Annotated in this window: 54 protein-coding genes (1 of these 54 running past the window's edge); 16 read left to right on the top strand and 38 right to left on the bottom strand. The window is 71.8% G+C overall.

Annotated features, from left to right (window positions below; all coding sequences use genetic code 11):
- Positions 1–194: 194 nt before the first annotated feature.
- Positions 195–2,978 carry an AAA family ATPase gene (locus tag AB0K14_RS37850; protein ID WP_360460360.1) on the bottom strand — a complete coding sequence of 928 codons (2,784 nt, stop codon included), beginning with the start codon at positions 2,976–2,978 and terminating at the stop codon, positions 195–197.
- A gap of 115 nt (positions 2,979–3,093) precedes the next feature.
- Between AB0K14_RS37850 and AB0K14_RS37855 the strand changes: the two genes are divergently transcribed.
- On the top strand, positions 3,094–4,287 hold the full coding sequence (locus AB0K14_RS37855; RefSeq protein WP_360460362.1) for a serine hydrolase domain-containing protein: 1,194 nt from the start codon (positions 3,094–3,096) through the stop codon (positions 4,285–4,287).
- Positions 4,288–4,304: 17 nt separating this feature from the next.
- Here the strand turns inward: AB0K14_RS37855 and AB0K14_RS37860 are convergent, their stop codons facing one another.
- Positions 4,305–4,937 carry a TetR/AcrR family transcriptional regulator gene (locus tag AB0K14_RS37860; protein ID WP_360460364.1) on the bottom strand — a complete coding sequence of 211 codons (633 nt, stop codon included), beginning with the start codon at positions 4,935–4,937 and terminating at the stop codon, positions 4,305–4,307.
- A 204-nt stretch (positions 4,938–5,141) separates the two neighbouring features.
- Here AB0K14_RS37860 and AB0K14_RS37865 point away from each other — a divergent pair, with 204 nt between their 5' ends.
- Entirely contained in the window at positions 5,142–6,125 is a 984-nt protein-coding gene (locus AB0K14_RS37865; RefSeq protein WP_360460366.1) for a PHP domain-containing protein, read from the top strand.
- A 39-nt stretch (positions 6,126–6,164) separates the two neighbouring features.
- On the opposite strand, the gene AB0K14_RS37870 is transcribed toward AB0K14_RS37865, so the two are convergent.
- Positions 6,165–7,169 (bottom strand): radical SAM protein, encoded by a 1,005-nt coding sequence (locus AB0K14_RS37870; protein WP_360460368.1) that lies wholly within the window; start codon positions 7,167–7,169, stop codon positions 6,165–6,167.
- A gap of 175 nt (positions 7,170–7,344) precedes the next feature.
- Here AB0K14_RS37870 and AB0K14_RS37875 point away from each other — a divergent pair, with 175 nt between their 5' ends.
- Together AB0K14_RS37875 and AB0K14_RS37880 are read left to right on the top strand one after the other, a co-directional pair.
- Entirely contained in the window at positions 7,345–7,968 is a 624-nt protein-coding gene (locus AB0K14_RS37875; protein ID WP_360460370.1) for a response regulator transcription factor, read from the top strand.
- 194 nt (positions 7,969–8,162) lie between these two features.
- Positions 8,163–8,834, top strand: a complete 672-nt coding sequence (locus tag AB0K14_RS37880) for an NPCBM/NEW2 domain-containing protein (RefSeq protein ID WP_360460372.1) — start codon at positions 8,163–8,165, stop codon at positions 8,832–8,834.
- 43 nt (positions 8,835–8,877) lie between these two features.
- Here AB0K14_RS37880 and AB0K14_RS37885 read toward each other — a convergent pair whose 3' ends face one another.
- The 7 genes from AB0K14_RS37885 to AB0K14_RS37915 all read right to left on the bottom strand — a co-directional run bounded on the left by AB0K14_RS37885 (position 8,878) and on the right by AB0K14_RS37915 (position 18,853).
- Positions 8,878–11,946: a P-loop NTPase fold protein gene (locus AB0K14_RS37885; protein WP_360460374.1), complete on the bottom strand. Its 3,069-nt coding sequence runs from the start codon at positions 11,944–11,946 to the stop codon at positions 8,878–8,880.
- Between the two features lie 169 nt (positions 11,947–12,115).
- Positions 12,116–13,408 (bottom strand): ABC transporter substrate-binding protein, encoded by a 1,293-nt coding sequence (locus AB0K14_RS37890; RefSeq protein ID WP_360460376.1) that lies wholly within the window; start codon positions 13,406–13,408, stop codon positions 12,116–12,118.
- A 13-nt stretch (positions 13,409–13,421) separates the two neighbouring features.
- Entirely contained in the window at positions 13,422–14,522 is a 1,101-nt protein-coding gene (locus AB0K14_RS37895) for a branched-chain amino acid ABC transporter permease (protein WP_360460378.1), read from the bottom strand.
- Positions 14,519–15,406: a branched-chain amino acid ABC transporter permease gene (locus AB0K14_RS37900; protein WP_360460380.1), complete on the bottom strand. Its 888-nt coding sequence runs from the start codon at positions 15,404–15,406 to the stop codon at positions 14,519–14,521. The genes AB0K14_RS37895 and AB0K14_RS37900 overlap by 4 nt, the downstream gene beginning before the upstream one ends.
- Entirely contained in the window at positions 15,403–17,256 is a 1,854-nt protein-coding gene (locus AB0K14_RS37905) for an AMP-binding protein (protein WP_360460382.1), read from the bottom strand. The genes AB0K14_RS37900 and AB0K14_RS37905 overlap by 4 nt, the downstream gene beginning before the upstream one ends.
- A complete protein-coding gene (locus tag AB0K14_RS37910; RefSeq protein WP_360460384.1) occupies positions 17,253–18,071 on the bottom strand; it encodes an ABC transporter ATP-binding protein in 819 nt (272 codons plus the stop codon). The genes AB0K14_RS37905 and AB0K14_RS37910 overlap by 4 nt, the downstream gene beginning before the upstream one ends.
- The gene (locus AB0K14_RS37915) at positions 18,068–18,853 is read right to left on the bottom strand and encodes an ABC transporter ATP-binding protein (RefSeq protein WP_360460386.1); all 786 of its coding nucleotides are present in this window, start codon (positions 18,851–18,853) and stop codon (positions 18,068–18,070) included. The genes AB0K14_RS37910 and AB0K14_RS37915 overlap by 4 nt, the downstream gene beginning before the upstream one ends.
- A gap of 211 nt (positions 18,854–19,064) precedes the next feature.
- On the opposite strand from AB0K14_RS37915, the gene AB0K14_RS37920 reads away from it, so the two are divergent.
- From AB0K14_RS37920 to AB0K14_RS37935, 4 genes are all read left to right on the top strand, one after another.
- Positions 19,065–19,427: an ATP-binding protein gene (locus AB0K14_RS37920; protein WP_360460387.1), complete on the top strand. Its 363-nt coding sequence runs from the start codon at positions 19,065–19,067 to the stop codon at positions 19,425–19,427.
- Between the two features lie 51 nt (positions 19,428–19,478).
- Positions 19,479–20,225: a SigB/SigF/SigG family RNA polymerase sigma factor gene (locus AB0K14_RS37925; RefSeq protein ID WP_360460389.1), complete on the top strand. Its 747-nt coding sequence runs from the start codon at positions 19,479–19,481 to the stop codon at positions 20,223–20,225.
- Positions 20,226–20,312: 87 nt separating this feature from the next.
- Positions 20,313–20,681: a hypothetical protein gene (locus tag AB0K14_RS37930; RefSeq protein WP_360460391.1), complete on the top strand. Its 369-nt coding sequence runs from the start codon at positions 20,313–20,315 to the stop codon at positions 20,679–20,681.
- A 151-nt stretch (positions 20,682–20,832) separates the two neighbouring features.
- On the top strand, positions 20,833–21,756 hold the full coding sequence (locus tag AB0K14_RS37935; RefSeq protein ID WP_360460393.1) for a hypothetical protein: 924 nt from the start codon (positions 20,833–20,835) through the stop codon (positions 21,754–21,756).
- 371 nt (positions 21,757–22,127) lie between these two features.
- Here AB0K14_RS37935 and AB0K14_RS37940 read toward each other — a convergent pair whose 3' ends face one another.
- Positions 22,128–23,090, bottom strand: a complete 963-nt coding sequence (locus AB0K14_RS37940) for a DNA topoisomerase IB (RefSeq protein WP_360460395.1) — start codon at positions 23,088–23,090, stop codon at positions 22,128–22,130.
- Between the two features lie 110 nt (positions 23,091–23,200).
- On the opposite strand from AB0K14_RS37940, the gene AB0K14_RS37945 reads away from it, so the two are divergent.
- Both AB0K14_RS37945 and AB0K14_RS37950 read left to right on the top strand, forming a co-directional pair.
- The gene (locus AB0K14_RS37945; protein ID WP_360460397.1) at positions 23,201–24,289 is read left to right on the top strand and encodes a glutamate--cysteine ligase; all 1,089 of its coding nucleotides are present in this window, start codon (positions 23,201–23,203) and stop codon (positions 24,287–24,289) included.
- Positions 24,290–24,347: 58 nt separating this feature from the next.
- Positions 24,348–24,707 carry an STAS domain-containing protein gene (locus AB0K14_RS37950; protein ID WP_360460399.1) on the top strand — a complete coding sequence of 120 codons (360 nt, stop codon included), beginning with the start codon at positions 24,348–24,350 and terminating at the stop codon, positions 24,705–24,707.
- Positions 24,708–24,732: 25 nt separating this feature from the next.
- Here AB0K14_RS37950 and AB0K14_RS37955 read toward each other — a convergent pair whose 3' ends face one another.
- The 3 genes from AB0K14_RS37955 to AB0K14_RS37965 all read right to left on the bottom strand — a co-directional run bounded on the left by AB0K14_RS37955 (position 24,733) and on the right by AB0K14_RS37965 (position 28,386).
- The gene (locus AB0K14_RS37955) at positions 24,733–25,083 is read right to left on the bottom strand and encodes a hypothetical protein (protein WP_360460401.1); all 351 of its coding nucleotides are present in this window, start codon (positions 25,081–25,083) and stop codon (positions 24,733–24,735) included.
- A gap of 74 nt (positions 25,084–25,157) precedes the next feature.
- Entirely contained in the window at positions 25,158–25,586 is a 429-nt protein-coding gene (locus AB0K14_RS37960) for a nucleoside deaminase (RefSeq protein ID WP_360460466.1), read from the bottom strand.
- 184 nt (positions 25,587–25,770) lie between these two features.
- Positions 25,771–28,386: a CHAT domain-containing protein gene (locus AB0K14_RS37965; protein ID WP_360460402.1), complete on the bottom strand. Its 2,616-nt coding sequence runs from the start codon at positions 28,384–28,386 to the stop codon at positions 25,771–25,773.
- 76 nt (positions 28,387–28,462) lie between these two features.
- Between AB0K14_RS37965 and AB0K14_RS37970 the strand changes: the two genes are divergently transcribed.
- From AB0K14_RS37970 to AB0K14_RS37985, 4 genes are all read left to right on the top strand, one after another.
- The gene (locus AB0K14_RS37970; protein WP_360460404.1) at positions 28,463–29,665 is read left to right on the top strand and encodes a S8 family serine peptidase; all 1,203 of its coding nucleotides are present in this window, start codon (positions 28,463–28,465) and stop codon (positions 29,663–29,665) included.
- 280 nt (positions 29,666–29,945) lie between these two features.
- Positions 29,946–30,578, top strand: coding sequence for a sigma-70 family RNA polymerase sigma factor (locus AB0K14_RS37975; protein WP_360460406.1), 633 nt, complete (start codon positions 29,946–29,948; stop codon positions 30,576–30,578).
- A gap of 1 nt (position 30,579) precedes the next feature.
- Positions 30,580–31,008 (top strand): hypothetical protein, encoded by a 429-nt coding sequence (locus AB0K14_RS37980; protein WP_364340268.1) that lies wholly within the window; start codon positions 30,580–30,582, stop codon positions 31,006–31,008.
- A gap of 84 nt (positions 31,009–31,092) precedes the next feature.
- Positions 31,093–32,655, top strand: coding sequence for a diguanylate cyclase (locus AB0K14_RS37985; protein WP_360460410.1), 1,563 nt, complete (start codon positions 31,093–31,095; stop codon positions 32,653–32,655).
- Here AB0K14_RS37985 and AB0K14_RS37990 read toward each other — a convergent pair.
- From AB0K14_RS37990 to AB0K14_RS38010, 5 genes are all read right to left on the bottom strand, one after another.
- Positions 32,609–33,361 (bottom strand): class I SAM-dependent methyltransferase, encoded by a 753-nt coding sequence (locus AB0K14_RS37990; protein ID WP_360460412.1) that lies wholly within the window; start codon positions 33,359–33,361, stop codon positions 32,609–32,611. The two genes, AB0K14_RS37985 and AB0K14_RS37990, sit on opposite strands and share 47 nt — an antisense overlap.
- A 175-nt stretch (positions 33,362–33,536) precedes the next feature.
- Positions 33,537–34,133, bottom strand: a complete 597-nt coding sequence (locus AB0K14_RS37995) for an ATP/GTP-binding protein (protein ID WP_360460414.1) — start codon at positions 34,131–34,133, stop codon at positions 33,537–33,539.
- 47 nt (positions 34,134–34,180) lie between these two features.
- Positions 34,181–34,603, bottom strand: coding sequence for a roadblock/LC7 domain-containing protein (locus AB0K14_RS38000; protein WP_360460416.1), 423 nt, complete (start codon positions 34,601–34,603; stop codon positions 34,181–34,183).
- A complete protein-coding gene (locus tag AB0K14_RS38005; RefSeq protein ID WP_360460417.1) occupies positions 34,600–37,698 on the bottom strand; it encodes a nitrate- and nitrite sensing domain-containing protein in 3,099 nt (1,032 codons plus the stop codon). The genes AB0K14_RS38000 and AB0K14_RS38005 overlap by 4 nt, the downstream gene beginning before the upstream one ends.
- Before the next feature lie 360 nt (positions 37,699–38,058).
- Positions 38,059–39,036 carry an ABC transporter substrate-binding protein gene (locus tag AB0K14_RS38010; RefSeq protein ID WP_360460419.1) on the bottom strand — a complete coding sequence of 326 codons (978 nt, stop codon included), beginning with the start codon at positions 39,034–39,036 and terminating at the stop codon, positions 38,059–38,061.
- A 279-nt stretch (positions 39,037–39,315) separates the two neighbouring features.
- Here AB0K14_RS38010 and AB0K14_RS38015 point away from each other — a divergent pair, with 279 nt between their 5' ends.
- A complete protein-coding gene (locus tag AB0K14_RS38015; protein ID WP_360460421.1) occupies positions 39,316–40,473 on the top strand; it encodes a 4-hydroxybenzoate 3-monooxygenase in 1,158 nt (385 codons plus the stop codon).
- A gap of 545 nt (positions 40,474–41,018) precedes the next feature.
- On the opposite strand, the gene AB0K14_RS38020 is transcribed toward AB0K14_RS38015, so the two are convergent.
- The 14 genes from AB0K14_RS38020 to ald all read right to left on the bottom strand — a co-directional run bounded on the left by AB0K14_RS38020 (position 41,019) and on the right by ald (position 51,841).
- The gene (locus AB0K14_RS38020; protein ID WP_360460423.1) at positions 41,019–41,900 is read right to left on the bottom strand and encodes an ABC transporter ATP-binding protein; all 882 of its coding nucleotides are present in this window, start codon (positions 41,898–41,900) and stop codon (positions 41,019–41,021) included.
- Entirely contained in the window at positions 41,897–42,700 is an 804-nt protein-coding gene (locus tag AB0K14_RS38025; RefSeq protein ID WP_360460425.1) for an ABC transporter permease, read from the bottom strand. Before AB0K14_RS38025 ends, AB0K14_RS38020 begins: the two co-directional genes overlap by 4 nt.
- On the bottom strand, positions 42,697–43,464 hold the full coding sequence (locus AB0K14_RS38030) for an ABC transporter permease (RefSeq protein ID WP_360460427.1): 768 nt from the start codon (positions 43,462–43,464) through the stop codon (positions 42,697–42,699). Before AB0K14_RS38030 ends, AB0K14_RS38025 begins: the two co-directional genes overlap by 4 nt.
- A gap of 160 nt (positions 43,465–43,624) precedes the next feature.
- Positions 43,625–43,858 (bottom strand): hypothetical protein, encoded by a 234-nt coding sequence (locus AB0K14_RS38035; protein ID WP_360460429.1) that lies wholly within the window; start codon positions 43,856–43,858, stop codon positions 43,625–43,627.
- 309 nt (positions 43,859–44,167) lie between these two features.
- A complete protein-coding gene (locus tag AB0K14_RS38040; RefSeq protein WP_360460431.1) occupies positions 44,168–44,491 on the bottom strand; it encodes a hypothetical protein in 324 nt (107 codons plus the stop codon).
- 2 nt (positions 44,492–44,493) lie between these two features.
- Positions 44,494–44,853, bottom strand: a complete 360-nt coding sequence (locus AB0K14_RS38045; RefSeq protein ID WP_360460433.1) for a hypothetical protein — start codon at positions 44,851–44,853, stop codon at positions 44,494–44,496.
- A 282-nt stretch (positions 44,854–45,135) separates the two neighbouring features.
- The gene (locus tag AB0K14_RS38050; protein WP_360460435.1) at positions 45,136–45,897 is read right to left on the bottom strand and encodes a pseudouridine synthase; all 762 of its coding nucleotides are present in this window, start codon (positions 45,895–45,897) and stop codon (positions 45,136–45,138) included.
- The gene (gene scpB / locus AB0K14_RS38055; protein ID WP_360460437.1) at positions 45,890–46,816 is read right to left on the bottom strand and encodes an SMC-Scp complex subunit ScpB; all 927 of its coding nucleotides are present in this window, start codon (positions 46,814–46,816) and stop codon (positions 45,890–45,892) included. Before scpB ends, AB0K14_RS38050 begins: the two co-directional genes overlap by 8 nt.
- Positions 46,813–47,646, bottom strand: coding sequence for a segregation/condensation protein A (locus tag AB0K14_RS38060; RefSeq protein WP_360460468.1), 834 nt, complete (start codon positions 47,644–47,646; stop codon positions 46,813–46,815). The genes scpB and AB0K14_RS38060 overlap by 4 nt, the downstream gene beginning before the upstream one ends.
- 65 nt (positions 47,647–47,711) lie before the next feature.
- The gene (locus AB0K14_RS38065; RefSeq protein WP_360460439.1) at positions 47,712–48,038 is read right to left on the bottom strand and encodes a hypothetical protein; all 327 of its coding nucleotides are present in this window, start codon (positions 48,036–48,038) and stop codon (positions 47,712–47,714) included.
- Positions 48,035–48,859: a ParA family protein gene (locus AB0K14_RS38070; RefSeq protein WP_360460470.1), complete on the bottom strand. Its 825-nt coding sequence runs from the start codon at positions 48,857–48,859 to the stop codon at positions 48,035–48,037. The genes AB0K14_RS38065 and AB0K14_RS38070 overlap by 4 nt, the downstream gene beginning before the upstream one ends.
- 253 nt (positions 48,860–49,112) lie before the next feature.
- The gene (locus AB0K14_RS38075) at positions 49,113–49,490 is read right to left on the bottom strand and encodes a metalloregulator ArsR/SmtB family transcription factor (RefSeq protein WP_360460441.1); all 378 of its coding nucleotides are present in this window, start codon (positions 49,488–49,490) and stop codon (positions 49,113–49,115) included.
- 84 nt (positions 49,491–49,574) lie between these two features.
- A complete protein-coding gene (xerD, locus tag AB0K14_RS38080; RefSeq protein ID WP_360460443.1) occupies positions 49,575–50,456 on the bottom strand; it encodes a site-specific tyrosine recombinase XerD in 882 nt (293 codons plus the stop codon).
- Positions 50,457–50,731: 275 nt separating this feature from the next.
- Positions 50,732–51,841, bottom strand: coding sequence for an alanine dehydrogenase (gene ald / locus AB0K14_RS38085; protein ID WP_360460445.1), 1,110 nt, complete (start codon positions 51,839–51,841; stop codon positions 50,732–50,734).
- 67 nt (positions 51,842–51,908) lie between these two features.
- Here ald and AB0K14_RS38090 point away from each other — a divergent pair, with 67 nt between their 5' ends.
- On the top strand, positions 51,909–52,511 hold the full coding sequence (locus tag AB0K14_RS38090) for a DUF1707 domain-containing protein (RefSeq protein WP_360460446.1): 603 nt from the start codon (positions 51,909–51,911) through the stop codon (positions 52,509–52,511).
- Here the strand turns inward: AB0K14_RS38090 and AB0K14_RS38095 are convergent.
- The 5 genes from AB0K14_RS38095 to steA form a co-directional block, all read right to left on the bottom strand.
- Positions 52,500–52,871 (bottom strand): DUF2752 domain-containing protein, encoded by a 372-nt coding sequence (locus tag AB0K14_RS38095; RefSeq protein WP_360460448.1) that lies wholly within the window; start codon positions 52,869–52,871, stop codon positions 52,500–52,502. The genes AB0K14_RS38090 and AB0K14_RS38095 overlap by 12 nt on opposite strands.
- Before the next feature lie 184 nt (positions 52,872–53,055).
- Positions 53,056–53,634, bottom strand: a complete 579-nt coding sequence (locus tag AB0K14_RS38100) for an NUDIX hydrolase (protein ID WP_360460450.1) — start codon at positions 53,632–53,634, stop codon at positions 53,056–53,058.
- A 38-nt stretch (positions 53,635–53,672) separates the two neighbouring features.
- The gene (locus AB0K14_RS38105) at positions 53,673–55,364 is read right to left on the bottom strand and encodes a CTP synthase (protein WP_360460452.1); all 1,692 of its coding nucleotides are present in this window, start codon (positions 55,362–55,364) and stop codon (positions 53,673–53,675) included.
- 276 nt (positions 55,365–55,640) lie between these two features.
- Positions 55,641–56,579: a copper transporter gene (locus AB0K14_RS38110; RefSeq protein WP_360460454.1), complete on the bottom strand. Its 939-nt coding sequence runs from the start codon at positions 56,577–56,579 to the stop codon at positions 55,641–55,643.
- Positions 56,576–57,671, bottom strand: the 3' portion of a protein-coding gene (steA, locus tag AB0K14_RS38115; RefSeq protein WP_360460456.1) for a putative cytokinetic ring protein SteA. It continues 89 nt past the right edge of the window; the window shows 1,096 of its 1,185 coding nt (coding positions 90–1,185); its start codon lies beyond the right edge, outside the window; its stop codon occupies positions 56,576–56,578. Before steA ends, AB0K14_RS38110 begins: the two co-directional genes overlap by 4 nt.

A 57,671-nucleotide genomic window follows, 5' to 3' on the forward strand; every position in this document is an offset into this window, starting at 1 on the left:
GGCGGGACGCTTTTCCCCGCCGTGCCTGCCCGGCTTTGGCCTGCCTGGGGTGCCCGTAAGGGCCCCATGTCAAATCGAGCCGGACCCAACCACCCCACCCCACCACCCAACACCGAGTTAGTACGGAGACCACGACAACTAAGCGCGCCCCCTGCTCCCCGCCCCTCCCCCTCGCCCTCCCCCCGCACCTCCCCCTAGCCCCGCCCGTCCAACACCCTCGCCAACTCCAACCTCGACGACACCCCCAACTTGACGTACACCCGCGACAGGTACACCTCGATCGTGCGCGGGCTGTAGTGCAACGCCGCCGCGATGTCCCGATTGCGCATACCCTGCTGCACCAATCGGGCGACGTTCTCCTCCGCCGCCGTCAACACCCCGGGCGCCTTCGCCCGAGCCCGCGGCACCTTCGCCCCCAACTCCCGCAACCGACCACCAGCCTGCCGCCGCAACCCGTGCGCCCCCAGCCGCTGGAACACCGCGTACGCGTCGAGCAACTCGGGCACCGCCGCGCTCTCCACCACCCCCAACGCCAGCTGCGACCGCGCCTTCTCGAACACCAACCCACCGGCCTCCGCCTCGGCCACCGCCTCGCGCAGCACCCCGGCGTCCTGCTCGGCCATCCCGATCACCCGCCGCACGGTCACCCGCGTCCACGGCGCCACCCGATCGGCCGACACGACCCGCAGCCGCTTCACCGTCTGCCGGGCCTCCTCCACCCGACCGTGGGCCAGGTCCAACTCGACCAGGCGACCCAGCAGCACGCAGCTGTACGCCGTCATCCCGTCGTCGTCCACGGCCTCGACCAACGTGGTCCGGGCGCCCTCCACGTCACCGCGCGCCGCCAGGTAGCCGGCCATCGCCAGCGCGTGCAGGCGGGCCATGTTCGGGCTGGTCGGCGGGTCGAGCGCGGCCAGCCGGGCGGCCACGTCCAGCTCGCCCCGCCACGTGCGCACCTCCAGCTCGATCGCGCGCAGGCCGTGCAACATCATCAGCTCCTGCCGCGACTCCAGCTCGGCGGCGGCGCGGCCGACCCGCTCCAGGCACGCGTCCCACTCACCGCCGAACCAGTCCAGCGCCGCCCGCGCCACCTCCAGCTCGCCGCGGAAGGCGTGCCCACCCGCCCGTTCCCGCAGCTCTTCCGCCCGACGCAGCCGCCACGACGCGTCGTGCACCAGACCGGCCAACGCCCCGGTGGACGCGCCGACGGCCAGCGCCTGCAGCTCCAGCGCGGGCTGACCGTCCGCCGAGGCCAGGGACCGGTTGGCGTACTCGACCGTCTTGTCGTGCCGGAACAGCATCGACGTGATCACCGCCAGCCGGTCGAACACCACGACACCCTCCGCCGCGGACGTGAACGGCATGGCCTCGATGCGGTCCGCGGCCTCCAACGCCTCCGCGTGCCGTCCGGTGAACACCAACAACAGCGCGCGCTGCGCGTGCAACGCGGCCGGTGCATCGCCCGCCCGCACCTCCGCGTCGGCCAGCCGCAACGCCTCGACCAACCGCCCGACCAGGAACAAGCTGCTCAACACCACCACCGCGCACCTCGACCGCTCCGCCCCGGGCGGCAGGGCTTCCAGCGCGGCCAGGCCGGGCGCGATGGCGGCGGCCGGCCGGGACGCGTGCGCCAGCGCCCGGCACTGCGAAGCGAGCAGCCCGGCCCGTTCGGGCGCGGTCACCGGCAGCAGCTCCAACGCCCGCGCGCACAACGCCGCCGCCGTCTCCGGCGCGGTGGTGCGGTTCGCGTCGGCGGCCTGCGCCATCACCCGGACCGCGCGCAGGTCGCCGGGCGGCGCGGACTCCGCCAGGTGCCAGGCCAGCTCCATCTCGTCCACGGCCAACCCGCGCGCCCGGTCGTCCAGCAGCCGGGCGCTGATGAGGCTGTGCAGGTGCCGGCGTTGCGCCGGTCCGATCTCCTGGTACAGCGCCTCACCGACCAGGGCGTGCGAGAACCGGTAGCCCCGGTCCTCGTCCCGCACCACGATGTGCGCGCGCAGGAGACCGTCGAACGCGTCCACCACCACGTCCTCGGGCAGTGACGCCACCCTGGCCAGCAGCCCGATCTGGTCCAGCCGAACCCGCCGGAAGATCGACACCGCGCGGGCCACCGCCCGGGTGTCCCGGTCCAGCGGCGCGACCCGCCGCAGCACCGCCTCCCGCCTGGTCAGCCTGATCGCGGACGGCGACACGGTCAGCCTGGCCCGGTCGCCGTCGACCGCGACCAGGTCCAGCTCGCGCAGCGACCGGGCGATCTCCACCGCGAAGAACGGGTTGCCGTCCGCCCGCTGGTGCACCTCGTGCGCCAGGCCGTCGTCCACCGGCGTGCCCAGCACGGTCTCCACGATCCGCGCCACGTCGCCGCCGCTCAACGGGGCCAGGCGCACCCGCACCACCTCGGCGTGCCGTTCGAGCCGGTCCAGCAGTTCCTCGACGCCGGGGTTGCGGTGGTGCTCGCGCACAGCCGTGATCAGCACCAGCGGCGCGGCGGTGACCCGGCGCAGCACCACGGCCAGCATGGCCAGCGAATCGTCGTCCACCTGGTCGAGGTCGTCCAGCACGAGCGCGGCGGGCCTATCGGCGCTGAGGCCGGTGAGCGCGCGGGCAACGAGCTCACAGGACCGACCGAACCAGGTCGCGTCCGGTTCCGCGGTGAGGTCGAGCGCGTCCAACGCGGCCCGCACCGCCCCCGACCCGAACCCCGCCCCCGACAACGACCCAGACCCCGACCCCGGCAACGAACGCAACGCCGTCGCCACCGCCGCGTACGGGATGCGCCTGCTCACGTCGTCCGACTCGGCCGCGGCCACCGCGCAACCCCGGTCCCGCAGCCGCCGACCCACCTCCGCCAGCAGGCTGCTCTTGCCGATACCCGGCTCGCCCGACACCACGACGGCCACCAACCCGGCCGCGGGCACGCGCTCGACCACGTCGAACACGGCCGCCAGCTCGATTTCCCGGCCGAAGAAAGGCGACAAGGGCGACCTCCCCTCGTTGGGCACACCACCCTACCGACTGAGGAATCCCTACTCACGTGGCGTGGCTCACGGTGGTGGCATGGCGGTGCACACCACTGCCGCACCTGGAGGGCCGATGACGGTCGAGGGCACCTGCGCCGACGAGTTCGCCGAGGTTCGCGCCGAGTTCGAACGCAACTTCGCCGAGCGCGGCGAGCTCGGCGGTGGCGTGCACGTGACGGTGGACGGCGAGACCGTCGTCGACCTGTGGGGCGGTGACGCCGGCGGGCGGCCGTGGACGGAGGACACGATCACGCACGTCTGGTCGTGCACCAAGGGCGCGACCGCGTTGTGCGCGCACGTCCTGGCGTCACGCGGTGAGCTGGACCTGGACACGCCGGTGGTCCGGTACTGGCCGGAGTTCGGGGCCAACGGCAAGGCCGACACGCTGGTGCGGCACCTGCTGGCGCACCAGGCCGGGTTGAGCGCGGTGCGGGAGCCGGTGCCCCCGGGCGGCATGTTCGACTGGGAGCTGATGACCGGCCTGCTGGCGCGGCAGGAGCCGTTCTGGGCGCCCGGCACGCGGCACGGCTACCACGCGTTGACGTTCGGGCACCTGATCGGCGAGGTGGTCCGGCGGGTGGCCGGGATGCCGTTGGCGGACTTCTTCGAGAAGGAGGTGTCCGGTCCGCTGGGCCTGGACTTCTGGTTGACGTTGCCGGAGGACCTGGAGCCGCTGGTGGCGCCGACCGTCCCGGCGGACCGCGGCGAGGCGGTGCCCGCCGTGTACGTGGCGGCGATGACGCGGCCCGAGTCGATGCAGGCGCTGCTGGTGGCCAACAGCGGCGGGTACGTCGCCGCGTCGAACAGCCGTGAGGCGCACGCGGCGCAGTACGGGGCGGTCGGCGGGATGAGCAACGCGCGCGGCCTGGCGCAGATGTACCGGCCGCTGGCGCTGGGCGGCGAGTACAACGGGGTGCGGCTGGTGGACGAGACCCAGGTCCCGGTCATGTCCGGGGTGGTGTCGGCCGGGTTCGACGAGATGCTCCTCGGGCCGACCCGGTTCTCGCTGGGGTTCCTCAAGGCGGTGGGCAACCACCACCTGCCCGCCGTCGAGCGCGGCGTGCTGATGTCGGAGGACGCGTTCGGGCACTCCGGGATGGGCGGCTCACTGGGGTTCGCCGACCCCGCCGCCCGGATGTCGTTCGGCTACGCGATGAACCGCATGGGCCCGGGCGTGGGCGTCAACGCGCGCGGCCAGTCCCTTGTGGACGCCGTGTACCGCGCCCTCGGCCACCGCCAAGCTCCAGGCGGGATCTGGTTCCGCTGAACTCCCCCGCCCCCGCGTCAGGCCGAAATCCCGTAGACCGAACGCAGCCAGACGCAGGTCAGGGTGTCGACCAGCTCCCGGTCCCTTGCCGTCGACCGGCGGGACCGGGAGCGGGCGAGGAAGGCCTGTTCGTTCATCGCCACCAGGACCGCGGCCAACGACTTGGCGTCCGGTCCCGGCGGTGCGACGCCCGCGTCCCGCTCGATGTCGATCTGCGAGGCGGTCGCGTCGATGAACCGGTGCGCGACACCGGTCCAGAACTCGCGCATCAGCGGGTCGGTGTCGCGGGCCCGGACGGCGGCGCGCAGCACCGGGCCGTGCTTGCGCCACAGGGCGAGGCTCGCGCCCAACGCGCGCCGGATCGAGTCCTCGGGCGGCTCGCTGCCGCGCCGCAGCCAGGACGACGCCGACTCGTAGAGCGCGTCGAGGATGCCACCGGACAGCGCGTGCAGCACCGCTTCCCGCGACGCGAAGTGGAAGTAGAAGGTCGACCGCGAGATGCCCGCGCCCGACGCGAGCTCGTCGACCGCGATGTCATCCAGGGCGCGCGTCTGCAACAGCCGCTCGGCGGTGTCCAGTATCGCCTGGGACGTCAGGTCGCCCTTGCTGGGCCTGCGCCGCGACCCGACCGTGCCGGCACGTGGGGACATGGCGCACATCCTCGGTTCAGCGCACCGGCAGCCGCAAGGTTTCCGCACGCACCGCCACCAAGTCGCAAGCTCCGCAGTGGACCGCACGGGGTCGCGATGCCCGACCTGGTGCCCGACCGGTGCACGACCCGATCTCCCGGTTGGCGCACGACCCGATCTCCCGGTTGGCGCGCGTCACCGCGCCGGGCGGGGTAGACAGGAGGCGTGGATCCCCTCTGGGCATTGCGACAGGTGGCGTTCCAGCTGGAGCGCGCCGGTGAACCCACCTACCGGGTCCGGGCGTTCCGCAAGGCCGCCGAGGTGGTGGCGGCGTTGCCGGACGGCGAGGTGGAGCGGCGGGTCGCGGCGGGCACGTTGACCGACCTGCCCGGCATCGGCAAGGCCACCGCCGGCGTGATCACCGACGCCGTGGCGGGGCGCGAGCCGACCTACCTGAGCCGGTTCCGCGAGCCGGTGGTGGGCGGGCAGGCGCTGCGGGCGTTGCTGAAGGGGGATTGCCACACCCACTCCGACTGGTCCGACGGCGGCAGCCCGATCCGCGAGATGGCGGAGGCGGCGCGCGACCTCGGGCACTCGTGGATGGTGCTGACCGACCACTCGCCCCGGCTCACGGTGGCCAACGGGCTGTCCGCCGACCGGCTGCTCAGGCAGCTGGACGTGGTGGCGGAGCTGAACACCGAGCTGGCGCCGTTCCTGATCCTGACCGGCATCGAGGTGGACATCCTGGACGACGGTTCGCTCGACCAGCGGCCCGAGCTGCTGGAGCGGCTGGACGTGGTGGTCGCCAGCGTGCACTCGAAGCTGCGGATGCCCGCGCCGGAGATGACCCGGCGCATGGTCGCCGCCGTGTCCAACCCGCACGTCGACGTGCTCGGCCACTGCACGGGACGGTTGGTGGTCGGCAAGGGCAGGCCGGAGTCGACGTTCGACGCGGAGGCGGTGTTCTCGGCGTGCGTCGAGCACGGCACGGCGGTGGAGGTCAACTCGCGGCCGGAGCGCCGCGACCCACCGGGGCGGCTGCTGCGGCTGGCGGTGGAGCTGGGGTGCTCGTTCTCGATCGACAGCGACGCCCACGCGCCGGGGCAGCTGGACTGGCTGTCGTTCGGGTGCGAGCGGGCCGAGGAGTGCGGCGTCACCCCCGACCGGGTGATCAACACCCTGGACGCCGCAGAACTCCTGACCCGCTGACACCACCCCACCGAACCCCTCGCCCACCACCCGCGACCGTCAGCGGCCGGCCGTGGCGGGCCGGTGCGTCCTCGACGCCCGGACCAGGTGCCCGTACCACGGGACCAGCGGCCCGGTGCGGCCGTCGACCAGCCGCTGCCACGTGGACCGGCACAGCGCGAGGAACGGTGCGGCGTCCCAGTACCGCGCCAGTTCCGCCAACGGCCGGTTCTGCACGTTGCCCAGGCCGTAGCGGCGGTCGAACCCGTACGACACCGGGACCGCCGCGCCGTTCGCCTCGATCACCAACGGGGTCAGCCACCGGCCGAGCGGCTGCTCCTCGTCCACCGGCACGGCCATGAACGCCTCCGGTTTGCGCGCCAGCATCGTCCGCGGCACGGCGTCGAGCTGCACGGCGAGACCGTGCTCCTCGGAGATGCGGCCGAGCTCCACCGCCGCGTAGGCCAGCTCGACCGCGTCCGGCCGCTCGCCGGCCATCAACCGGTTCGCCGCGCCTTCGGGTTCGAGCGGGTGGACCTGGAGCAGCAGGGCCCCGGATTGCGCCGCCGCCAAGGCGATTTCACCCAGTTGGGTGGCATTCCCCTGGGTCAACGTGGTGATCACCCCGACCGGGATGCCCACCTCGGTGAGCCTGCGGATACCGGCCAGGGCCTTCTCGAAGCACCCTTCCTGGTCCCGGATCCGGTCGTGCGTGGCGCGGTCGCCGTCCAGCGACACCGCCACCAGGTCGACCAGCCCCCGCACCAGGCCGATCCGGCGCTGGGTCAGCGCCACCCCGTTGGTCGTCACGGTGGTCCGCATGCCCGCCGCACGGGCGGCACGCAGGAGCGCGGGCAGTTCCGGGTAGAGGAACGGCTCGCCGCCGGAGACGTTCAGCACGTCGTAGCCGAGCCCGGCCGCGTCACCCACCACGGTCGACAGCACGGAGACGGGGATCGACTCGGCGACGTCCGGTCCCGAACTGGAGTAGCAGTGCAGGCAGCGCAGGTTGCACAGCCTCGTCGGGTGGACTTGCAGGACCGCCCGCCCACTCGTCTGCCCCATTCCACCCTCCCGTGATGCTCGCTATCCGTATGGAGCACGCAGGGCCCGCCGTGATACGTCGATCCGTCACCACTCTTCGGATCCATTCCCTCCAACGTGGGAACCTCGCCGCTCGCTGAAACGGCATGTGACGGCTTGACGACTCTCCATACAGGCGGCGAGGCGGGAGCACGAGATGAACGCACACCAGATCGCGGTCGTCCTGCACGCGACGGACCCCATCACCAGGGCCGGTGTCACCGCGGCGCTGCGGTCGCGGCCGGAGATCCGGTTGGTCGCGCCGGACGAGCCGGCGCCCGTGGCACTGGTGGTGCTGGACCGGCTCGACGGTGGGGCGCGTCAGCTCCTGCGCAGGCTCCAGGTGCCGGGCGGCGCGGGCATCGTGCTGGTCGCGGGCGACATCGCCGACCCGGAGCTGCTCAACGTGGTCAGCAACGGCGTGTCCGCGGTGATCCGCCGGTGCGACGCGACGCCCGACACGCTGGTGCGCTTGGTGAAGGCCACCGCAGCGGGCCAGGGCGCGTTGCCGGCGGACCTGCTCGGCAGGCTGCTGGACCGGGTGTCGCGGTTGCAGCGCAACGTGCTCAACCCCAACGGCTGGACCTTGGCGGGCATGTCCGACCGGGAGACCGAGGTGCTGCGGCTGATCGCGGACGGCTTCGAGACCCGCGAGATCGCCGAGAAGCTGTGCTACTCGCAGCGCACGGTCAAGTCGATCCTGCACGACGTCACCAACCGGTTCCAGCTGCGCAACCGGGCGCACGCGGTGGCGTTCGCGCTGCGCGAGGGCCTGATCTGACCCGTCGCGGCTCGCCCGGACCGCACACTTCCCCATTCACCGCCGCAATTGTGCGGATAACGCGTGGAACTACTCGGATTAGCGCTTTTCCGCCTGCACCCCACCGGCCGGTGCTAACGTGCTGCGCCAGTCGAGGCATTACCCGGCATTTGCCCGAGTTCGGCTCACGTCTTGGACCTGAAGGGGTCGGCGACATGGATGACCAGGACTTGACCACCCCACGGGCGCGGCGCGGCACCCGGTCGGTGGTGTGGTTGTCGGCCGCGGGCGTGGCCGTGCTGGCGTTGGGCATCATCATCGGCGGCGCGCTCGACGCCGACCCGGCCACTCCGGCCGACGCGCGTTCGGCCACGTTGCCGCAGGTGGAGACCACCGCAGCCACGACAACCGCGACGGCGGAGAGCGTCGCCGCGGCGAGACCGGGCACCACCTGGCTCTCCGACCTGCCGCCGGTCGACAGCAGTTCGATCGACGACATGTACGTGGAGAGCCCGTGGACCGCCGCCGCCGCGAAAGTGCGGGAAGTGACGTACACCAAATCCATTTCGGCCACCGGCGCGTGGTGCGCGTCGGCCCGGCTCACATTCGCGGTGGACGCAAAATTCGACCGCTTCACCGCCCAGGTCGCGATCGCGGACGATTCATTGGAGACGAAAGAACTCGACTTCTACGTCCTGGTGGACGACCAACGCGTGGTCGAGGTCGCGGCGGGCACCACGCCCCAGCCGGTCGACGTCCCCCTCACCGGCGCACGCCTGCTGACCATCGGCGTCGAACCGCCGGCGGCCGACCTCAGCGGCTGCCCGGGACCGGAACGCGTGGGCGTCTGGGCGGACCCGGCCCTGACCCCCGCACCACCTCGGTGAACGTGCCCCCCGCGACCCCGACCACCACCTCGGGCCGGCGGTCCTAGGTCAACCTGGCGGCCAGGTCGGCCACCCGCTCCCCGTCGTAGCGCAGCAGGAGGTCGCGGACACCGGCCGCGCAGTCGCGGTGCTCGGCGCCGTGCAGGTCGAGGCCGCGCAGCGCCCGCAGCCACCGCCAGTCGTCGTCGGCCGCCTCGGCGAGGAGCTGGAGCCCGTGGCGGCCGGCCGTGCGGCGGCCCAGCGCCCGTTGGGAGGCGGGCCACCGGGCGGTGATCTCGGCCAGGACGACCAGGTGCCGGGCCTGCTCCACGAGCCCCTGCCGGTCGCCGAGCCGGATGAGCACCCTGATGTAGTACTGCCAGATCGTGAGCATCCGCTTGGCCTCGCGCACGGACAGCGCCGGCTGCTCGCGCAGGCGTTCGGCCATCCGCTCCAGCACTCCTGCGTCGTGCTCGATGTTCCCCACCTCGGCGTTGACCTCGGGAGCGGCCATCGGCACGATCGCGGGCCGCGGCTCCTCCGCCCGCGCCGAAGGCTCCGGCTCCGAGGTCGTCGCCCCGGCCCCGGCTTCCGGCCGAACCGGCTCGGGCTTCCCCGGGTCGGGCTTCCCCGGGTCGGGCTGCCCAGGGCCGGCCTGCCCCGGCTCGGGCCGGACAGGGTCGGGCCGCACCACCTCGCCGAGCAGGCCGACGAGCAGGTCGGGCACGCTGTCGGGCGTGACCGGCGGGATGGTCACCGGCAGTTGGATCAGCTTGCGCAGGAAGCTCCAGCCGGCGCTCGGGTCGTCGCCGTGCAGCGCCGACTTCCGCAGCGTCGAGTAGACCTCGTCCAGGTGCGCCGCCACCGCCGTGGTGTCCAGGCACAGCACGAACCTGGTCACCGGGAAGGTGCGGGTGACGAACAGGTTGACCGCTTCGAACACCTCGGCCGTCGCGCCGGGCGTGCACCGGTCGAGGTCGTCCACGAACACCACCATGTGGTGCCCGCTGGTCTCCACGTCCTCCAGCACCGCGAACACGTCGTGCTGGGCCAGGTAGAGGTAGCCGGAGCGGGCGTTGTGGTACGGGTCGCGCAACGCCTCGTCGGACGTCCCGCTGGGCACCGGGCCGACGAACAGGTCGGCCGGCAGGAAGTCGGCCGCGGGCCGGGTGAGGTACCGCCAGGCCGAGTGCCCGACCGCCGCGAGGGTCACCACCACGGCGATGATCACCGCGATGTTGGAGCCCGCGATGTCCACCCAGGCCAACCGGTAGGTGTCGGTGGACCGGGCCAGCTGCGCCACGATCGGGACCGCGAGGGCGAACACCGCCACCGCCAGCAACGGCGACAGGACGCCCTTGCGCAACGCGCGGCGCACCCGCATCCGGTCGACGCGATCGAGGTTGCGCTGGAACCAGTACCGCTCGGTGACCGGTTCCCCACGCGGCAGCAGGACCTTCCCGACCGCGTCGAGGATGGTCTTGGTGAGCCCCGCCCACACCTGTTCGCTCGTCTGGTGCGCCCACGGTTCGAAGTGCACCGCGATCAACGGCGGCTCGGCGGCCGACTCGGCCCGCACCACGTTCGTCGGTTCCCACAGCGCGCCACGCCGACCGCTCAACGCGCGATCCGCCTCACGCGCCCGCAACCGCCGCACCGGTTCGGCGGGACGCACCGCGCGCGGCGCCTTGTCCAACTCCTGCCCGACCAGGTCCACCAGGGACGTCTTGCCGATGCCCCACGGCCCGTCCAGCGCGATCACCGTCGGCCCGGACCGGTCGTGGTCGCCGTCGGACGCCGTGGGCGCGATCAGGTCGGCCAACGCGCCGATCATCGCCTCCCGCCGCAGCAGGTCCGCAACCGGCGGCCGGTCACCGTACCCGCGGGTCCGCACCCGCCAGTCCTTCACCGGCTCGTGCCCGGTCGGGGCCTCACGCTGCCGGAGGTCGGGATCGAGGGTGACGACATTGCCCATGCGCTTGAGCACGGCGGCCACAGGGTGCCCTTCGGCGACCAAGCTGGCCCAGGTCGAGGAGTCGACGGTGACAACGACCAGGATTTCCGTTGACACGGTGACGCGCTGCAAGTCGACCAACGTCTCGACGAACACCGTCCCGCCACCGGCGTCCCGCAGGAAGCGCCCGAGGTCGTCGAGCCACACCACCGTGCGCGCCGGCAACGACCCGCCCGGCGGGTCCCGCAGCTCGGACAGGGACTCGGGCCGCCACAACCGCCAGTCCGGCAGCCGGCTGCGGGCGGCTTGCCAGACAGCCCGAGTCTTCCCGGCACTGCTCTCGCCCACGATCACCGCGGCGCCCGGCTGCCCGAAGAGGTCGCGCAGTCGCTGGTCGACCTCGCGAGGAACGTACGGGGGCAGCTCGGAATCCTCGTGCCCGCGGTGCACGCCGAGTTCGAAGGGGTCCGACTCGTCCAAGCGCCGGAACACCCCGGCGGACGTCGCTCCCGGTTCGCCGGCAGCGACGTTGCGCACGACCGGGCGCATACCGCCGTCGTCCGGCACGTACAGGCTCGGCGGCGGTACCGGGCGGTTGGCCAGCTTCGCGCGGATCGCGAGGTGGATCGTCCCGACGTCGAGCAGGCCACCCGCGCCGACGACACCCCGGCGCAGCACCTCAAGCAGGGCGTCGGTGAAAGCCGTCTGGGGCGAGCCGTCGGTGAACGTCGCCAGCCGGCGGTCGTGACCGGTCGCGCCCAGGACCGCGATGCCGCCGAGGGTCGAGAGCCGACTCGCGCTCGCCGCGTAGGAGCAGTCGAGGATGACGATGTCGTCCGCGGAGCCCACCGGTAACCCGATCGAGTCAAAGCGCAGGGCCGAGGAACGCAGGTCGTCCGGGTCGGTGCCCCTCACCCCGAGGTAGAGCACACCCTGGTCGTCCCGGTGACCGTGACCGGCGAAGTAGACCAGCAGTCGGCCCGCGCGACCCACGGCGCGCGCGGCCGACCTGATCGCCCCGACGACCTCCTCGACGGTGTCGGGGTCCTCCAGCACCGTGCAGTTCTGCGCGGGGAGTCCCCACAGCCGCTCGTCGCGCAGCAGCGCGGCCAGGTCCCGCGCGCCCGCCGCCACCTTGGGCAGCCCTCGCTGGACCCGGTAGTGAGCAGCGATCAGCACTGCCCGGGATGCGAAGGGATCCGGTAACCCTGCGGCGGTCGGCGTGGACATGGGGGCATCGAACACCATCCTCGCCGCCGCCACCTTCTGAACAGCTCACGGCGGTCGGCCCGACGGTGGAGCACCGCCGGGCCGACCGCGCGACCCAATGCACGACCTACTGCGCGACCTACTGGTAGCAGGGCTTCTCGAACTTGAAGTCCTTCGCCGTCGGTCCGGTGAAGAAGTCCTCCACCAGGCCGACACCGGTCGCCGCCTGCTCGTCCGGCTTGTAGATCAACGTCTGCCGGAACGCCGAGTCGTTCGAGTTGCCGGCGAAGTTGCCCGCACCCTCCGGCAGCATCCCCTCGTAGTCGACCGACTTCAGCTGCCGCACGGCCGCCAGCACACCGGCCCGGGTCAGGTCCTTGTTCTCGGCCGCCTTGGCCAGCGCCGCCTTCAACGGGTACGACCACACCCACCCGGCCGTGTAACCGTCGTTCGGGGTCACGCTCGGCAACGCCTCACGCAGCGCCTTGTGCCCGGGCGAGTCCGTCGCCCACGACTTCCACGGCGCGGACTGCAGGTACAGCGCCTTGATGGCGGGCGCCGCCGGGCTCTGCATCAGACCCTGGTTCCACGTCGGCGACGTGCCGATGAACTTGCCCTTGAACCCGCGCGCCGCGGTCTGGCCGATGATCACCGCCGCGTCGGTCGGCCCGGTGGTCAGCACGACCACGTCCGGCTTGTTCGCCAGCACCGCGTCGATCGCGCCACCCTGGTTGTCCTGACCCGTCTGGGTGACCGCGTTGGTGAACGTCACACCGCGCTTCTCCGCCGCGATCTTCGCGCCCGCCGCCGCGTCGTCGCCGTAGTCACCCGGCAGGTGCACGGCCATCACGCTCTTCGCGCCCAGCTCGTCCACCGCGTAGTCCACCGAGTTCATCGACTCGACGCAGTAGTTCGCGCCGGACTCCAGCACGACCTCCTCCACGCCCCACAGCGACGTCCACGACGCGGGCACGCTCACCATCTGCGTGCTCTCCAGGTCCGGCAGGATCGCCGCCGTCGTCGGCGAGCCCAACGTCTGGGCCAGGGCCAGCACCTTGCCCTTGATCTCCTGGTACACCTGGTTGTGGATCTGCGGGTTGTACTTGTTGTCCTTGACGTACGTGGTGACGTCCACGTCGTAGCCGCCGACGCCGCCCTGGTCGTTGACGCGCTTCCAGAACGCCTTCTGCGACTCCGTGATCGGCACCGCGAGCGTCTTGAACGGCCCTTCGGTCAGGTCCGAGATCGACCCGAGGTAGATGCAGCCCCGGTCACTGTGGCCGGTGTCCGGGCACGGCTCGCTGGTCACACCGAAATCGACCTTGATACCGCCCTTGCCCTCCTGCGGGGCCGCGCCGTCGCCACCGCGACAGGCGACGGTTGCCAGCGCCACCACGGAGAGCACCGCGAGCACCGCTCTGTGACTTGCCATCCCATCCACCCTTTCAGTACGAGAAAGGCCAGGTGCGCCAGTAGTTGCGGACGCGCACCCAGATACCGAACAGGCCACGTGGCTCGACGATGAGGAACACCACGATCAGCAGTCCGTAGAGGACCGCCTCGACCTGGAACACCGTGACCGCACCGGTCGCGTCTGCGCTGATGAACGGCAGCACCGTCGGGAGTTCCCGGGTGATGCGCGGCAGCAGCGTGATGAACAGCGCGCCCATGATCGCGCCGGAGATGGTGCCCGCGCCGCCGATGAGCACCATGGCGATGTACTGCACCGACAGCAGCAGGCCGAACGAGCCGGGGTCGAAGAACCCGTTGACCACGAACAACAACGAGCCCGCCACACCGGCGTAGAACGACGACACGGCGAACGCCAGCGCCTTGTACCGGGTCAGGTCGACGCCGATCACCGCCGCCGCCAGGTCCCGGTCCCGCACCGCGGCGAACGCACGCCCGATCCGCGACCGCACCAGGTTGCGCGCCAGCACCGCGAAGATCACCAGCAGCACGAACATCAGCAGGTACAGCTGCTGCGGCCCGCTGAAGAACTCCGACGGGCGGTCCAGCCGAACGCCGAACAGCTCGGGCACGGCCGCCGGCCGACCCACACCGGGGCCGCCGGTCAACGACGTCCACTCGCGGAACACGTGCTCGCCGAGGAACACCAGCCCCAACGTCACGATCGCCAGGTACAACCCGCGCAAGCGGGCCGCGATCGGCGCCACGATCAACCCCGCGAGCCCCGCCACCAGCCCGGACGCCAGCAGCCACACCGGCAGCGACGTGACGCCGAACCCGAGCACCCGCCCGTCCGGGTCCCCGGACAGCGCCGCGCCGGTGTACGCGCCGATGGCCAGGAAGAACGCGTGGCCCAACGACACCTGACCCGCGTACCCGGTCACGATGTTCAACCCGATCGCGCCGATCGCCGCGACGAACCCCGTGGCCAGCAACATGAGCAGGTCGTCGGTGATGGCGAACGGCACCAGCAGCGCCACCACTACCAACGCCCCGGTCCACGTCCGCTTGGGGCGCGTGTTGAGGAACGCCATGTCCTGCGCATAGGAGGTGTAGAGATCCGGACGACCCTTCACAAGCGCTCAACCTCCTTGCTGCCGAACAGCCCGTAGGGCCGCACGAGCAGCACCAGCAGCATCAGCACGTACGGCGCGACCAGCGCGAAGTTCGGTCCGAGCCACGGCGCGACGTCACCCTGGTAGGTGCCGACCAGCGACTCCACGACCCCGACCGCGAGCCCGCCCACGACCGCGCCGCCCAGCGAGTCCAGGCCGCCGAGGATGATCGCCGGCAACGCCTTCAGCGCGATCACCCACAGCTGCTGGTCCACGCCGGCGCCGGTGGCCACGAACACCCCGGCCAGCGCGGCCAGCCCGCCGGCGATCGCCCACGACAGCGCGAACACCGAGCCGACCGAGATGCCCTGCGCCAGCGCGACCTCCTGGTCGTAGGCGACCGCACGCATGGCCAGCCCGACCCGGGAGAACCGGAAGAACGCGAACAGCACCGCGACCACGGCCACCGTCGTCCCGAACATCACCAGGTACCGCTGCTGCACCTCGACGCCGAGCAGCGTCACCGTGGACAACCCCCACGGGTCGCCGACCTGGCGCACGTCCAGCCCGATGAACGCGTTGGTCACCACGCGCACCACCACGTCCACGCCGATGGTGATGATCGCGACCACGAACACCGGCTTGCCGATCATCGGCCGCAGCACGGTCCGCTCCACGCCCAGCGCCAGCACCGCGATCAGCACCGCCGCGATCGGCACGGCCGCGAAGAACCCGACCTCCGCCGCCAGGTAGCTCACCAGCACCGCGCCCGCCAGCATGAACGCCGGCTGGGCGAAGCTGATCACCCTGGTCGACTTGTAGATGATGACGAAGCCCAGCGCCAGCAGCGCGTAGATCGACCCGGAGCCCAGACCCCGGATCAGCGATTGCAGGAACTCGGTCATCCGCGCCCCCCGAGGTACATGTCCTCCACGAGCTCGCCGAACACCTTGGCCAGCGCCGACCGCTTCACCTTCTGCGTCGCGGTCAGCTCGCCGTCCTCGTGGTCGAGCTCCTTGGGCAGCATGCGGAACTTCTTGACCTGCTCCACGGTGGCGAACCGCTCGTTGACCTTCGTCACGATGCCCTGCACCAACTCGCGCACCTCGTCCTTCTCCGCGAGGTCGCGGTAGGTGGTGTAGGTGATCCGGCGTTGCCTGGCCCAGTGGCCGACGGTGTCCTGCTCGATGCCGATCAACGCCACCAGGTACGGGCGCTGGTCGCCGAGCACGATCGCTTCCTTGATGTACGGCGAGGTCTTCAGCGCGTTCTCGACCTCCGACGGCGCCACGTTCTTGCCGCCCGCGGTGATGATGATGTCCTTCATCCGGTCGGTGATGCGCACGTGCGTGCCGTCGACCCACTCGCCCACGTCACCGGTGCGCAACCAGCCGTCCGGGGTCATCGCCCGCCGGGTGGCGTCCTCGTCGCGCCAGTAGCCCGCGAACACGCCCGCGTGCCTGGTCTGGATCTCGCCGTCCTCGGCGATCCGCAGCTCCACGCCGGGGTGCGGCTCGCCGACCGTGCCGACCTTCACCCGGCCGGGGCGGTTGCCGGTGGCGACGGCGCTGTTCTCGGTCATCCCGTACACCTCGTGCATCGGCACGCCGATGCCCATGAAGAACCGCAGCACCTGCGGTGAGATGGGCGCGGCGCCGGACGACGCGTACCGGACGTGCCTCATGCCGATCCGGGCCTTCAACGCGCGGAAGCAGAACAGCCAGCCCACGCCGTACTTGAGCCGGGTGCCGAACGTGTGCCTGCCGCCGTTGCGCACCAGCTGCTCGCCGAGCCCGTCGGCCACGCGCAGCCAGAACCGGGTGGTCGCCCGCTTGAGCCAGGTGGCGCTGGACGCGCTGATCGTGATGGCCGCCAACACCTTCTCCCAGATGCGGGGCACGCCGAACAGGATCGTCGGCTGCACCTCGCGCAGGTTCGCCTGCACGGTCTCGATGGACTCGGCGAAGTGCACCTGCACCCCGGCCGACGCGCTGAACCAGGTGGTGAAGATGCGTTCGGCGACGTGGCACAGCGGCAGGTAGGACAGCGTGATGTCCTTGGGCGACGGGGGCGGGTCGGTGAACCCGCCGCCCTCGACCAGGGAGTCGATGGCGAACTCGACGTTGGCCACGGTGAGCATCGCGCCCTTGGGCGGTCCGGTGGTGCCCGAGGTGTAGATCAACGTCATCACGTCGTCCGGCTCGGCCTCGCGCATCCGCCGGGCGACCGCGTCCGGGTGGCTCGCCCGGTGCTCCGCGCCCAGGGCCAGGAAGTCGTCCCAGGACAGCAGCTTCGGGTTGTCGTAGCGGTGCCGGATGCCGCGCGGCTCCAGGTAGACGATGCGCTCCAGCTCGGGCAGGGCGTCCAGCACCGCCAGCGCCTTGTCGACCTGCTCCTGGTCCTCGGCGATGAGCACCCGCGCACCGGAGTGCGACAGCAGGTAGGCGACCTCACTGGCCGGGTTGGTCGGGTACAGGCCGACGGTGGTCGCGCGCACGGCCACCGCGCCGATGTCGGCGTAGAGCCACTCACGGCGGTTCTCCGAGTGGATGGCGACGCGGTCGCCGGGGTCGACGCCGAGCGCCAGCAGGGCGTGCCCGACCAGCTCGGCCTGCGCCCAGTACCGCGCCCAGGTCACCTCCCGCCAGATGCCGAAGTCCTTGGCCCGCAGCGCGACCGCGTCCGGGGTCTCGACGGCCCGGTCGCGGACGCGGGTGACGACGGTGGTGAGCTCCGCGGCGGTCGCCGTGGTCATGCCACACCTCCCACGCTCTGGTGGTCCTCGCCCAGGTAGGCGCGCACGACGTCCGGGTCCTGCTGCACCTCGGCGGGCGAGCCGGTGCGGATCGGCTTGCCGAAGTCCAGCACCATCACCCGGTCCGCGAGGTCCATCACCAGGCCCATGTCGTGCTCGACCATGACCATCGCGATGCCCAGCTCGTCGCGGACGTCGAGCACGAACCGCGCCATGTCCTCGGTCTCCTCGACGTTCATGCCCGCGACGGGCTCGTCCAGCAGCAGCACCTTCGGCTCCATCGCCAACGCCCGGCCCAGTTCCACGCGCTTCTGCACGCCGTACGGCAGCAGGCCCACCGGCAGGCGGCGCCACTGCTCCAGTTCGAGGAAGTCGACGACCTCCTCGACGGCCTCCCGGTTGGCCAGCTCCTCGCGCCGGGCCCGGCCGACCCACGCGAACGCGGACAACGCCCCGTACCGCATGTGGTTGTGCCGGCCCAGCATCAGGTTCTCCACCACGGTGAGGTGGGCGAACAGCTCGATGTTCTGGAACGTCCGGGCGATGCCCATGGCGGCGATCTTGTGCGGGCGCTTGCCCAGCACCTCCTCGCCGCGGAACCGCACCGAGCCCGTCTGCGGCCGGTACACGCCCGACAGCACGTTGAAGATCGAGGTCTTGCCCGCGCCGTTGGGGCCGATGATGGCGAACAGCTCGCCCGCGGCCACGTGGAACGACACGCCGTCCACCGCGGTGACGCCGTCGAACGACAGCGTCACGTCGCGCACTTCCAGCACGTTGCCCGTCACTTCGGGCGCCTCGTCGGGGGAGCTCACGACAACCACCGCTTCCGCCGCTTGTAGTGCTTCACGTCGCGGAACGACTGCGCGGTGGCCTCACCGCGCAGCCCCAGGTAGAACTCGCGCACGTCCTCGTCGGCCAGCAGCGCGGCGGCCGGCTTGTCCATCACGACCTTGCCGGTCTCCAGCACGTAGCCGTGGTCGGCGATGGACAGCGCCATGGTCGCGTTCTGCTCGACCAGCAGCACGGTCGTGCCCGCCTTGTTGATCTTCACGATGAGGTCGCGCATCTGCTGCACCATGAGCGGCGCCAGGCCCAGGCTCGGCTCGTCCAGCAGCAGGTAGCGCGGCTCGGACATCAGCGCCCGGCCGATGGACAGCATCTGCTGCTCGCCGCCCGACAGGTAGCCGGCGCTCTGCCGCCGCCGTTCGCGCAGCCTGGGGAACAACTCGTACATCCGTTCCAGGTTTTGCTTGATGCCGCGCGGCCTGCTGTGCCCGCCGATGCGCAGGTTCTCCTCGACCGACAGCTCGGCCAGGATGCGCCTGCCCTCCAGCGCCTGCTTCACGCCGAGCGTCGCGATGCGCGTCGGCGAGGAGCGGTGGATCGGTTCGCCGTCCAGGGTGATCCGGCCGCGGGTGATCTTGCCGTCGTGCACGTCGAGCAGGCCGGAAAGCGCTCGCAGCAGCGTCGTCTTGCCCGCTCCGTTCGCGCCGAGCAGGGCGACGATCCGCCCCTCCGGAACCCTCAGGCTCACGCCGCGCAACACCAACATCACGTCGTCGTAGACGACCTCAAGGTTGTTCGCCTCAAGCACCAGGCGCCTCCGGGGATGTCGGGGAGGCGATCAGTATGACTCCGATCACAGGGTTACCTACCACCGTTCGCAAACCGTGATGAACCAGCCCACGGCATGTTCGGCTTTCACGATTCTGTTGCTCAGTCCTGTGTGGACTGGTGTAGCGGGCGGGGTGCGCGGGTATGCCCCCGGCGACTACGACGAGGGTGTGAAGGAGCGGTCGCCGCACATGGATGGCTCGGAGGTGGAGCTCAGGGTGGCGGCGAGGCCGGCCCACCTCTCGACGGTTCGCGCGGTGGCGGGGGCCATCGCCCGGTCCACGCCGGAACTGGCCATCGACCTGGTCATCGCGGTGGACGAGGCGTGCAGCGCGTTGATCGCCCGGACCCTCAACCCCTCGGCCGTCATGCTGTGCCGGTTCGCCCGGGAAGGTGATTCCGTGCGCTTCCGGGCGGAGGTCCGGTCATCGGCCGTCACCGTCCCCGATCATGACTCGTTGTACTGGCGGGTTGTCAGCTCCGTGACCGACGCGGTGGCCACCTGGGTTGACGGGGAGGGCCGGTTGCAGGTCGAGCTGAGGTGTCGCGCATGAGGCTTCGGGCATGAGGTGGCGGGCGGAGGTGTCGGACATGGGGTGTCGGACATGAGCGCCGTGGACTACCAGCCGCTGTTCCACGCGCTGGCTGAGGCCGAACGGGACGGCGAGCACTACCAGCGGCTGCGGGACCGGCTGGTCACCGAGCACCTGCCGATGGCCAGGCACATCGCCGACCGGTTCGCCGAGCGCGGCGAGTCCGTCGAAGACCTGCGCCAGGTGGCGGCGGTCGGGTTGATCAACGCCGTCGACCGGTTCGACGTGTCGCGCGGGATCGACTTCCTGGCGTTCGCCGTGCCCACGATCACCGGTGAGGTGCGGCGCTACCTGCGCGACCAGGGGTGGGCCGTGCGCGTGCCGCGGCGGTTGAAGGAGCTGTGCGTCGCCATCGACACCGCGCGGGTCGAGCTGTCGAGGCACACCGGGCGCACGCCGACGCCCAGCGAGGTGGCCCGGCACCTAGGCATCGGGGTGGACGAGGTCTACGAGGGGCTGCACGCGACCTCCGCGTACCACCTGCTGTCGTTGGACGAGCAGTCGATCAGCGAGGAGTTGAACCACGCCGACCGCCTGATCAGCGACGATCCGGCGCTGGAGGTGGTCGAGCTGCAACACGCGTTGGACCCGATGCTCCGCGGGCTACCCAAGAGGGAGAGGCGGATCGTCGTGCTGCGGTTCTTCCGGGGCATGACGCAGAGCCAGATCGCGGACTCGGTCGGCGTGTCGCAGATGCACGTCTCGCGGCTTTTGAGCCGATCGCTGGCCCGGTTGCGATCGCTGCTCGATGATGAGTAGCGCTCGGGCTCGACGGGTGCGCTCGGGCTCGACGGGTGCGCTCGGTGATTGCGGGTCGACCGGCGGGGTGACAGAGGGGTGGTCGCAGTGGTGACAAGCCTGGCGGGGCTCGCGTGGCCGCAGCGGACAGCCCTGATCCTGGGCGGGCTGCTGCTGGTGTGGGGCGTGGCCGACTTCCTGCGCGGCGAACCGCCGTTGGCGGTGCTGCACCTGGTGACCGGTGTGGCGATCGGGGCGGCGGCGCTGCGGACCCGGGTGGCCCGGATCGTCGGCACGTTGATGGGTGTGCTGTTCCTGGTCGTGTTCGCGTTCGGCCTGGGCGAGCCGGGCGGGGCGATGGACGCCGGGGTCGTGGGGAACGCGGTGCACCTGCTGATCGGCTTCGCGTCCGTGGCCCTCGCCGAGAGCTGCGCGTGGTGCGAACAACGAGCCCGCCGCACCGCCCGCTCGAACTGACCCCGCCCGCCACACTTTCGGGGGTAAGACCCTATTCCCATTCCACCGGATCCGATTGACGTTGCACGGACCGCGACGGCGGCGGCGAAGGCGGTTGCACCACCCCCCTTTCGGGTACCACCCCTACGACCCGAATGGGGAGGACCGATCGATGCACACGGCGAGCTTGGCGAATCTGGCCGATGTCGAAGGACCGTTCATCTCCGTGTTCCTCGACGTCGGCGATCACGTGGACCTGCGGTGGCGGGCGATGCGCGACCAACTCCAGGCCATGGCCGCCGACCCGTACCTCGTGGCATTGGCGCACAACGCGATCACGTCCGGGGTGACACCCCGCGGCCTGGCCGGCCGCGGTCTGGTCGTGGGCGGCGGGCGGGTGCTGGTGGACCAGTACGTCCCCGTCCCACCGTCCGGCTACACCGCCCGCTTCGGGCCGCTGCCCTACATCCTGCCGCTGGTCGACCTGTCGGAACCCCTCCTGCCGCACGTGGTCGTGCAGGTCGGTGAGCACGGCGCGGACCTGCGCGGCGTCGACCCGACGGGGCGGCCGGTGGCCGTGGCGTCGGTGGGCGCCCGGCGGCCGGGACGGCGCCTGGACCCGGCCGAGCTGGCCGACGTCGCCCAGGAGGCCACCGCGCTGGTGGACCGGCTCGGCGCGCCGCTGCTGGTGCTGGCCGGACCGGTGGCGGGGCGCCGATCACTGCGCGTCGCGCTGCCGACCCGGTACCACCACCTGGTGGTCGAGGTGGAGGGATCACCCGACCGGGCGGTGCTGCACCTGGCCGGACGAGCGAACCAGGATGCCCGGCGGGCGGTGGTCGAGCGGTTCCGGGACGAGTCCACGCGGCTGACCGGACGGGCGGTGCACGGACTGGAGGCGGTCGGGCAGGCGTTGGCCGACGGCCGGGTCGACACCCTGTTGCTCACCGACACGCTGGTCGGTTCACGGGAGTTCGACGGCGGCCGGGCCGACGAGGTGCTGCCGTTGCGCGCGGTCGAGTGCGGGGCCGAGATCGCGCTCGTCGGCGGGGCGGTTCGGCTGCACGAGGACGTCGGCGCACTGCTCCACGCGTGATCCGGGTGCGCGTGCTCCAGTCGGCGAGACCGGGGCGCACGTGCTCCGGGTCGGCGGGACCCGGGTGATCCAGGGCGGCGTGCTCCGGGTCGGCCGGGTTCGGCGGATTGTCGGGTGAGGCGGTTTCCGCGTGATCCGGCGATCCAGGTAGTAGCGGCCGTGACCCGGCGATCCAGGTGTAAGCGGCGGAGCGGGTGGCGGCGGGGTGTTGGGGTGGTTGTGGCGGGGTGTGAGGCTGGTGGTTGTCGGGGGCTCCTCTTCGTTTTAACCGAGGATCGGGAACAGTGTTTCCGTACATTTTCGGTCGATGATCACTCGATTGTGTGACCTCACGACCCGCCGGGTTGGGGAAATGCGGAAATGATAAAAATTCACTTCCGCAGCATCCGCAGCACGGCGCGCTCCACTGTCTCACGATCGGCCGACTTCGGCTTGATCACCGTCCCTCGATTGAACAGCTCGACCACCCGCGGGTCGACGTAGGACTTCCGGGCCACCGCCGGCGTGTTGCCCAGGTGCTCGGAGACCTCCCGCATCACCGCCGCCTCCACCCGCTTGCGCCCCCGCTGCGACTCCGGCCGCCCCTCCCGCGCGAACGCCGCCGCCGCCAGTACCGTCGCGTGCCACGTCCGCAGGTCCTTCACCGAGAACTCCGACCCCACCAGCTCCTTGAACCGCTCGTTCACGTCATCCGACCCGACCACGCACCCCCGCGCGTCGACCAGCAGCCGCTCGTCGCCGGCCCGCCCCCGCAGCAACCCCCGGACCGCCCGCGCCAGCGACTCGTCCCGCACCGCGGTGACGAACTCGATCCCGCCCTTGGCCGGGTAGCGGAAATCCACAGTGGACCGGCGCACGGTCACGTGCGAGCACAGCAGCGTGGCCACGCCGTGCGTGCCGTTGTCCGCCGCGTACGTCTCACCCCCGACCCGGAACACGCCCCGCTCCAGCACCGACAACGCCACCGCGAGCACCCGCTCCCGCGACCGCCCCCGCCCATCCAGCTCGCGCGCCACCTCGGCCCGGAACCCCGGCAGCAGGGGCGCGAGCGCGAGCACCCGTTCGTGCTTCTCCTCGTCCCGGTCCTGCCGCCACCGCTCGTGGTACAGGTACTGGCGGCGCCCGGCCGCGTCCGTGCCGACCGCCTGGATGTGGCCGTTCGGGTGCGGGCACACCCACACGTCGCGCCACGCGGGCGGGATGACGAGGGACTTGATCCGCGCCACCGACGCGGGGTCGAGCGGCGCGCCGTCGACGTCGTGGTAGCTGAACCCGCGGCCGCGGGCGCGGCGGCGCCAGCCGGGGGTGGACGGGTCGCTGCGGCGCAGTCTCACAGCGGGCAGGTTCCCTGCCGGACCTGCCTGAAACACCTGCTTGGAAGGCCGTCCGGCGCACCGGCGCAACACTGTGGTTAAACCTGCGGTCGAGTGGGTATGGCACCGACATGACCGAGCCGTGGACCGTGGGAGTCGAACAGGAGTTCCTCCTCGTCGACCCCGAATCGCGCAGACCCGTGCCGCTCGCCGACTCGGTCGCGCAGCACGCCGGAGCCGGCCATGACGTGCAGCGGGAGCTCACGCCGTTCCAGATCGAGGTCGCCACCCCGGTGTGCTCGACGGCCGAGGAGTTGGCCGAGCAGGTGCTCGCCGGTCGCCTGCACCTGGCCAAGGCCGCGCACGCGGCGGGCTGCCGGCTGCTGGCCTCGGCGATCCCGCCGGTCGGCACGCTGGGGCCGCCGCCGGGCACCGACGACCGCCGCTACCGGATGATGGAGCGCACCCACCGCGCGATCATCGGTGGTCAGGGTGTGTGCGGCATGCACGTCCACGTCGGCGTGCCGGACAACGACGTGGCGATCCGCGTCTCGAACGCCCTGCGGCCGTGGCTGCCGACGCTGCTGGCGTTGAGCGCGAACTCCCCGATCGAGCAGGCCGAGGACACCGGTTACGCCAGTTGGCGCTCGATCGTGTGGTCGCGGTGGCCGATCAGCGGCCCGCCGCCGCACTTCGCGTCGGCCGACGAGTACGCCCAGTCGGTGAGCGCCCTGAAGGCGACGGAGGTGCTGCTCGACGCCGGGATGGTCTACTGGGACGTGCGGCCGTCCGAGCAGCACCCGACCGTGGAGGTGCGGGTGTCGGACATCCCGATGACGGCGCGCGAGGCGGTCGTCATCGCCGAGGTCATCCGGGCGTTCGCCCGCACGGCCGCCGAGTCGGCCGACCCCGAACCGGTGAACGACGTGCTGCTGCGCGCCGCCTATTGGCGGGCCGCGCGCGACGGCGTGGACGGTTTGGCCGTCGACCCGCGCACCGGCAACCTGGTGCCGGCCCGTGATCGGGCCGCCGAGCTGGTGTCGTGGTGCGCGGACGCGCTCGCCGACGCCTCCGCGTTGTCCACTGTGGAGGACCACTTGGCCTGGCTCGGCACGCACGGCAGCGGCGCGGCGCGGCAGCGCCGGGCGTTCGGTGCGTCACCCGACGCCCGCGAGCTGGTCGATCTCGTCTTGGCCGAAACGGTCGAAGATGCCGGGTGAGGTCTACCGTGAGGTTTTCGACGCCGCGCCGGCGTCGATGAGTGAAAGGAGTACCGGCGTGCCAGAACCCGCGGCGACGCTCGCTTCCGTGCGGGTCGAAAGACCCTCGGACGGCGTGGTGGTGCTGCACGTGTCGGGCGAGTTGGACACGAGCAGCGCGGACGAGTTGACCAGGCCGCTCAAGGAGCACCTGGTCGAGAACGTGCGGGGTGTGGTGGTGGACCTCGGCGGGGTGCGCTTCCTCGGCTCGGCCGGATTGGAGTCTCTGGTCGTCGGCAGTCAGCGGGCGGGTGGCCTCGGCATCCCGCTGGTGCTGGTCGCGACCAGCCGGGCGACACAGCGACCGATCGAGGCGACGGGGCTGAGCTCGGTGTTCACCGTCGTCGGTTCCGTGGAAGAGGCGTTGAGCCGCTTCTGACCCCCCTGTCCCGCCGGACCTCGTCCTACAGGGACCGCCGGACCGTCCTGATGGCGCAGCGCACCGCCCCCAACGGGGGCAGTGCGCCCGCCGGGGGCACCACCCACCGCGACGCGGTCGCCGGGATGCGGCGCGGACCGTGCCAGTAGCGGACGTCGGGTGGTGGGACGTGGCGCGGTTCGTCCTCGGGGTCGGGTCTGGCCAGGAACAGCCAGCGCAGCCGGCGGCCGGGTATGGCGAGGATCGGTCCGAGCGGTCCGGCGGAGATGAGCTGGGTGCTGACTTCGGCGCCCCAGCTGGCGGGTACCTCCACCGCCACCGCGCCCTCGCCCAGCACCAGGGAATCCAGGGGTTCGTCGACGTGCCACGGTTCCATGCCCGCTGATGGTGGCGTCGGCCCGTGTCGGGATTGTGTCCGCGTGCGACGCGGCGCGTTAATCCTCGCCGGGGTCAATCCTCGCCGATGTCCTCGAACCACAGTTCCGGCTTGGCGGTGATGAAGTCGGTCATCATCCGAACGCAGGTCGGATCGTCCAGCAGGGTGATTTCGACACCGTGTTCGGCGAGCCATTCGTGACCGCCCTGGAACGTTCGCGCCTCGCCGACCACCACGTGCGGTATCCCGAACTGGCGAACGAGTCCGCTGCAATACCAGCAGGGTGACAACGTGGTGACCATGACGGTGCCGCGGTAGCTCGTCCGGCGGCCCGCGGCGCGGAACGCGGCGGTCTCGGCGTGGGTGGAGGCGTCGTCGTCCTGCACCCGCCGGTTGTGGCCGCGGCCCAGGAGCGTGCCGTCGGCGGTGAACAGCGCCGCGCCGATCGGGATGCCGCCCTCGGCGAGCCCGGCCTGGGCTTCGGCGACCGCCACCGCCAACATGTCCCTCGGGTCCGCGCTGTGCTCCACGCCGGTCAACCTACTGGGGCGGGGGCGTCCGCACGAACCCCCGACCGATCCGGGCCGACCGGCGCGGGTCCGCTGCGCGAACTCCCGGCCGATCCGATCCGACCGGTCCGAGGTCGGCTGCACGAACTCCCGGTTGACCGGAGCGGCCCGCCGTCGCTCACGCCCCGAAGCACAGGAACCCGGTGCTCGCGGCGAACGCGGCGTCGCCGTTGTCGCGGTGCGCCTCCTGCGCGCCCGCCAGCGCCACCGCGGGCGACTGCCCCGCGCCGAGCCGGCGGTGCAGGTCGACCATCAGCGGCGTGGTCACCTCGGCGGGCACCGGCACGACCGGCGCGACCAGCGTCCGGGTGCCCAGTCCCAGCAGTGCCGCGGTGAAGCCCATCAGCTCGTCGCCGGGGCGCACCGCCGACAGGCCCGAGTCGCACGCCGACAGCACGACCAGCGCGGGCGGTGTGCGCAGCCGCTCCAGGTCGTAGACGGTCAGCGGCCCGTCGGCCAGTTCCAGGGCGGAGAACAGCGGGTTGTCCGCGCGGAACGAGCCGTGCGCGGCCACGTGGGCCAGTGGTGCGCCGTCCATCGCGGACGCCACCGCGTCCACCGTCGCCGCGGCGCCGACCAGCACCGAAGCCGACACCGAACCCAGCGACGAGATCGCCGCGATCTCCGTCGGGGCGGCCGGCAACCGCGGCCCCGCCGCCAGGACCGCCTGATCGTGTGAAACCAGGGTGGACGTCGCCGCACGCAGCCACACCGTCGCCGACGGCACCACGGTCACCGCGCGGCCGCGGCACGCGGGCAGCGCCGACCAGGGCAGGCCGCCGAGCCGCCCGGTGGGTGCGAGCACCAGCGGTCGGCCGTCGATCCGCCGCCGCAACGGCTCCAGCAGCCTGTTCTGCAGCAGCCGCGCCGCGTGCTCGGCGCCCGCGCGCACCGCCGTCCGGTCGACGTGCTCGGGCAGCGTCACCAGCCGGTGCAGGGCGAACCGCAGCAGCCGCAGCTCGCGCAGCGCGCCGTCGAGCGGGCCGAGCCGGTGCAACGACGCCCGACCTCCCGCCACCACGACGGCCAGCAACGCGCCCTCGTGGTCGATGTACTCCACCAACGCCGACGCGCCCAGCGCCCGCGCCAGCTCCCCCACCTCCGGCGGCTTGAACACCGCCCCACCGCCACCGGTCTGACGGGTCAGCTCGCGCACGCGCTGCTCGCCGCGCACCTGCCGTTGCCGCAACGCCGCCACCGGCCGGCCCGCGGTGGACGCGGCCTCCAGGTCGGCCGTCACCGCGCGCAACTCGGCCAGCGCGTCGGCCAGGCCGGAGTCCTCCGGCGGCCGGGCCGGCGTCATCCGCAGCGCTCCGGCCCGCCACGCCTCCGCCCAGCTCAGCACCCGTCCCGCCCGGCCGCCCGCGACCGCCGTGCGCAGGCCTTCCGACGCCAGCGCCGCGCCTTGCGCGCCGCTCAGCGCCCGCAGCTCCGTGGCGCCCAGCGACACCCGGTACTCGTCCAGCAGCGCCAGCCCGCGCCGCAACGCGATCTGCGCGCCGCGGGCGTTGCCGAGCAGGTCGCGCCGCAACGCCTCGGCGTACCAGCCCTGCACGCGGTGCGCCGCCGGGCCGCCCAGCCGGGCGGCGCCCGCCGTGGTCAGCTCCGCCACCGCGCGGGAGCGGTCGCCGAGGTCGCGGGCGACCAGGGCCGCGTCGACCCGCGCCTCCAGGCCCGCCATCCGCTGGCCGAGCGCCTCCAGCCGGGACGCCACCCTGGTCAACGCGGTCACCAGCGCCCTGGTCCGCTGCCCGCTCAGGTAGGCCGCGCGCAGCTCCACGTGCCGCGCACCCTCGGCCCACACCTCGCGCTTCTCCCGGCGGAACCCCTTGCGCGCCGCGACCGCCATCTCCACGGCCCGCTCCAGGTCGCCCTCCAGCAGGGCGATCCGGGCCCGGTAGAACAACGCCTCCGACCGGGCCAGCACCAGGTCGCCGCCCATGTCCTCCAGCGCCCGGTCGGCCGCCGCCCGCGCCTCCTCCAGCAGCGGCACGGACACCAGCAGCTCCAGCCGGTTGATCAGCAGCGCGGGCCGCGGCACCTCCAGCCGCCGGTACTCGCGCTCCGCCTCGGCGAACATCGTCAACGCCCGCGGCACGTCGCCCGCGCGTGACGCGGAGATGCCCGCGTTCCAGCGCACGTCGGCCACGGCCAGCCCCTGGTCCAGGTCGCGGTAGAGCAGTGCCGCGCGGTCGAAGTCCTCGTCCGCCGCGCGCAGGCCGCCGGTGTAGGCGCGCAGCAGGCCCCGGTTGTTCAGCGCCCGCGCCTCCACCAGCCGCTCGCCGAACCGGCGCACCACCTCGATCGCGCCGTTGTACTCGCGCAGCGCCTCGTCGTACCGGCACAGGTAGTGCAGCACGAGGCCCCGCTGCATCCGCCCGCTGCCGGCGTCGACGCCGTGCAGGTGCGGCAGCGCCGCGTTGATCGCGCGCAACGCCTGCGCGTGCCGCCCGGTGTTCGAGAGCACGAACGCGAGGCTCATCCGGGCCAGCGCCGCCGATCGCGTCGACCCCGCCCGTTCGGCGATCCGCACGGACCGCCGCAAGTGGCGCAGCGCCGCGTCGAAGTCGTGCAACTCCCGCCACGCGAGACCGATCGCGCGTTCGGCGGTGGACGCCTCTTCGTCGTCCCCCGACGCCCGCGCCGCCCGCAGCGCGGACCGACCCATCTCGATCGCCGCGCGCGGATCCCGTTGCCGGGCCTCCAGCGCTGCGGCGGCGGAAACCCCTGCCACGAGCCCACCTTATGCCCAGGACCACTGTGGTAGCTTGCAAAAGCCCAGCACCCGTCGACGCTGCTGTGAGGCCTCGGTGTCCGAACCATCGAATCGCTCGGAGCTGTACCAAGAGGCCTTCCACCAGGCCATCCGCCAGCACAAGAGCTACCGCCTCTACGCCGAACGGGGCCGGGAATTCCTCTTCGTCGCCGGTGAGCTGCTGACCATTCCCGAGGACCTCGACCGGGTCAGCCGCAAACTCGTGCAGAACAACATCGGCAACGACCGCGGTAGGGATTTCGCCGGAATGAACCGGCTGCTCCTGTCCCGCAATTCCGACGACATCCCGGGGATCGTGCGCCTGCTGCGCGACCCGGAGCAGTGGCCGGGCGAGCGCACCCCGTACGTGCAGCCGCACCACGTGCTGGTCGGGCACGGCGGCAACATGCACGGCAACCCGGGCGAGCCGCCACGCGTGGGCACACCGCTGGCGGACCCGGATCCGAGCACCACCGGCCTCGGCAAGGGCGTCGTCGTCGGCGTCGTGGACACGGGCATCTCCGCCGCCGCCGCGACCGACCACCCGCTGTGGCTGGGCGGCGCGTTCACGCCCAAGGCCAACGAGGTCGACGCGGCCTACGCGCACGAGGACGTGTTCGCCCTGGAGGGCGGGCACGGGACGTTCGTCGCCGGCGTGGTCCGGCAGGCCGCGCCGGGTGTCCGGGTCGACCCGGAGAAGGCGCTGGAGCCGACCGGGCTCGGCACCGAGGAGGACTTCGTCCGGGCGCTGTCGGGTTTCGACGAGAAGGTGCAGATCGTCAACATCTCGATGGGCTGCTTCACCCAGGACGACGTGGCGTCCGAGCCGGTCCGCCGGGTGGTCGACGCGCTGCCCCGCGAGGTGGTGGTCGTCGCGTCCGCGGGCAACCAGGGCACGAACCGGCCGAGCTGGCCCGCCGCCCTGCCCCGCGTGGTCGCCGTGGCCGCGATCGCGGAGGAGCGCGACGGCAGCCGGTCCCCGGCGTGCTACTCCAACCACGGGCACTGGGTCGACGCGTGCGCGGTCGGCAACCGGACCAGCACCTTCCTCAAGGGCCGGTGGCAGCTGCCGGGCCTGGAGGCCGTCGTCTACGACCGGTTCGCCTACTGGCTGGGCACCTCGTTCGCCGCGCCCCACGTGGCCGGCCGGATCGCCGCCACCATGACCGAACGCCACCTGACCGCCACCCAAGCCCGCGACCACCTGCTATCCGGCCAACCACACTTCTTCCCCGGCTACGGCGTCCTGGTGGAATAACCAACCTACCTATCGCCGGCCTGCGAGGTCGCGTCGATCGTTCGCGCCGGGTTTCCGGTGATCACGCCCTTCGATCGCCGGAAACCGGCGCGAACGATCGACGTCCAGGCGACCGAGCCGCCGTCTGCGGAGCAGCGGCCATCAAACGCTGTATCTGGCGGGCCCGTCGCCGCTCCGTAGTGTGTGGCAGCGAAGAATCCGAAGTCCGTGACCCGGCTGGGGTCCGCGTCGGCGCAGACCGGGGCGGAGGCGCAGCATCCCCTGGACAAGAGGAGGGGACGTGACCCCTGCATCCCCGAACGCCGAGCTCGTGAGGGCGGCGGCGGAGGGCGACCAGCGCGCGTGGCACGAGATCGTGCAGCGCTACACGCCGCTGGTGCTGGCGGTGGTGCACCGGCACCGGTTGCGGCCGGCGGACGTGGCGGACGTCAACCAGACGGTCTGGCTGCGGCTGGTGGAGCAGCTGCGCAGGCTCCGCGACGCGGACGCGCTGCCCGGTTGGATCGCCACGACCACCCGCAACGAGTGCCTGCGGGTGCTGCGGGCGCAGCAGCGCACCCAACCGTTCGACCCGCAGTCCGAGGACGAGCCGGCGAGCCTGGACGACGCGGTGGCGGACCTGGACGAGGAGATGGAGGCCGCGCAGCGGCGGCAGGCGTTGCGCGAGGGCTTCCGGATGTTGTCGGAGCAGTGCCGGACGTTGCTGGCCAAGCTCATGGCCGACCCGCCGCCGAGCTACGCGGCGGTCAGCGAGCAGTTGGCGATCCCGGTGGGCAGCATCGGGCCCACCCGGATCAGGTGCCTGGACAAGTTGCGCAAGACTCCCGCGGTGCTGAGGCTGGTCGATCCGCGGCCGGTGGACGAAGGAGGTGTGGTCGGTGTTGAGAGGCGATCCGGGGTGGGAAAGCGATGAGGTGCTCCTGCGGGAGCTGAGCGCGGCGCTCGCCGAGGAGCGCGACGTGCCCGAGCACATCCTCCAGGCGGCGCGTGCGGCGTACACGTGGCGCACGGTCGACGCCGAGTTGTTGGCCCTGACCAGCTACGACTCCGTGCTGGACGAGGAGCTGGCGGTGCGGGCGCGGGCGGCGCACACGGCGCGGCAGCTCGTGTTCGACGCCGAGGGCGTGTCCGTGCAGGTCGAGGTCACCGAGGCGGGTGTCGCGGGCCAGGTGCTGCCCGCCGGACCGGGTCGGGTCGTGCTGGTCACCGCGACCGGGCCGGTGGAGGAGGCGGAGCTGGACGAGCTGGGCATGTTCCTGCTCGGTCCGCCGCCGTCGGGTCCGGTCCGGTTCCGCTGCGAGGTCGGCGGCACGACCGTGCTGACCGACTGGGTGTGCGTGTAACCCGATCGAGTAGACCTTGACGGCGGTGGCCACTGGTCCGGAAGATGCAGGCGACTGCTCTCCCCCCCACCGCCGCACACACACATGACCGAGCCCGTCCGTGTCACCCCCGCCGAGGGAAGCGCTCCCGCGGCGATCGAGGCGTGGGCGCTGCCGGAGCTGTTCCGGCAGGTCTTCGTCGGGTCCACGGCGGGCATCGCGATCTTCGACGCGCGCGGCGAGCTGGTCGGCGCCAACCCGGCGCTGGAGGCGATGCTGTCGCCCGCGGACCTCACCACCCTGGTCGCCGACGCACCGTTCACCTCGACGCCGCTCTCCCCGGACGAGGTGCGGGTGCAGCGCGAGTTCACCGACCCGTCGGGCGATCCCCTGTGGACGGACGTGCTGCTGTCCGTGGTCCGCGACGCCGACCGGCGGCCCCGCTGGCACGTCGCCGTGGTCGAGGACACCACCGAGCAGCGGGTGCTGCACGACTACCTGCGCCACCAGGCCCTGCACGACGTGCTGACCGGCCTGCCGAACCGGCAGAGCTTCCTGCCGAAGCTGGAGCAGGTGCTGGGCCGACCCGGCTCGATCACGCTGATCTACCTGGACGTGGACGGCGTCGCCATCGTCAACGACGGCCTCGGCTACGAGGCGGGCGACGAGCTGCTCAGGGTGGTGGCACGGCGGCTGACCGAGGTGGTGGCCGGCGAGCGCGCCACGGTGGCGCGCATCGGCGGCGACGAGTTCGTGGTGCTGATCGAGGACTCCCCCACCACGCCGGGCATCTCCGCGCTGGCCGAGGCGATCGAGGCCGCGCTGGTCGAGCCGGTCCGGCTGGCCGGGCACGGCGTCGGCGTCTCGGCGGGCATGGGTTTCGTCCGCACGTCGGCGCGCGGGTCGGACGCGATGGCGCTGCTGCGCCAGGCGCACAGCACGCTGCGCCGCGCGGAGAGCGGCGGCAAGGGCCAGTGGGGCATCTACGACGCCGGGCGGGACGCCCGCGACCGCACCAGGTCGTCGCTCATCGCGACCATGCCGGGGGCGTTGCAGAACGGCGGGATCGCGCTGGACTACGTGCCGGTGGACGGCCGCGGCGAGCGGGTCGCGGTGGCGGTCCGGCTGCGGTGGCACGAGGCGGAGCACGGACCGGTGTCGCACGAGGAGTGCCTGCGGTTCGCCGACGAGCTGGGGCTCAGCGGGCAGCTGGCCGCGTGGGTGCTGGACGAGGCGTGCGCCTTCGCGGCGGCGGAACGGCTGCCGGTGCTGGTGCGGCTGTCACCGGACCAGTCGCGCGACCCGGACCTGACCGCGCGGGTCGCCGAGGCGTTGCGCTCCTCCGGGCTGCCGCCGGACATGCTGTGGCTGAGCCTGTCCGCGCGGTGCCTGTCCGCACCGGGCCCGGCCGAGGAGGCGGTCGACGACAACCTGGTCGCGTTGGGCGACATGGGCGTCCGCCGCCTGCTGCACGACGTCACGTTCGCCCTGCCGGAACTGTCCACTGTGGAGCGTCACGGGCTGTACGGCGTGGAACCGGCCGTGCCGCCGGGGGAGGCGTTGGCGCGCAAGGCGTTGGACGCCGTGCTGCCGCTCGTGCGGGCGACCGGTGCGCTGGTCGTCAGCGACTGCCCGCTGCCGGGAGCCGACCTGGTCGAGCGATCGTGATGATCTCGCGGCTGGTGCCGGTGAGCGGGGTCCGGTCCCAGTAGCCGTAGCGCTCGGCCACCTCGAACCCGGTCTCCCGCAGCAGCGCGTCGAGGTGGTCGGCCCCGGTGAACCGCAGCGTCGCCCAGTCGACCACCGGCTCGGGCCAGTCGGGGCTGGTGTGCGTCTCGTTGAACCGCACCAGGCCGTTCTCCACGCTCTCCACGTGGTGCTCGACGCGCACGTGCTCGCCGTTCTCGCCGACGATGTCCAGGCCGTGCTCGGGCGACCACCGCTCCCACGCCCGCGCGCCGGGGTTGCGGGTCTCGAACGCGAACCGGCCGCCCGGCCCGAGCACCCTGCCGATCGCGGTGAACTGCTCCCGCACCTCGTCGTCGGTGAGGAAGACCTGGAACACGTGCCCGGTCATCACGACCAGGTCGAACCCGCCGTCGAACGCGGTGGTGCCGAGGTGCCCCTCGACCCAGTCCACCCCGGTCGACCGACGGGCCACGGCCAGCATCGCCGGGTCGGGGTCGAGGCCGACCAGCCGGCCCGCGTGCCCGCGGCCGCGCGCCACGTGGAGCAGCATGCCGGTGCCGCAGCCCACGTCCAGCACGGCGTCCGCGGACATCACCAGGTCGAGGTAGAAGTCGTCGCTCGGACCCCACTCGTTGACCAGGTCGTAGTAAGCCGCCACGTCGGGGGTCGCCCGTTGCTCGGTCATCCGCCCGAGTGTGGCCCGCACGCCGAGGGGCCGCGACCGAATTTCCGGTCACGGCCCCTCGGCGTCGATCAACGATTGCCTTCGGCAAGCCGAACGTCGGCCAGGCGAACGCAGGCCAAGCGCACGTCGGCCAGGCGAACGCAGGCCAAGCGCACGTCGGCCAGGCGAACGCAGGCTAGGCGAACGTCGGCTGCCGCATCGCGTGCTGCACCAACGTGATCAGCGTCTGCTTGGTCGACTGCCGGTTGCGCGCGTCGCAGGGCACGATCGGCACCGACTCGTCGATCGTCAGCGCCTCCCGGATGTCCTCGATGCGGTGGTGCAGCAGGCCGTCGAAGCAGTTCACGCCCACCACGTACGGCAGTTCGCGGTCCTCGAAGAAGTCGATCGAGGCGAACGCGTCCGACAACCGGCGGGTGTCGACCAGCACGACCGCGCCGATCGCGCCACGCACCAGGTCGTCCCACATGAACCAGAAGCGGTGCTGGCCGGGTGTGCCGAACAGGTAGAGGATCAGGTCGCTGTCCAGCGACACCCTGCCGAAGTCCATGGCCACCGTGGTGGTCATCTTGTTGGGCGTGGCCGACAGGTCGTCCACGCCGACGCTGGCCTCGGTCATGACCGCCTCGGTGGTCAGCGGCACGATTTCCGACACCGACCCGACGAAGGTCGTCTTGCCGACACCGAACCCGCCGGCCACCACGATCTTCGTCGACGTGACGGTCAGGCTCGCCGCGGGTGACCCCGCCCGTCCGGGAGCGCCACCGCTCATGTTGCTCTGCTTTCCCTAGTAGTAGGACCTCGCCGGGTGGGTGGGACCTAGCCGCGCATGGCGACGTGCAGCTGCGACCGGATCTCCGGGGTGAGCTGGACGCCGACCCGCTCGACCAACCTGGTCATCGCGTAGCCGATCAGGCCGATGTCGCAGTTGGGCGCGGCCAGCACAGCCAGGCACGAGCCGTCGCTGATGGACATCAGGAACAGGTAGCCCCGTTCCATCTCCACCACGGTCTGCTTGACGTCGCCCGCCTCGAAGCAGCGCGCCGCGCCGAGGTTGAGGCTCACCAAGCCCGACGAGACGGCCGCGAGCTGCTCGGCGCGGTCGATCGGCAACCGCTCCGAGGACGCGAGCAACAGGCCGTCCGCGGAGACCACGATCGCGTGCGCGACGCCCGCGACCCGGGCGACGAAGTCATCGACCAGCCAACTGAAGTTGTCGAGTTCCTCGGTTGCGGTGGTCACTTCTGCTCCTTGGTCTGATTGCCGCCCCTGGCGGTGGAGGTCCGATTACCGCCTCCGGCGGCGGTGGTCCGACCACCGCCTTCGGCGGAGGTGTTGTCCTCGTTCCCGAACGACAAACCTTCCCACGGCATTCCGGCGTCGTCACCCGCCTGGCGGCCGAGTTGCACACCGCGCTGGTAGGTGGCGAAGCGCTGCCGCAACCGGTCGGCGGACCGACGCGGCGGCGCGGCCGTCGCCAGACCGGCCGACGGGGAGCCGTTGCCCCCGGACTGCGGGGTCGTCGGCGCCGAACCGCGTGACGCGGGCGCGGAGAGCGAGCCCGGCATCAGGCGCGCCTTGGGGACGCGCTTGGGCAGACCCGCGGTGGTGGTGTCGTCCACCGGGGCCTTGAGGGCGCTGGACGCCACGGTCCAGCCGTCGTCCGCGGCCGCGCCCCAGCCGGGCGTCGAGGACGCGCCGGACGACGGGATCGCCGACGGCGCGGGCTCGCGCTTGGGCAGACCGGCCGGGGTGGCGCCGCGCGGCGCGGGCGGGGTCGACCGGCTCGGCGCGGCCGGTGGCGTGATCAGGTCGGACCGGTCGGTGTAGGCGGTCTGCTCCGACGCGGTGCCCTGGTGGCGGGTGGAGCCGTCGCCGCCGTCGGTGCCCATCAGCTCGGCGCGGTCGGCGAACATCGTCTTCTCCGAGGCGGTCTCCGGCGGCACGGCGGGCTGCTGCTGCTCGCCCAGCTCGCCGCGCACGGCGCCCTCGGCCTCGCCGCCCTGGAACCAGCGCGACAGCACGTCCTCGTATATCGGCAGCCGCTGGGTGGAGGCGTCGTCCTCCTCCTCGACCACGACCGGGGCGGGCCTCGCGGCCGACGGCGGGTAGGAGTAGTCCGGCACCTCTTCGCCGGGCGGCGGCACGGTCTCGGCCACGGTGGCGGTGAACAGGTCCGACGCCGAGGTCTGCTCGACCTCGAAGTACCCGCCGGGCTCCGCCTCGTGCGTGTGCACGACCTGCGGTCCGGTCGTGGCGGGCAGGTCCAGCGGCGCGTAGCCGCCGGGCGCGATCTCCGGCGTCCACTTGGGCACGCCGGCCAGCACGCCGACACCGCTGTCCTCCAGCTGCGGCACGGCCTGGCGCTGCGGCAGCGCCGCGGGCACCGGCCGGGGCTGCAACGGCTCGGGGCCGCGGTGCAGCAGGTCCATCGGGAGCACGACCTGGGCCGTGACGCCACCCTCTATGTCGTCGTTGTTGCTCAACGTGACCCGGATGTTGTGCCGCTTGGCGAGCTGGCCCACCACGTACAGGCCCATCTCGCGGGCCACCGACACGTCGACCTCGGGCGGGTCGGCGAGCTTCGTGTTGGCGTCGACGACGTCCTGCTCCTGCATGCCGACACCGCGGTCGTGGATGCGGATGGACACCTCGCCGCGGCGGGTCTCGATCGCCCGCACGGTCACCTTGGTGGTGGGCTTGGAGAACGCGGTCGCGTTGTCCAGCAGCTCGGCGATGAGGTGCGCGAGGTCGTTGACCACGCGACCCTGGACCTTGAGCTCCGGCGCGGGCGCGATCTGGATGCGCGCGTACTTCTCCACCTCGGACACCGCGGCGCCGAGCACCTCGGAGATCGGCACCGGCCGGGTGACCCGGCGGTTGACCGTGGTGCCGGACAGCACCAGCAGGTTCTCGCTGTTGCGGCGCATCTGGGTGGCCAGGTGGTCCAGCTCGAACAGGCTGGCCAGCTGGTCGGGGTCCTGCTCGTCCTGCTCCAGCCGGTCGATGACGGTGATCTGCCGCTCGACCAGCGCCTGCGAGCGCCGGGACAGGTTGATGAACATGTCGTTGACGTTCGCGCGCAGCGCCACCTGCTCGACCGCGAGGCGGACGGCTTCGCGCTGCACGGCGTCGAACGCCCGCGCCACCTGGCCGACCTCCTCGGTGGTGTTGATCGGCACCGGCACGAGCGCCTCTTCCGCGGCACGGGCCGGGTCGCGGTGCGTCCGGATCCGGCGGATCGCGTCGGGCAGGCGGTTGCGGGCCACGTCCAACGCGGTGCGGCGCAGCACGCGCAGCGGCGTCAGCATCGAGCGGGCGACGAAGGCCATGAGGGCGAACGCGATCACCAGCGCCACGGCGACCAGCGCCGCGTCACGCCACGCGGACGCGCGGGCCGCCTCGGTCTCGTCGATCGCCGCCTGGTTGGCCTGCCGCTCGATGTCCTGCGACACCTGGCGCAGCAGCGCGGCGGTCTCCTCGCCGACGGCCATGACGTCGCGGTCGGAGATGGACACCTCGCCGGTGTCCTCCTGCTGCACCAGCGCCAGCTGCACCAACCGGTTGCGACCGTCCACCGGCGCGCCGGACACGGTGTCCGACAGCAGCTGGCGGTTCTCCTGGCTCGCGGTGTTGGCGAAGTCGGTGAGCGCGGCGTCCAGTCGGGACTGCCCCGCGCGCAGCGCGTTGACCTGGCCGGGCGCGAACTCGCCGCGCTTGGCCGTGGACAGCAGGATCGAGTTCTGCTGGGACAGCTGCTCCTTCGCGGTGTAGAGCGCGAGGTTGGCGCCGGCCAGCGGGGTGATCGTCTCGTTGCTCAGGCTGCTCGCGGTGGCGCGGTGCACCTGTGCGAGCGCGGCCAGCACCTGGCCGTAGGCGCTGTGCACCGAGATGTCGGGGTACTTGGTGGTGGTCACCGTGTTCCGCAGCGCGTTGAGGCCGTCCAGCGACTGCAACGACTTCTGGAACGACTCGCGCACCGCGTCGTCGACGCCGGTCGTGGCGGCCGCGACGTCGCGCAGCCTTCCGACCTCGGCGTCGACCTTGCTGGAGCGCGTCTGGAACTCGGGCCCGTTCTCCTGCCGGCCGCCCGCCACGAACCAGACCGCGGCGTCGCGTTCCAGTTGCAGCGCGTCGGAGACCGCCGCCACCTGGGCGGACAGCTGGAGCTCCCGCTGGATCTGGCCGAACAGCTCCACGTCGTCCAGCTGGGTGTTCAACCTCAGCCCGGCGAGCGTCAGCGTGCTCAGCGCGGGCACCAGGAGCACCACGGCCAGCTTGCTGCGCAGGCGCCAGTTCCGCAGCCGCCACCGGGAGACTCCCCGGTCGGCGGGCACGGCGCCTGTGCTGGGACCCGAGTCGGGTGGACCGCTCCCAGCGACACCCGCATCGAGTTGATTCCGCTCCGGATCTCTCCCGGAGGCGTGGTCGTCGTGACCGCGCACCGTCAGCACACTCCCCAGACCGGAGAAACGACACATCCCTACAAACCCGGTGGATCTTGGTGGAAAAATCCGCCGAGTCATACCGCCGTTCGGACGAGATGGCCGGTAGTTTGCAAATCAACCATTGTCGCGCGCACCTGGGCGGGACGCGCTAAACGATCGCTAACCGGCGTTCATGGTTTTTTCACGCCCTCGACCCGAACGGGAAACACCGCGCGGGGGGAGCCCGGCGACGAGCTCCCCCCGGTCGGTTCAGCTACCCGGCGTGCCGACCAACATCGGCTTGACGTCGAAGTCCTTCTCCAGCAGGCCGTAGGTTCGCATCAGCCCGGCGACGCGCTGCAAGCGGGTGGCGTCCAGGGTGGTCGGGAACTCGCCGAAGTGCACGAGGCTGGCGGTTTCCTTGTCGACCTTGGCGTACTCCACCAACAGCGGCTCGACCGTGGGGCGGTCCGCCGCGTCGCGCTGGCCCTTCGCCATCGCGCGCTGGAACGCGGCGACGGTGTTGGGGTTCTCCTTCACGAACTTGCCGGTCGTGGCGTAACCCGCGATCGGGATGTCGGCCGTGGGGCCGGACGCCGCGTCCAGCACGGTGATCTGGCCGCTCGCGCGCTGGGCGCGGCTGATGAACGGCTCCACCATGAAGGCCGCGTCCACCGCGCCGTTCTGGACCGCGGCTTCCATGTCCGGGAACGGCAGCTCCTTGAAGTTCACCTTGGACGGGTCCACGTCGTTGGCTTCCAACGTGGCCTTCGCGGTGAGCTCGGCGATGTTCTTGAACGTGTTGATCGCGATGGTCTTGCCCTCGAGGTCCTTCGGCGACTTGATCGGGGAGTCCGCCTTGGCGAGGATCAGGAACATCTCAGGCTTGGCCTGGTACCCGTCGCTGACCAGCTTGAGGCCGTCGACGGCCTTGGCCGCCTCCTTGGCCTCGGCCGCGAAGAACGAGACCCAGTTGCCGAAGGAGATGTCGAGGCTGCCGTTGATCAGGCCCGGGATGGCCATGGCGCCACCCTGGATGATCTCGGCCTTGACCTCCAGACCCTCCTGCTCAAAGTAACCCTTCTTCTTCGCGACGTGGACGGACGCGACGTCGAGGATGTTCAGCAGGCCGACCGTGATCGTGGCCTTCTCGACCTTGCCCGGTGCGGCGGCTTCGGTGGGCTTGGCGTCGGAACCACCGAGGGCACCGCAGCCGGAGACCACGGCGAGCATCGCGACGGCGGACACTACGCCGAAGATCCTTCGAGCCGAGAGGCCGACTCTTCGAGTCATGGGGGGCATCTCCTGTTGGAGTGGCGACTTTGCGGGGGCAGGATGCACGGGCGACAGAGGCACTGCGGAGCCCACTCAAAGTGACACGAGTGGATCGGCAAGACCCCAGTCGACCGACACTCGAAGGCTGATCCACTACCTTCGGTGAGCATCTTTGCACAGGCTGTCCAGAGGTTGGGGTATGCGGTGAGCGATCTTGACGCGGAATGGGCCGTACAGAGCAACCGGCGCCCGGTGGGCATCGTCGGAGCGGGCCCCGCGGGATTGACCTTGGGGAACCTGCTCCGTGAAGCGGGAATCCCCTGCGTGGTGCTGGAAAAAGGCACTCGCGAGCACATCGAGACCCGGCCGCGCGCCGGGGTGCTGGAGCACCGCGCGGTGCAGATGTTGACCGAGCACGGGCTCGCGGACCGGTTGCTCCGAGAGGCGGACAGGCACGGCGCCTGCGAATTCCGCGTGAACGGGCAGGCGCACGAGGTGGACTACGCCACCCTGTACGACGGCCAGACGCACTACATCTACCCGCAGCAGGAGGTCGTCCAGGACCTCGTGCGGCACTACGTGGACGTGCGCGGCGGCGCCGTGCGGTGGTCGGTCACGGACGTCGAACTGCACGACATCGAGTCCACCGAACCGGCTCTGACCTGGACCAACGCCGACGGCACGCGGGAGCGGCTCGACTGCTCGTTCATCGCGGGCGCGGACGGGTTCCACGGCGTGACGCGGCGCAGCATCCCGGCGGGCGCGGTGCAGGAGTTCAGCCACCAGCACGGCATCGAGTGGCTGAGCATCCTGGCCGAGGCCCCGCCATCCACCCACAAGGTGATTTACGCGCTTCACCCGGACGGATTCGCGGGTCATATGCTCCGCAGTTCCACGGTGTCGCGCTACTACCTCCAGGTTCCGGTGGACGACACCGTGGACAACTGGCCGGACGAGCGGGTGTGGGCGGAGCTGCACAAGCGGTTGGCGCTGCGGGACTCGGACTGGAAGCTCACCGAGGGGCGCATCGTGGAGAAGCGCATCCTGGACATGCGCAGCCACGTGGTCGAACCGATGAACCACGGCACCCTGTACCTCCTGGGCGACGCGGCCCACATCATCACCCCGGTGGGGGCAAAGGGAATGAACCTCGCGTTGCACGACGCCGAGGTCCTGGCCGACGCCCTGACGCGCTACCACCGAACGGGTGATGAGACGGGCCTGCGCGGCTACTCCGAGACCTGCCTGCGCCGCGTCTGGCGTGCGCAGGAGTTCTCGCAGTGGATGGTGTTCATGATCCACCGGTCGCCGGAACCGTTCCTGAGCCGGTTGGGTCAAGCCCGACTCGAACACCTCATCGCCTCCGGGTCGTCGGCGGGCTATTTCGCCCAAAACTACGTGGGGCCCTGAGGAGAACACCTCACGATTAGTCGGGCTGCGTTCCGGGGAATCAGCCCGCAATGAGACCGGATTACCGGCGCCTTGTTCTCCGCCACGGCATTCGGGTGTGCTCGACCCGGAGAACAAGGCGAGGGCCGGACGAGATGGCGGATACATTCGGATTCCGCCGGACGCGATACCGCGCGGCAACGGCCCGGCGAAATACCGATGCATTCGCCGCCGATTCCACCCGATGGACGACCGGCCCGGACCGCGCTATCGCCGCCAGGACCGCCGGAACCCATACGAATAACCGATGGAATGGGCCGCGACGCCGACCCGGAAGCCCTCGGACCCCACGGCCGGTAAGCACGTGATGACGGCCCGCTGATCATTCGTGCGCGGCCGCGACCGTCCCGCCGACGGGAATGATGTCGAATCGTTGCGAACGACCTCCGTCGAATCCGCGCCCGCCACCCCGGAACACGACGACGGGCGACCCGCGGCACCGGCCCCGAGAGGGCCGACGAGCCGCGAATCGCCCGCTGGGCGGTTCTACCGCCGGAGAACGCCGATCAGGTGGTGGCGCGCTCCTCCGCCTCGGCCCGCGAGGCCTCCGCCCGCTCCGCCTCGGCCCACTTCGCCGCCTGCTGCTCGTTGGCCAGGCGCCGTGCCCGGACCTGCTCGGAGGTCTTGCCGACGTTGAGCAACCGGGCCACCTCGGCCCGCAGCGCGACGAACGCCTCGGACTCGCGCGTGGTGATCTGGTCGCGCTCGGCGGGCAGGTCGACCTTCAGGTCCGCCACGACCGACGCGGGCGACGTGGAGAGCACCAGGATGCGGTCGCCCAGGTAGACGCTCTCGTCGATGTCGTGCGTCACCACGAGCACCGTGGTGTCCTGCTCGGTGCGCACCTTCAGCAGCAGGTCCTCCAGCTCGAACCGGGTCTGCGCGTCCACCGACGCGAACGGCTCGTCCATCAGCAGCAACGCGGGCCGGTAGGCCAGCGCCCTGGCGATCGCGACGCGCTGCTGCATGCCGCCCGACAGCTGCCACGGGTACTTGCGGCCCGCCGCCGACAGGCCGACCCACTCCAACGCCTCGGCCGCGCGGGCACGGCGTTCGGCGCGGCCCAGCGAGCGGCGCAGCGGGAACTCGACGTTCTTCTGCACCGTCAGCCAGGGGAACAGCGAGCGGCTGTAGTCCTGGAACACCACGGCCAGGTCGTCGGGCACGCCGCGGACCTCGTTGCCGTGCAGGCTGATCTCGCCGCGGGTCGGGCGGATCAGGCCGGAGATGGTGCGCAGCAGCGTGGACTTGCCGCAGCCGGACGGACCGACCACGCAGACCAGCTCGCCGGTGCCGACGGTGAACGACAGGTCGGCTATCGCGGTGTGCGCGCCGTCCTTCGCCTGGTAGGTGTGGCCGAGGTCGGCCACTTCGAGCATCGCGGTCATACTTTTTCCTCCACCGTCGCGGGGGTGCGCTCCTGCTTCGGTTGCCACGCAAGGGCTTTGCGCTCGAAGGCGAGGAGCACGGTGTTGAGGGCGTAGCCGAGGACACCCAGCAGGATGATCCCGGCCCACATGTCGGGGAAGTCGAACTCCCGCTGTGCGACGAGGAGTTGCGACCCGATCCCGTTGTCGGTTCCGACCAGTTCGGAGACGACCATGAGCACCAGCGACAGCGACAGGGAGACCCGCAACCCCGCGAAGATCTTCGGCGCCGCGGAGGGCAGCACGACACCGAGGATCCACTGTGGCTTGGGGATGCGGAACACCGCCGAGGTCTCGAACTTCGTGGTGTCGACGGAACGTGCGCCGTCGATGCTGTTGAGCAGGATGGGCCACAGCACGCCGAAGATGATCGTGGCGAGCTGCATGGTGGTGCCGATGCTGAACACGAGCAGGAACACCGGCACCAGCAGGGGCGGTGGGATGGAGCGCATGAACGTCAGCAGCGGCCCGGCGTACTCGGCGGCCGTCGCGGAACGGCCGAGCGCCACGCCGAGCGAGATGCCGACGACGGCCGCGACGCCCCAGCCGGTGAGCAGCCGACCGATGCTCGGCAGCACGTGCTCGAACACCGTGTCGGTGAGGAAGAGGTCGCCGGCCGGGCCGGAGAACCACAGGCCCTGCGCCGCCACGGCGATCTCGGTCGGGCGGGGGAAGAACGTGTCGTCGGCGTACCAGGTGAGCAGCTCCCAGACCACGACGAGGCCCGCGAACACCGCCCACCGCTGGACGAATCGGGTCACGACCGACCTCCGGTGACCGAGCTCCAGCCGACCCAGCGGCGCTGGGCGCGTTCCAGCCCTTCGTTGAGCAGGTAGCCGATCACGCCCGCGACCACGGTGCCGGCCAGCACGATGTCCATCCGCCCACCGCCGCTGCGGGCGTCCGCGATGAACTGCCCGATGCCGCCGGAGCCGCCTTCCAGCAGCTCCACGCTGACCACCACGACCAGGCTCGTCGTGGCGGCGAGCCGGATGCCGGTCAGCACGAACGGCAACGCGCTGGGCAGCGCCACCGACGCCAGCACGCGCACCCTGCCCGCGCCGAACGCCCGCGCCGTCTCGACCAGCAGGGGGTCGAGCTCGTCGAGCGCGTAGATGGTGTTGAACAGGATGGGCCAGATGGCCGCGTACACCGCGAGGGTGATCTTGGTTTCCGGCCCGATGCCGAGCAGCAGCACCGCCAGCGGGATCAGTGCCACCGACGGGATGGGCCGCAGGAACTCGACCACCGCGCGGGTGGCGTGCCGGACGGACGCCACGCTGCCCAGGACGAGGCCGAGCGGGACGGCGATCCCGGTCGACAGCCCCACGGCGATGAGCACGGCGAGGACCGTCGCGACGACGTCCCGCAGGAAAGTCTCGTCCCCCAACAACTTCGCGAGTTCCACCGCTACGACGGACGGCGGTGGCAGGTACTCCGGGGGAACCAGCCGGGACCGGCCGAACAGCTCCCAGATGACGAGGAACCCGGCCACACCGAGCAGTCCTCGGGTGAGCGCACGCACGCGCAAACGCCTCTTCCCAGTTGATCAACCCCAGCCAACCCGGCTCAATCTAGAGAGAGAAGTCCGCCGCCACAATGAGTGGCGGGAAAACTTCGGGATGTGATCTTGCAAATTGCTGTCAGCGGACGCTGAAGCGAGGTAACCCTTCCACTGAGTGGGATCAGGGGTTGGCGCACGGCGGTTCGTAGGGCATGTCGGGGAAGTAGCCGGCCCACTGCTGACCGGTGATCCCGGGGTGCGCGGTGGCACAGATCCGCTCCACCACCCGGTCCAGGTCGGTCTCCCAGAACCGCAGCACCGGGTCGCCCGCGCTGACCAGGGTGTGCCCGTCGGGCGCGAACGCCACCGAGGTGGCGCCCGAGGAGTGCGCGGCGAACACGGCCGACTGCCGCACCGGCCCGTGCCCGGCACCGGCGCAGGCGCTCAGGCCGCGCCGGCACGGTCGTGTCCCACTCCTCGACCACCCCGTCGACGCCGGCGACCACCAGCCGGTCCCCGGTGCCGTCGAACGCCGGCGCGATGATCGGGACGTCGCGGTTGTCCTGGTCGGCGAACTCGGCGGTCTGCGCCATGGTCTTCACGTCCCACGGCCTGGTCCACCCGTCGGTGGTCCCGGCCGCGGCGAAGTGCCTGCCCTTCGGGCTGAACGCCACCACGCCGCCCCGTCCGGCCTCGCCCACCAGGACGGTGGACGCGCCGGTCGTCACGTCGACCGCGTGCACCCGGTCGGCCAGCGGGACCACCACCACGCGCTCGGAGAGGAACGCCGCCTCGCCCGAGCGGGCGACACGATCGCCTCGCGCAGTTCGTCCGCGGACATGGGGCCGACCAGGACGTGCCCGCCGCGCAGCGCCTCCACCAGCTCCGGGTACTGCCCGCAGTGGCCCAGGAAGTCGGCGCGCACACCCAGCACCACCCGCGTGCGGCTGGTCGGGGTGGTCGCGGCGGTGGTCAGCGCGGAGATGAACGCGGCCCGTTCGGCGGGCTCCGGGCACAGCGTGAAGACCTCTTCGAACTGGTCGACCACGATCAGCAGGTCGTCGTCACCGGCGATGAGCGCCTGCCGGACGCGCCGAACACACCGGCGAACCGGCGTTGCGCGACCAGGCCCACCAGCTCGCGCACCACCCGGTCGCGGCCGAAGAACCGGTCCGCGTCCCGCACTTGGAACGCCGCCGGCCCCGTGTACGGGGCTTCGGTCGGGTCGGGCGGGGTGCGCGGGTTGGCGTCGGCGAGCCGTCCGGCCGGCGCCCGCCGGCGCGACTCCCACGTCACGGCGTCGCCGCCGCAGGCCCGCACGTACGCCAACGTCACCGCGAGGATGGGCAGCCGCCGCCCGTTCGCCGCCTCCGACAGGGCCGCCGCCGAGTAGTGCGCGTCCCGGGCCAACCGCCGGTAGGCGGGGCTGCCCGCCTGCTCGCGCAGGGTCGCAGGTCCGCGGCGAACTCGCCGAGGTCACGGCTGTCGGCCCGCAACGGGCCTTCCGGTCCGGCCATCGTCGCCCTCCCCCTTCGGCGAGGGCGATTGTTCAGAGAAGCCTGTTCAGCGTCCACGCGCTGACACTGAACAACCCTTCTGCCGTAGGAATGGCGATGAGACCGGTGGGGGGTCTCGGCAAGGGGGGAAGGGCGCTTGGTGGTGAAGGGGGCCTCCGCCAAGCGCCTTCCCCTGCTAGAGCCCGACGGCCTTGTAGAGGGAGCCGACTTCCTGGCGGTTGAGCACCCGCATCGAACCGGGGCGCTGGTTGCCCAGGCGCACGTCGCCGACGGCGGTGCGGACCAGGTGCTCGACGGGGTGGCCGACGTGGTCGAGCAGGCGGCGCACGATGTGCTTGCGGCCCTCGTGCAGGACCACCTCGACCAGCGCCTTGCCCGGCATGGACGAGATCAGCTTGAACGAGTCGACCGCGATCGGGCCGTCCTCCAGCTCGACGCCCGCGCGCAGGCGCTTGCCGAGGTCCTTCGGGATCGGGCCGGGCACCTCGGCCAGGTAGGTCTTGGTGATCTCGTAGGACGGGTGCATCAGCCGGTGGGCGAGGTCGCCGTCGTTGGTCAGCAGCAGCAGGCCCTCGGTGTCGGCGTCCAGCCTGCCGACGTGGAACAGGCGTTCCTTGCGGTTGTGCAGGTAGTCGCCGACGCACGGGCGGTGCGCGTCGTCGTGCATGGTGGACAGCACACCGCGCGGCTTGTTGAACGCGATGGTCACCACGTCTTCCTTGAGCACCACGCGCACGCCGTCGACGTGCACGACCGCGGTGTCCGGGTCGACGCGGCGGCCCTGCTCGCGGACCACCTCGCCGTCGACCTGGACGCGGCCGAGTTCGATCAGCTCCTCGGCGACCCGCCGCGAGGCGATGCCCGCCTTGGCGAGCACCTTCTGGAGCCGGATCCCCTCGGGTTGACCTGAGGGGTTCGGCACGGCTCGGTCAGACATCGTCGATCGCATCCACTTCGGGCAACAGGGGGGCGATCGGCGGCAGGTCGCCCAACGACGACAGCCCCAACCGCTCCAGGAACAGTTCGGTCGTGCGGTAAAGGATGCCACCCGTGTCGGAGTCCGTGCCCGTCTCGGCGATCAGGCCGCGCGCGACGAGCGTGCGGATGACCCCGTCGACGTTCACGCCGCGCACCGCCGCGATCCGGGCCCTGGTCACGGGCTGCCGGTAGGCGATGACCGCGAGTGTCTCCAACGCGGCCCGGGTGAGCTTGGCGCGCTGCCCGTCGAGCAGCAGTTTCTCCACGAATGGCGCGAAGCGGTCCCGCGTGTAGAACCGCCAGCCGTCGCCGATTCTACGCAGGTCGACGCCGCTGTTCCGCTCGGTGTACCGGGCGGCCAGCCGGTGCAGGGCGGTGGTGACGCGCTTCACGGACTGTTCCAGGACGGCGGCGAGCTGTTCTTCGGCGATCGGGGTGTCGACGACGAGCAGGATCGACTCCAACGCGCCCTCGAACTCCGACTCGTCGGACAGGTCGGGCAACCCACCGGCCTCGTCGTCCGCCGCGACCTCGTCAGCGCCCGCCTCCGGTTCGGGTACCAGCGCCAACACCGGCGAGCCGACCTCACCGGGTCCGGCCACCTGGGATCCGGCCACGTCGGGTCCGGCCACCTGGGCTTCATCCACGTCGGGTCCGGCCACCTCGGGTCCGGCCACCTCCGGCTCGGCGACCCCCGGTTCGGCGACCTCCGGCTCGGCGACCTCGGGCTCGGCGACCTCCGGCTCGTAGCCCGCCGCGACCGACTCCACCGCGGCATCGGCATCGGGCCCGGACACCGGCTCGGCGTGCTCGTCCCGGCCCGCCTCCTCGGCGGGCACGGGCACGGGCCCGGGGCCGGTCGGTCGGTCGTCGCTCACCCGTACTCCTCGTCCTCGTCGCGGGCCTGCGCCTGCGCCTCGTCGATCGTCCCGCCGACCCAGGTGATGCGCAGCTCGCCCAGCGGGTCCGGCTGCTCGAAGGCCAGCGCCCTCTCCCGGTACAGCTCCAGCAGCGCCAGGAACCGCGCGACGACCTCCATCGTCTCCGTGCACTCGGCGATCAGCTCGGCGAACGTCGCCGTGCCCGCCTCCGCCAGCAGCACGCGCAGCATCTCGGCGTGCTCGCGCACCGACACCCGGTGCTGGTGGATGTGCGACGTGGACACCGTCGGCGGCGGCTTGGGCCGGAACACGACCGCGGCGATCTCGCTGAACCGCCGCGCGTCCACCCCCAGCATCACCTCGGGCAACAGCCCCTCGTACCGCTGCTCCAGCGCCACCGACCGCGGGTAGCGCCGGTAGGCGCCCCGCTCCAGCTCCGCGAACAGCGCCGCGACCTGCTTGTACGCCCGGTACTGCAGCAGCCGCGCGAACAGCAGGTCCCGCGCCTCCAGCAGCGCCAGGTCCTCCTCGTCCTCCACGTCACCCGAGGGCAGCAGGCGGGCCGCCTTGAGGTCGAGCAGGGTCGCCGCGATGACCAGGAACTCGGTCGTCTCGTCCAGGTCCCACCGGTCGCCCAACGCCCGGATGTAGGCGATGAAGTCGTCGGTGACGGTGTGCAGCGCCACCTCGGTCACGTCGAGCGTGTGCTGCGAGATCAGCTGGAGCAGCAGGTCGAACGGGCCCTCGAAGTTGGTCAGCTTGACCTTGAACCGACCGTCGTCCGGCGCCGCGGGCCCGACCGGCTCGACCTCGACCGGCTCAGCCACCTCGACCGGCTCGACCACCTCGACCGGCGCGGCCACTTCGGGTTCGGTCCGGGGTGCGTCCCCGCTCACCGCTCGCGCAACCTACGCACGAGCAGCGAGTCCTCGCCGTGCCCTTCGAGGTCGTCCAGCACGATCGCGATGGCCTCGCGCACCACGCGACCCCGGTCGACCGCCAGGCCGTGCTCGCCGCGCAACGCCAGCCGCGCGTGCTCCAACGCCAGCAGCTCCTCGTCGGACACGTACACGGTGATCTTCGTCGAGTGCTTCTGCCGCCCGGTGCCGCGCCGCTGCGCCGGCGCCGCGGGCTCGGTCGCGGGCGCGTCGGCGGACGTGGCACCCGTCGTGAGGCGGAACAGCTCGGACGCGCCCGGCAGCGATGGGCGTCGGGTCACCGGGCGATCACCTCGCGCGCCAACGCGCGGTACGCCTTCGCCCCCGCCGAGCGCGGGGCCCAGCTGGTGATCGGCTCGCCGGCGACGGTCGTCTCCGGGAACCGGACGGTGCGGTTGATCACCGTGTCGAACACGACGTCGCCGAACGCCTCGACCACGCGCGCCATCACCTCGCGGGAGTGCAGCGTGCGCGGGTCGTACATGGTGGCGAGGATCCCGGTGATCTCCAGCTTCGGGTTCAACCGCTCCCTGACCTTCTCGATGGTGTCTATCAACAGGGCGACCCCGCGCAGGCTGAAGAACTCGCACTCCAGCGGGATGAGGACGCCGTCGGCCGCCGCGAGGGCGTTGACCGTGAGCAGTCCCAGCGACGGCTGGCAGTCGACCAGCACGTAGTCGTAGTGCTCGATGACCGGCCGCAACGTGCGGACCAGCGTGTGCTCCCGGCCCACCTCGGACACCAGCTGGATCTCCGCGGCGGACAGGTCGATGTTGCTGGGCAGCAGGTCCATGCCCTCGACCGGGGTCTGCATGATCACGTCGGCGACGCCGACATCGCGTTCCATGATCACGTTGTAGATCGTCTGGTCGAGCTGGTGCGGGTGCACGCCGAGGCCGACCGACAGCGCGCCCTGCGGGTCGAAGTCGACCAGCAGCACCTTCCGCCCGTACTCGGTCAGCGCGGCGCCCAGGTTGATGGTGGACGTGGTCTTGCCGACCCCGCCCTTCTGGTTGCACACCGCGAGGATCTTCGCCGGGCCGTGCCGGGCGACCAGCGGTGGGTCTGCGACGTAGCGCAACGGGCGGCCGGTCGGCCCCATGTCGCCGGCGACCTGCTCGGTGTGGTCCTCGTCCGCGGGTGCGGCGTGCGGGGCGAGGCTCAGCTCGACCGAGGCGCGCGGCACACCGGACGGTGGCGGGGGTGGTGGGGGTGCGCCCCACGCCTGACCCGCGTGCTCCGGTGTCGACATCGCCTTCCCGATTCCTAGTCCTCTGCCTGGGCGCAGCCTAGGCACACCGCGGTCCACCAGCAACGCGCCCCGCCGAAGCGGGACCGATCGTTCTCAACGCGTCTCAACGCGTCGCGTCCACCGGATCGGCCGCCGGCGCCACCCGCTCGGCGGTCCGGTCACCGGTCTTGCGGCACGTCCGGTCGACCGCGCGGAGCACGACGTCGAGCAGTCCGGGGAACAGCTCGTCGAGGTCGTCCCGCCGCAGCGACACCCACCGCTGGTTGCCGCGCGCCCTGGTCCGGGTGATGCCCGCCTCCCGCAGCACCCGCAGGTGCTGCGACAACGTGGACTTGGCGACCTCCACCGCCAGCGCGCCGCACAGGCGCTCGCCGTCGGCCTCGATCTGCCGCACCACCGCCAGCCGGGTGGCGTCGCTCAACGCGTGCAACACCGCGCCCAGCTCGATCGCACTGCGCTCGGGCTCGTCCAAGTTCGGCACCTGCTCGGCACCTCCAGCTCGTCGGGCTCATCGGAAGTGGGTGGTTACCCGGTCAGGTGTGCGACCACGGTACCCGTGGGCCGCTCATGTTCCACCCGATGCGCGAGGATGGGCGGTCGCGTAGACCTCGCGCAAGGTGTTGACCGTGACCAACGTGTAGACCTGCGTCGTCGTCACGGAGGCGTGGCCCAGCAGCTCCTGGACCACGCGCACGTCCGCGCCTCCTTCGAGCAGGTGGGTGGCGAACGAGTGGCGCAGCGTGTGCGGCGAGACCTCGGCTCGGATGCCCGCCCGTTCGGCCGCGGTCTTGAGCACGTGCCAGGCGGTCTGCCGGGACAACCGCCCGCCGCGGGCGTTGAGGAACAGCGCGGGCGTGCCGCTTTTGGCCAGGACGGGGCGGGCGCGCACGAGGTAGGCCTCCAGGGCTCGCAGGGCGGGGCGGCCGACGGGCACGATGCGCTGCTTGCCGCCCTTGCCGTCGAGCAGCACGGTGCGCTCGGCGGCGTCGACGTCGTCCACGTCCAGGCCGATGACCTCGGAGATCCGCGCGCCACTGGAGTACAGCAGTTCCAGCAGGGCGCGGTCGCGCAGGTGCGCCGGGGTCTCGGTGGGGCCTTCGAGGAGCTTCAGCACGTCGTCCACGGGCAGGGCCTTGGGCAGCCGGCGCGGCGGTGTCGGGGGGCGGACGGCGCGGGCCGGGTCGTGCGCGGTGATGCCTTCGAGGTGGGCGAACCGGTGCAGACCGCGCACGGCGACCACCGTGCGCGCGGCGGACGAGGCGGCCAGCCCGGCTTCGCGCAGCACCGCCAGGAAGTCGCCGACCAGGGCCTCGGAGACGTCGGCCAGGTCGTCGACGCCCTTGGCCGCCAGGTGCTCGGCGTAGCGGCGCAGGTCGCGGCCGTAGGAGTCGAGCGTGTTGCGCGCCGTGCCCCGCTCCACCGCCAGGTGGTCCAGGTAGGCCCTCATCGCACGCCCCGCAGGGGTACCCGCCAAGGGGACCCCTGCTTTTACCTTACCGGCGGGGTCCGACAATTCCGGCGCTCCACCACCCGCGGCCGGATCGCTCGCAGCCCCACCAGCCGAAGCCTGACCAGCCACAGCCTGGCCAGCCGCAGCTTCACCGGCCGCAGCCTCGCCGGCCGCAGCCTGACCAACCACAACCCCACCATCCACAGGCCGCTCACCAGCACCGACGGCAGCCGGACCGCCGCCGACGGCCGGGCCGTCGCCCTCCCGACGGCTCACAGCCGGGCCAGCGGAACGTGCCGCATCCCGTGCGCCTTGGCCACCTCGGCCTGCACGACGGCGCCGCGCACCGCGTTCACGCCCTTCGCCAGCGCCGGATCCTCGCTGATCGCCCGCCGGAAACCCTTGTCCGCCAACGCCGTCACGTAGGGCAGTGTGACGTTCGTGAGCGCCCACGTCGAGGTGTGCGGCACCGCGCCCGGCATGTTGGCCACGCAGTAGAAGACCGAGTCGTGCACCCGGTACGTCGGGTCGTCGTGCGTCGTCGGCCGCGAGTCGGCGAAGCACCCGCCCTGGTCGATGGCGATGTCCACGAGCACCGAACCGGACCGCATGGTCGCCACGAGGTCGTTGCCCACCAGCGTCGGCGCCTTCGCGCCCGGCACCAGCACCGCGCCGATCACCAGGTCCGCCCACCGGCACGCCTTCTCCACCTCGTAGGAGTTGCTCGCCACCGTCTGCAGGTGCCCCCGGTAGGTGAAGTCGATCTGGCGCAGCCGGTTGACGTTGGTGTCCAGCACGACCACCTCCGCCTGCATCCCCAGCGCGACCGCGGCGGCGTTCATGCCCGCCACCCCCGCGCCGAGCACCACCACCTTGCCGGCGGGCACACCCGGCACGCCGCCGAGCAGCACGCCGCGCCCGCCCTGGTTGCGTTCCAGGCAGTGCGCCCCGACCTGCGCGGCCATCCGCCCGGCGACCTCGCTCATCGGCGCGAGCAGCGGCAACGAGCCGTCGGGCAGCTGCACGGTCTCGTAGGCGACGGCGTCGATCCCGGAGGCGACGATCGCGCGCGTGCACTCGGCGTTCGCGGCCAGGTGCAGGTAGGTGAACAGGGTCTGGTTCGGTCGCATCCGGTGGAACTCCTCGGCGACCGGCTCCTTGACCTTGAGCACCAGCTCGGCCGCGCCCCACACGTCGTCGGCGGCCGGCGTGATCTCCGCACCGGCCGCGACGAACTCGGCGTCCGGGATCGAGGAACCACCGCCCGCGCCGGACTCGATCAGCACGCGGTGCCCCCGTCGTACCAGCTCCACCACACCCGCGGGGGTGATGGCGACCCGGTACTCGTGGTTCTTCACCTCTCGCGGCACTCCGACCAGCACCCTCGAAGCGTAGGTCGACCAGCGGGTTCCGGCTCGACCAAGCGTGCTCGGCTGTTAGCGTTGACCTGTGTCGGAACCACACCAGGTGCGCATCGGCGACCAGCAGCGCGAAGAGGCGATCAGCGCCCTGAACGACCACTTCGCGTCCGGTCGCCTGGAGATCGGCGAGTACGAGCAGCGCGTCGGCTACGCGTCCGCGGCCCAGTCCGCGCAGGACCTGGCCGCGCTGTTCCACGACCTGCCGCTGCCGCACCCGGTGTTCCTGCCGCCCGCGTACCCGCAGACCGCCGCGTACCCGCCGCCACCGCCGCCGCCCGGCTACCAGACGCCCGGCCAGGGCATCCCTCCCGGCTACCCGCCGCCCGGCTACGCCGACCCGTCCCAGACCTACGGGACGGCGTACGGCTACCAGCCCGGTTTCAACCCGAACGCGCCGTACGGGCTGGACCCGCTCACCGGGCAGCCGCTGTCGGACAAGTCGCGCATCGCGGCGGGCGTGCTGCAGCTGGCGCTGCCGTTCGGCATCGGCCGGTTCTACATCGGTGACACCGCGATCGGCATCGCGCAGCTGCTGACCTGCGGCGGGTGCGGCATCTGGTCCCTGATCGACGGGATCATCCTGCTGGTCAACGGCGGCACGGACAGCCAGGGCCGCAAGCTACGCGACTAGGTTGCGCACGAGCATCCACGTGACGGCCAGCGCCACCACCGGTACGCCCACCTTCCGCGACACCGGTGGTGTCGGCCTGCCGTTCCTCGCCGCCCGGAACCACCGCAGCCACAGCCAGACCAGCAGCGGCAGCCCCACCAGCAGCATGACGGCGTTGAACTCCCAGGCGCCGACGAGGTCGCCGTGCAGCAGGGCGTGCACCATCCGCGTCGACCCGCAGGCCGGGCACTGGATGCCGGTCAACGCGTAGAGCGGGCACGGCGGCAGCAGCGACCCCGGCTGGTTGGGGTCGACGAACAGCAGCACCCCGCACCCGGCCACCGCCGCCGCGGCCACCGCCAACGGACCACGCACACCCACGACAGCCATTATCCGCCGACCTGACCGTAGAACTCACCGGTCCTGAACGTAGGACACGGCCGTTCCGAACGTAGGACACGCGCGACCTGAACGTAGGACACGCGCGACCTGGAGGTTCGACTCGCGCGAGCTGGACGTAGGACTCCCGCGAGAGTCCTACGTCCAGGTACCGCGGGTCGAACGGTCAGGAGGAGCGGGAGGCGAAGCGGGTCGGGCGGTCCCGGAACGGGGCGTCGGAGGGACGGCCCTCGGCGCCCGAGGCGACCACGGCGTGCGCGGCGAGCAGGCCGGACACGGCGGGGCCGTTGACGATCTCCCCGGCCAGGACCATGTCCACCGCCTCGGCCAGCGGGAAGCTCTTCGCCTCCAGGTCGGCCTCCTCCTCGCCCTGCACGTCGCGGTCCACCGCGGTGAGCCCACGCGCCAGGAACACCCGCACCACCTCGTCGGTGAACCCCGGCGACACGGCGACGTCCACCAACGTCACCCACTCCGACGCCGCCAGCCCGACCTCTTCGGCCAGCTCCCGCCGTGCGGCGGCCAGCGGTGTCTCGTCACCGGAGTCCAACAGCCCGGCCGGCAGCTCCCAGAGCCGCCGGCCGAGCGGGTGCCGGTACTGGTCAATCAACGTGACCGCACCGGCATCGTCCAAGGCCACCACCGCCACCGCACCGAGGTGTTCCACCACCTCGCGCGACGCGGTTCCGCCACCAGGCATGGCGACCTCGTCCACCCGCAACGCGACGACGCGCCCGACGTGCACGTCCCGCGACGAAACGGTTCCGAACTCGTGCCGACCGGTCACTGCGCGACCCCCGCGGTCTCGGGCAGCGGCAGCCGGTCGGCCAGCCGGTAGTCCAACGCCGCCTTCACGAACGCCGCGAACAGCGGGTGCGGGCGGGTCGGACGGGACTTCAGCTCCGGGTGCGCCTGCGTGGCCACGAAGAACGGGTGCACGTCGGCGGGCAGCTCGACGAACTCCACCAGCCGCCCGTCCGGCGACGTCCCGGAGAACACCAGCCCGGCCGAGCTCAATTGCGACCGGTAGGCGTTGTTGACCTCGTACCGGTGCCGGTGCCGCTCGGACACCTCCACCGACCCGTAGGCCGACGCCACCTGCGACCCCGGCAGCAGCTTGGCCGGGTACGCGCCGAGCCGCATGGTGCCGCCCATGTCCCGCTGCCCGGAGACGACGTCCTCCTGGTCGGCCATGGTGCTGATCACCGGCGACCCGGTGTCCTCGAACTCCGAGGAGTTCGCGTCGGCGATGCCCGCGAGGTTCCGCGCGGCCTCGATGACCAGGCACTGCAACCCCAGGCACAGGCCGAGCAGCGGGATGCCGCGGGTCCGCGCGTAGGTGATGGCGCCGATCTTGCCCTCGATGCCGCGCACCCCGAACCCGCCGGGGATGAGGACCGCGTCGAGCCCGCTCAGGGCGTGCGACGCGCCGGACGGCGTCTGGCACTCGTCGGACGGCACCCACACGATCTCGACCTTGGTGCGGTGCGCGAACCCGCCGGCCCGCAACGCCTCGGTCACCGACAGGTAGGCGTCGGGCAGGTCGACGTACTTGCCGACCAGGCCGATGCGGACCTTCTCGGACGGGTTGTGCACCCGGTCGAGCAGGTCGCCCCACACGGTCCAGTCGACGTCGCGGAACGGCAGGTCCAGCCGCCGCACCACGTACGCGTCCAGCCCTTCGCCGTGCAGGACCTTCGGGATGTCGTAGATGGACCGCGCGTCCACCGCCGCCACCACGGCCTCGGTGTCCACGTCGCACATCAGGCCGATCTTGCGCTTCAACGCGTCCGGGATCTCCCGGTCCGCCCGGCACACGATGGCGTCGGGCTGGATGCCGATGTTGCGCAGCGCGGCGACGGAGTGCTGCGTCGGCTTGGTCTTCAGCTCACCCGACGGCGCGAGGTAGGGCACCAGCGACACGTGCAGGAAGAACACGTTGTCGCGGCCCACGTCGTGGCGCACCTGCCGGCACGCCTCCAGGAACGGCAGCGACTCGATGTCGCCGACCGTGCCGCCGACCTCGGTGATCACCACGTCCGGGATGACGCCGTCGGGCCCCGGCTCGGCCATGGCCCGGATGCGCCGCTTGATCTCGTCGGTGATGTGCGGGATCACCTGGACGGTGTCGCCCAGGTACTCGCCGCGCCGCTCCTTGGCGATGACCTCGGAGTACACCTGCCCGGTGGTCACGTTCGCGTCACCGGAGAGGTCACGCGCCAGGAACCGCTCGTAGTGGCCGATGTCGAGGTCGGTCTCCGCACCGTCGTCGGTGACGAACACCTCGCCGTGCTGGAACGGGTTCATCGTGCCCGGGTCCACGTTCAGGTACGGGTCCAACTTCTGCATGGTCACCCGCAGACCACGAGAGGTGAGCAGCTGTCCGAGGCTGGACGCGGTCAACCCCTTGCCGAGGGACGACGCCACACCCCCGGTGACGAAAACGTGCTTGGTCGTACGTGCCTGCTGCACCAAGGAGGCTCCCCGTGGTCTGGATTTCCGCTAGGGCCAGGCTGCGGTGGTTCCGCACAGCTCAGCGCCCTGTCCACGGGCCCTAACGCTAACACGCCGCCGGTCACCCAGCGCGCTGGTGGGTCCGGAGGCGTGTCACTCGGATGGCCTAGGGCCGTGCGAGCGGGGCTCGACGGGTCCGCGAACCGGCCACGAACCAGGCACGAACACCCGGTTCCGGCCCGACGGACCGACACCCGGTCCGCCGCCCCGACGCCGCATTCCGCCGTTCCCGGTGTCTCAGCCGGCCGTGCCCGGCGCGGGGCCCTCCGCGTTGCCCGCCACCCCGTACCGCCCGGCCTTGCCCTCCAGCTGGTCACGCAGCGCGAGCACCACCACCACGCGCCCGGCCGCGGTGTCGGCGTTGTCCACGGTGGACAGCACGGACGTCGCCGCCGTGTCGGCCCGCACGACACCGACCGCGCCGGTGCCGTCGGCCGAACCCGCGCCGCCCGCCAGCACCGCGCCCGCGCCGGACCGGTCCAGCTGGGTGGCGAACCGGGCCACCACCGCCGCCCGGTCGGCCGACGAGTCGCCCTCGACCGCGCCGCCGGTCAGCACCACGGCCAGCTGCGCCGGCCGCAGGTTCTGGCCGGGCTTGACGAAACCGGCGCTGGACAGCCCGCCCAGCGCCGCCGCCAGCTCGTCCGGCGTGGCCTGCGGCTGGTTGGTGTCCTTGTCGATCAGCAGCGCGGCACCGAACAGGCCGCCCGCCCTGGTGCCGGGGTCGCCGCCGGTGGGCAGCTGGGTGCCGGCGGGTTGCAGCCGGGCGACCAGGTCGAGCAGCTGGTCGGCCTTGTCCGGGTCGGTGAACGACTCGGTGAGCTGGAGCTCGCCGGTGACCTCCGCGCCCGCGGCGCGCAGCAGGTCGGTCAACGCGTCGCGGTCGTCCGGCTTCGCGTCGGCGGTGGTGACCAGCACGACGGTCCGCTCGGCCAGCTGCCCCTTCGCCGCCAGCGGGCCGACGGATCCCGCGAACCGCTCCGCGTCGGCGAGACGGGCGTCCAGGCCGTTGCGCTCCGCCTGCAACGCGGCGACCTCCCGGCCCAACGCGCCGTTGTCGTCGTTGAGCCCGGACAGCAGCCGGCCGCTGATCGCGGTCGAGCCCAGCACCACCCCTACGGCCAGCGCGAGGAACACCGCGGTGATGGAGACGATGTGGTAGCGCAGCGAGATCACGCGAACAACCCCTTGAACCAGTCGGCGACGGATCGGAACGCGTCGGCGGCGATGTCGAGGTAGACCTGGCCGACGCCGGACACCGCGAGCGCGGCCGTCATCGCCACGACCGCGGCCAGCACCAGCAGGGCGATCAGGCCCGTCGACACCCGGCCGCGGTGCAGGGTCGCGACGGCGTGCGAGTCCACGAGCTTGTTGCCGAGCTTGAGCCGGGTGAGGAACGTCGAGGGGTTGGACCCGGAGTTGCCGCGGTCCAGGAACTCCCGCAGCCCGGCCTGCACCCCCACCGTCACCACCAGCGACGCACCGTGCGCCTCGGCCAGCAGCAGCGCCAGGTCCTCCGCGTTGCCGGTCGCCGGGAACGTCACCGCGCCGATGCCCAGGTCCTGGATGCGCTCCAGGCCCGGCGCGTGGCCGTCGACCTGCGCGGGCACCACGACCTCGGAGCCCGACCGCAGCGTCGCGGTGCCGATCACGTCCGGGTCGCCGACGATCACGTCCGGGGCGAACCCGGCGTCGTGCAGGGTGTCCGCGCCCGCGTCCACGCCGATCAGCACCGGCCGGTGCTCGCGGATGTACTTGCGCAGCCCGCGCAGCTCCTCGGCGTGCGTGGGGCCGCCCGCGACGACCAGCACCTGCCGGTCCCGGATCGGCACGTACAGCTCGGGCACGCCGACGCCGTCGAGCAGCAGCGCCCGTTCCCGGCGCAGGAACTCGATGGTGTTGGCGGAGAACGCCTCCAGTTGCGCGGCCATGCCCGCTTTGGCCTCGATCATCGCGTCGGCGACCGACTCGGCGGTCTGCCGCACCCCGCGCGCGACCTCCTTGTCGCCGACCAGCACCGCGCCGTCGTGCAACCGCAGCTTGGTGCCGTCCTTGACCTCGCGCAGCACCGCCGTGCCGACGCCGTCGACCAGCGGGATGCCCGCCTCGACCAGCAGTTCCGGGCCGAGGTTCGGGAACCGGCCGGAGATGGACGGCGAGGCGTTCACCACGCCCGCCACCTCGGCGTGCACCAGGGCCTCGGCGGTGCGGCGGTCGATGTCGACGTGGTCGAGCACCGCGATGTCACCCGGACTCAGCCGGCGCAGC

It is taken from the genome of Actinosynnema sp. NPDC050801, from assembly GCF_040673975.1.
GTDB lineage: Bacteria > Actinomycetota > Actinomycetes > Mycobacteriales > Pseudonocardiaceae > Actinosynnema.

Bases quoted from the DNA above. Each gene is read 5' to 3' on its own strand.
- AB0K14_RS37990 (WP_360460412.1), bottom strand. From the start codon at position 33,361: ATGACCGAGCAACGGGCGACCCCCGACGTGGCGGCTTACTACGACCTG.
- AB0K14_RS37920 (WP_360460387.1), top strand. From the start codon at position 19,065: ATGGATGGCTCGGAGGTGGAGCTCAGGGTGGCGGCGAGGCCGGCCCAC.
- AB0K14_RS37870 (WP_360460368.1), bottom strand. From the start codon at position 7,169: ATGGGGCAGACGAGTGGGCGGGCGGTCCTGCAAGTCCACCCGACGAGG.
- AB0K14_RS37900 (WP_360460380.1), bottom strand. From the start codon at position 15,406: ATGACCGAGTTCCTGCAATCGCTGATCCGGGGTCTGGGCTCCGGGTCG.
- AB0K14_RS37855 (WP_360460362.1), top strand. From the start codon at position 3,094: ATGACGGTCGAGGGCACCTGCGCCGACGAGTTCGCCGAGGTTCGCGCC.
- AB0K14_RS37860 (WP_360460364.1), bottom strand. From the start codon at position 4,937: ATGTCCCCACGTGCCGGCACGGTCGGGTCGCGGCGCAGGCCCAGCAAG.
- AB0K14_RS37960 (WP_360460466.1), bottom strand. From the start codon at position 25,586: ATGTTGGCGGTGGCGGTCGCCGAAGCCCAGGCCGGGCTCGCCGAGGGC.
- AB0K14_RS37925 (WP_360460389.1), top strand. From the start codon at position 19,479: ATGAGCGCCGTGGACTACCAGCCGCTGTTCCACGCGCTGGCTGAGGCC.
- AB0K14_RS37995 (WP_360460414.1), bottom strand. From the start codon at position 34,133: ATGAGCGGTGGCGCTCCCGGACGGGCGGGGTCACCCGCGGCGAGCCTG.
- AB0K14_RS38050 (WP_360460435.1), bottom strand. From the start codon at position 45,897: ATGTCTGACCGAGCCGTGCCGAACCCCTCAGGTCAACCCGAGGGGATC.
- AB0K14_RS37955 (WP_360460401.1), bottom strand. From the start codon at position 25,083: ATGGAACCGTGGCACGTCGACGAACCCCTGGATTCCCTGGTGCTGGGC.
- AB0K14_RS37945 (WP_360460397.1), top strand. From the start codon at position 23,201: ATGACCGAGCCGTGGACCGTGGGAGTCGAACAGGAGTTCCTCCTCGTC.
- AB0K14_RS38020 (WP_360460423.1), bottom strand. From the start codon at position 41,900: ATGACCGCGATGCTCGAAGTGGCCGACCTCGGCCACACCTACCAGGCG.
- AB0K14_RS37875 (WP_360460370.1), top strand. From the start codon at position 7,345: ATGAACGCACACCAGATCGCGGTCGTCCTGCACGCGACGGACCCCATC.
- AB0K14_RS38070 (WP_360460470.1), bottom strand. From the start codon at position 48,859: ATGGGGCCGACCGGCCGCCCGTTGCGCTACGTCGCAGACCCACCGCTG.
- AB0K14_RS37890 (WP_360460376.1), bottom strand. From the start codon at position 13,408: ATGGCAAGTCACAGAGCGGTGCTCGCGGTGCTCTCCGTGGTGGCGCTG.
- AB0K14_RS37880 (WP_360460372.1), top strand. From the start codon at position 8,163: ATGGATGACCAGGACTTGACCACCCCACGGGCGCGGCGCGGCACCCGG.
- AB0K14_RS37985 (WP_360460410.1), top strand. From the start codon at position 31,093: ATGACCGAGCCCGTCCGTGTCACCCCCGCCGAGGGAAGCGCTCCCGCG.
- AB0K14_RS37935 (WP_360460393.1), top strand. From the start codon at position 20,833: ATGCACACGGCGAGCTTGGCGAATCTGGCCGATGTCGAAGGACCGTTC.
- AB0K14_RS37905 (WP_360460382.1), bottom strand. From the start codon at position 17,256: ATGACCACGGCGACCGCCGCGGAGCTCACCACCGTCGTCACCCGCGTC.
- xerD (WP_360460443.1), bottom strand. From the start codon at position 50,456: ATGAGGGCCTACCTGGACCACCTGGCGGTGGAGCGGGGCACGGCGCGC.